Origin of the sequence: Klebsiella sp. GG_Kp146, assembly GCF_040061975.1 — a bacterium.
Taxonomy (GTDB): domain Bacteria; phylum Pseudomonadota; class Gammaproteobacteria; order Enterobacterales; family Enterobacteriaceae; genus Klebsiella; species Klebsiella quasipneumoniae.
The window spans coordinates 222,763-278,533 of record NZ_JBEAHA010000014.1; the positions used below are offsets into that span (position 1 = coordinate 222,763).

The following is a 55,771-nucleotide window of genomic DNA, read 5'->3' on the forward strand; positions in this document are numbered from 1 at the left end:
GGCGCGAAGCCGACGCCGCGCATCACCCATTTCGACGAGAAGGTGCTGGGGCTTATCTACACCATCAAAGGGTTTGAAGTGGCGGCCAGCCAGGCGGCGATCAGCGGCGAGCTGAACGACGTGCTGCTGGCGCTGAACTTAAGCCCGCTGATCCATTCCGATCGTGACGCCGAGCAGCTGGCGCGGGAGATGATTCTGGCTCATGAAAAATGGCTGCCGAACTTTGCGGCGACGATCGAAAAACTGAAAGCGTAACGGGAGCGGCAAATGGAACGGGTATTGATCGTCAACGCCGACGACTTCGGCCTCAGTAAAGGGCAGAACTACGGCATTATCGAAGCCTGCCGCAACGGCGTGGTGACATCGACTACGGCGCTGGTCAACGGCGCGGCTATTGACCACGCCGCCCAGCTGAGCCGCAGTACGCCGGAGCTGGCGGTCGGGATGCACTTTGTGCTGACGCTGGGCGAACCGCTGTCGGCCATGCCGGGGTTAACCCGCGACGGCCGGCTGGGCAAATGGATCTGGCAGCAGGCGGAAGAAGATAACCTGCCGCTTGAGGAAATTGCCCACGAGCTGGCGTGTCAGTACCGTCGTTTTATCGATCTCTTCGGCCATGAGCCGACGCATCTCGACAGCCATCACCATGTGCATATGATCGCCGCGATCTATCCCATCGTCGCCGCTTTTGCCCGCGATAAAGGCATCGCGTTGCGCATCGATCGCCAGGTGGCGGCGCAGAGCGGTCTCGATCAGCAGGCGGCGCGCAGCAGCGCAGGCTTCAGCAGCGAGTTTTACGGGGAAGCCGTCTCTGAGGCGCTGTTCCTGCAGACGCTGGACGCCTCAATCGCCCGCGAGGAGCGCTCCCTGGAGGTGATGTGTCATCCGGCCTTTGTCGACCAGACCATCATGGGCAGCGCCTACTGTTACCCGCGGCTGGGCGAGCTTGATGTGCTGACCTCTGCCTCGCTGAAAGCGGCGGTGGCCGACCGGGGTTATCGCCTGGGAACCTACCGCGACGTGTAAGCCCGACGGGGGAAAGGAAAGTGAGTCAAGCCCGGCACACCGTGCCGGGCTTTTTGCTACGCCGGAATAGCGGCGATTTTTGGGCTTCTCGACCACACCCGGTGGGCCGTCATCAGGGCGAGCAGTTTATCTGCCGCCGGGGTGTCGAGAGCATCGGTAACGATGATGCCCTCTTCGCCCTGGGCCGGGACCTGGAGAACCGACGTTAACTGCCGCGCATCGCCTGCCAGCAGGATCGGCTTCAGGTGCTTATAGGCCTCCAGCAGGTAGTAGCGCGCATCGCCGCTCTGGCTCAGGGCGCTGAGGTCGCCGCCGGGCACCACCACGGCATCCACCGTCAGCGATGGGGAACCGGCGAAGGTGCCGGCGATCGGCACGGGAGAACCATCGTCGGCGATGACCTCGCCCATCCGCGAATAGAGCAGTTTACTGTGCACGCCCTGGGCCTGTAGCGCCTGCAGGAGATGGACCAGGTCCTGCGCCGAGGTACGCTCATTGAGCAGCACCGCCACCACGCGACCTTTCACATCCCCTTCGGCGTCCGCATAGAGGCTCAGGGTGGGATCTTTCTCCACGCCGTTGACCGGGGAGGGCAGAGTGAGGCTGCGCTGCTCATCGCTCAGTTCGATACCTAAATTCGCCCCGACCGCTTCCGCCAGCCGGGTATCAATATGGGCCAGGTGATCGACCACCCGCTCGCGGATCCAGGTGCGGACCACTTTGCTGAGCTCGAAGCTGAAGCCATCGATAATATGCTGCTGCTCAATCGGCGTCTGGCTCAGCCAGAACAGACGCGGCTGGGCGTAATATTCGCCGAATGAAGGGCTGCGCTGGCGGATCTTCTCGCCGTCGACGCGCTCGGCAAGGGACTCGAAACCGCCGCGTTTGGCGGCTGGCGGCGTCTCGCGCGGCCAGTTGTCGTTGATCGAGTTGGGTTCGTAGTTGGCCGGGTTGGTGTCAATCTCCATCCGGTGCATACCGTCGCGCTGGAAGTTGTGGTACGGGCAGGTTGGCCGGTTGATCGGGATTTCATGGAAATTCGGTCCGCCGAGGCGGCTAATCTGCGTATCGGTGTAGGAGAAGAGACGTCCCTGCAGCAGCGGATCGTTGCTGAAATCGATGCCCGGTACGATATGCCCGGGATGGAAGGCCGCCTGTTCGTTCTCGGCAAAGAAGTTGTCCGGGTTGCGGTTGAGGACCATTTTGCCGACCCGTTGCACCGGCACCAGCGCCTCAGGGATCAGCTTGGTGGGATCTAACAGGTCGAAGTCAAAATCAAATTCGTTCTCCTCGGGGATCAGCTGCAGCCCGAGCTCAAATTCCGGGTAGTCCCCGGCTTCAATGGCCTCCCACAGGTCGCGGCGATGAAAATCGGGGTCACGGCCGGTCAGCTTCTGCGCTTCATCCCACACCAGCGACGCCTTGCCGGAGACCGGTTTCCAGTGGAAGCGAACAAAGGTGGCTTTGCCCTCGGCATTGATCAGGCGGAAGGTGTGGATCCCGAAGCCTTCCATGGTGCGATAGCTGCGCGGGATGCCGCGATCGGACATCGCCCACATCACGTTGTGCAGCGTTTCCGGCTGCAGGGAAACGTAGTCCCAGAAGGTGTCGTGAGCGCTTTGTCCCTGGGGGATGGCCCAGTGGGGCTCAGGCTTCACGGCGTGGACAAAGTCGGGAAACTTCAGCGCGTCCTGAATGAAGAAGACCGGGGTGTTGTTGCCGACGAGGTCAAAAATCCCCTCGTCGGTGTAAAACTTGGTGGCGAAGCCGCGAATATCGCGAACGGTGTCCGCCGACCCCGCGCCGCCCTGCACTGTGGAGAAGCGCACAAAGACCGGGGTGATTTTATCGGCTGCCGAGAGAAAATCGGCTTTGGTCAACGCTGTCAGGCTTTTGTAGGGCTGGAAGTAACCGTGGGCCGCTGAGCCGCGGGCATGTACGATACGCTCCGGAATTCGCTCATGGTCGAAGTGGGTGATCTTCTCCCGCAGAATGAAATCTTCCAGCAGCGTTGGGCCGCGGGCGCCGGCGCGCAGCGAGTTCTGATCGTCGGCAATGCGCACGCCCTGGTTGGTGGTCAGCGGATAGTCTTCTCCGCCTTTGCGCTGCGGCTCCAGGGCGTCAAGTTTGCTGCTGTGGGTATCAGGCGCTTTCAGGCTGCCAGGGGCGGTCGGTTCAGCGCCAGGGGTGGTGGGTTTCGGCGTGGGGCGCCACTCCCGATCATCCGGCGCCAGCGAGTCGAGACCCGGCTGCGCTTCCTCGCTGCCGTGAACCGGTGCCTGCTGGTGGTGCGGGTTTGGGTGCTTATCAGACATTGCTCGTCTCCTGCTTTCATTGCTAAAAGTGGTCGTTGATAAACCAAAACCCTTCTAACTATAGAACATTACGCTGGCTGCGCCCGACGAGGGGGCAGGGAGTTATCCTAAAATGCGCATCGGCGGCAGGGGGGCGACGAACGGGGCCACGATCGGCTATGATAGAGGTTTCTGTTTCCCGCTTTGCTTAGTGAATCCATTTGTTATGAAACCATTGCGCCAACAAAATCGCCCTGTCATTAGCTACGTGCCGCGCGTGGAGCCTGCGCCCCCGGAACATGCCGTGAAAATGGACCATTTTCGCGATGTCTGGATTTTGCGCGGGAAGTATGTCGCCTTTCTGCTGATAGGGGAGCATTTCCGCCGTTCACCGGCGTTCAGCGTGCCGGAGTCGGCGCAGCGCTGGGCTAACCAGGTGCGTCAGGAAGGTGAGATTGAAGCCTGAATCTGCTGCAGAAATAAAAAAACCGCTGATTATCAGCGGTTTTTTTGTGCTTACCGTTTAGCGATGTGCCAGTTCGGCCTCTTCTTCGCTATCGAAAATCGACTTGTCCGTCTGGCGCAGCCACTGGCTGGTCAGCGTCCCGGCGGTCATGGAACCGTTAACGTTCAGCGCGGTACGCCCCATATCGATCAGGGGTTCGACGGAGATCAGCAGCGCCACGAGGGTCACCGGCAGGCCCATCGCCGGCAGGACGATCAGCGCGGCGAAGGTGGCCCCGCCGCCCACTCCGGCGACGCCCGCCGAGCTGACGGTGACGATGCCTACGAGGGTGGCAATCCACATCGGATCCAGCGGGTTGATGCCTACGGTCGGTGCGACCATCACCGCCAGCATGGCCGGGTAGATACCGGCGCAGCCGTTCTGACCAATGGTGGCGCCAAAGGAGGCGGAGAAGCTGGCAATCGACTCCGGTACGCCGAGACGACGGGTCTGCGCTTCCACGTTCAGCGGAATGGAGGCGGCGCTGGAGCGGCTGGTGAAGGCGAAGGTGATCACCGGCCAGACTTTACGGAAGTACTTCAGCGGGCTGATGCCGTTAATCGCCAGCAGCAGGCCGTGAACGACAAACATGATGCCCAGCGCGATGTACGAGGCCACCACGAAGCCGCCAAGCTTGATGATATCCTGTAGATTCGACCCGGCAACCACTTTGGTCATCAGCGCCAGCACGCCGTAAGGGGTCAGCTGCATTACCAGACGAACCAGCTTCATCACCCAGCCCTGCAGGGTATCGATGGCGGTCAGTACGCGCTGGCCTTTTTCCACATCCTCTTTCAGCAGCTTCAGGGCTGCGACGCCGAGGAACGCCGAGAAAATGACGATGCTGATGATCGAGGTCGGGTTAGCCCCGGTGAGGTCAGCAAACGGGTTCTTCGGCACGAAGGAGAGGATCAGCTGCGGGACGCTGAGATCGGCCACTTTACCCACATAGTTGCTCTGAATGGCGTTCAGACGGGCGGTCTCCGCGCTGCCCTGGACCAGCCCCTCGGCGGTGAGGCCGAACATGTTGGTCACCAGCACGCCAACCAGGGCGGCGATCAGGGTGGTGAACAGCAGAGTACCGATGCTCAGGAAACTGATTTTCCCCAGCTGCGAGGCATTGTGCAGGCGGGCCACCGCGCTAAGGATTGATGCGAAGACCAGCGGCATAACGATCATTTGCAGCAGCTGGACATAACCGTTGCCGACGATATTGAACCACTGGATGGAGTCTTTCAGCACCTGGCTGTCAGACCCATAGATCAGCTGTAGCGCCAGACCGAAGATCACGCCAATCGCCAGGCCGACCAGGACCTTCCTGGCCAGGCTCCACTGTTTATGGCGAGTTTGCCCCAGCGCAAACAGCAATACGGCGAACACGACTACGTTCGCTATTAATGGAAAGTTCATCCCCGTTCTCCTGATATTTTTATAACCTGGGCTGGTGGATAACCAGCTCTTATGACCGCAAGGTTAGCAGAAGGCGTTATCAAGGACTTATATTCAAATGGAATGGGTTATAACCAAATGGCATTTTCTGCCGGTTTATCGCCCACTCTGGTGACTTATGAAGCGATTGAAGGTGATCTGCAGGGAATTAATCACCCCGGAAGACCAGCGTATCGCGCTGTTGTCCGCCAGCGTCTGCGGCATCCAGACGGCATAGACGAACAGCGCCATGCATAAGGCGCGCTCCAGCTGGTTGCCTTTGCGCGGCGCAAGGATCGGCAGCCGGAAGCGCCAGCGACACGGCCATAGCAGCGGCACTCCGGCGGGGGTGAGCATATCGGCGAGAATGTGGCTGAGATAGCCCAGCACCAGGCCCTGGAGGGCGTCCGCCGGGACAATCCAGCTGTCAGGCACCTTGAGGTAGAATAGCGTCAGCGCGCCAAACACCGCCAGCAGGCTGTGGGTGAAGCCGCGGTGGCCAAAGGCCCGCGCCACGGGCCTGGAGATCCAGCTCAGCCGCTGGCCAAGAAACGACTTTGGGTGATCGATGTCCGGCAGCAGGCAGGTCAAGACCGCGGAGGGCACAATATGCCACCAGTCGCCCTGCGCCAGCACCGGCGTTAACTCTGCGTTTTTGGCAAATACTGCGCAGGCGATTGAAAAGAAGAGATGGCCTTCCGCCGTCATGATAACACACCCTAAACTGTCGATTCATACAGTATAGGGTTTTTATACAGTGCACGGAAGAGGTGACGGTGTAACTCTTTGTCACAAATTCTCAGCGCGCCAGCCATCCGCCGTCGACGGCCAGGGTATAGCCATGAATATAGTCGGCGGCGGACGAGGCGAGAAACACCGCCGGCCCCTGCAGGTCACCCGGCACCCCCCAGCGACCGGCGGGGATACGCTCAAGGATTGCCTGGTTACGCTCTTCATCTTCGCGCAGCGCCTGGGTGTTATTAGTGGCCATATACCCGGGCGCAATGGCGTTGACGTTGATACCCTGACCAGCCCATTCGTTGGCCAGCAGGCGGGTCAGGCCCAGCACGCCGCTTTTCGAGGCGGTATAAGAGGGGACGCGGATCCCGCCCTGAAACGAGAGCATCGAGGCGATGTTAATAATTTTCCCGCCTTCACCCTGGCGAATGAACTGCCTGGCGACCGCCTGGCAGAGGAAGAAAACCGCTTTCAAATTCAGATCGATGACCGCGTCCCAGTCGCTTTCCGTGAAGGTCAGGGCGTCATGGCGGCGGATAATCCCGGCGTTGTTAACCAGAATATCGACCCGGCCCATCGCCGCCACCGCCTGGTCGACCAGAACGGTCATATCATCCTGATGGCTGAGATCCGCCTGAATGGCATGAAAGCGGCGGCCCAGCGCCTCAACCTGCGCGGCCGTGTCGTGGGGAATTTTGCGGTTGATGCCGACGATATCGCATCCGGCCTGCGCCAGGCCCAGCGTCATTCCCTGTCCCAGGCCGGTATCGCAACCGGTCACGATGGCGACCTTACCCGTCAGGTCGAAGGCGTTTAATACCATATTCACCTCTGCGTGCTGATCTTCAGGCGTACGATGACGCCACCTGTGCCCAGCATAGAGGCAGGAAAACAAAATTACAATTAAAATGAAACGCTGTTTTGATTTTATTGCCGGCGGCGTGACGGCGATCGCGTCAGCCACCAGCGGCCTTACCCGAGCAGCGCCTCGACGGTCAGGGCCTGCAGTGACGGCAGCTTGACGTCCGCCAGCACAAAGCGCGGGTCGCGGCTGTTCTCCGCTTCCGGCACCACGATAGCGCGCATGCGCGCAGCTTTGCTGGCGATCATGCCGTTGACCGAGTCCTCCAGCGCGACACAGCGCTGTGGGTCGACCCCGAGGGCGGCGGCGCAGTTGAGATACACCTGCGGGTGCGGTTTGCTCCAGGGCAGATGCTCCGCCGAGGCGAGGGCATCAAACTGATCGCGCAGCTCGAACATATTGAGCACTTTCTCCAGCATCACCAGCGGCGAGGCTGAGGCCAGCCCAACCTTCAACCCCTGGGCTTTACACAGGGCCACCGCCTCGCGCACCCCCGGCAGCAGCGGACGTGAGGCTTCCACCAGTTCAATGGCGCGACGGATAATGCGCGCGGTGGCTTCCGCGCGGTCCACGCCGCGCCACGGCTGCTGCGCGTACCACAGATCCACCACCAGGTCGATTCGCAGACCCAGCAGGTCGGGCAGTTCATCGCGGCGGCGGGTATCCACCCCCAGGCTCTCCATGACCTCGACCTCCGCCTGATCCCAAAGCGGCTCAGAGTCAATCAGCAACCCGTCCATATCAAAAATCGCAGCCTCAATGCGGCGCTTCGCTGACATATGTCCTTCTCCTGTTGCGTAATCAGATAAACGAATCGGCATTCATGGTATATCATACCGCGCGTTATTGGGCGAAATTCGCCGTGGAAGATAGACTTATACCCGACACATTCGGGTAAGCGAGGAGCGCCTGCGCCACGCAACGGGCGGCAGGCGAACCACTAACGCGTCTTTAACAAGGGGAACTCATGACGTACCAACAAGCTGGACGCATTGCGGTCATCAAACGTATTTTGGGATGGGTCATCTTTATTCCCGCCGTGCTGTCGACGCTGATTTCTGTCCTCAAATTTATGTATGAGCACAGTGAAAAGAAACCCGGCATTGACGCGGTAATGATGGATTTTGCGCACGTCATGATTGAGATGATGCGCTTTAACACGCCGTTCCTGAACTTTTTCTGGTACAACTCACCGCTGCCGGATTTTCACCACAGTCTGAACATCGGCTTCTGGATTATCTTCATTCTGGTGTTCGTCGGTATGGCGCTGCAGGCCTCCGGCGCGCGGATGGCGCGGCAGGCGAAATTTCTCCGCGAGGGGATTGAGGATCAGCTGATCCTCGAGCAGGCGAAAGGCGCGGAAGGGTTAACTCGCGAGCAGCTCGCCGAACGCATTGTAGTGCCGCGACATACGATCCTGGTGCAGTATTTCCCGCTGTACGTGCTGCCGGTGATCGTAATTGTCATCGGCTACTTCTTCTTCTCGCTGCTGGGCTTTCTCTAAGCCAGGTGCCCGGTTAGCCGGGCGCCATCTTATTCCGCCGGCAGAGGGCGGGGTTTACCCTGATTATCGACGGCGACGTAGATAAACAGCGCTTCCGTCGCCTTGTAGCGCTGGCCAATCGGTTCTGAAGAGACTTTTTTCACCCACACTTCGATGTTGATGGTTACTGAGGTATTGCCGCGCTTCACGCAGCGGGCATAGCAGCACACCACGTCGCCCACGGCCACCGGACGTAAAAAGGTCATCCCATCCACGCGCACGGTCACCACGCGACCCTGGGCGATCTCTTTGGCCATAATGGCGCCGCCGATATCCATCTGCGACATCAGCCAGCCGCCAAAAATATCCCCGTTGGCATTAGTATCCGCCGGCATTGCCAGGGTGCGTAAAACCATTTCGCCCTTCGGGGCGAGATCTGTTGTTGTCATGCTCTACTCTGTTGTGGTCAAAGACGATCAGCGGGATGCTACTATGAAAACGGCGGAGAGAGAATAGGGGATAGCGCCCGCGGAGGCGGGCGCAGGCTGCCGGGGAATTAGTGGTGGTCGTCCTGCGGCATATGGCGGTAGATGTAGATCCCGCTCAGCAAGGTAAAGACCAGCGTGAGGGCGGTTAAACCGAAGACCTTAAAGTTAACCCAGATATTCTGCGGCAACCAGAAGGCGATATAGATATTAGCCAGCCCACAGAGGATAAAAAACGCCGCCCACGCCAGGTTTAGACGCGACCAGACCTGCTGCGGCAGGGTCAGCTCTTTACCCAGCATGCGCTGGATAAGCGGCTTTTTCATTACCCACTGGCTGAACAGCAGCGCGCCGGCGAACAGCGCATAGATCACCGTCACCTTCCATTTAATAAACTCATCATTGTGGAAGAAGAGCGTTAATCCGCCGAAGACGGCCACCAGCACGAAGGTGATCAGCGCCATTTTTTCGATTTTACGGTAGCGCACCCAGCTGTAGATCAGCACGATGGCGGTCGCCACAATCAGCGCCGTGGTAGCGGCGTAGATATCGTAAAGCTTGTAGAAGGCGAAGAAGACCACCAGCGGTAAAAAATCCAGAAACTGCTTCATACATCGATCCCGTCTGTCAGGACGGACCGGGAAATTTCCCGGTCCAGGTTAAAATTAGCTACGGATAAGCATATACACGCGGAATAAATAGATCAGCAACAGGGCGGAAATCAGGTTGCTGATGGTGTTGATGACCACCGCGCCGACGTTCGGCGTCAGCACGGCAAAGCTGGAAGCGAACAGCAGCAGCAGGGTTTTCGCCACCAGCCAGCCGATAATGGCCGGCGCTACCAGCCGCAAATTGGCCCAGGCCAGACGCATGCTGCTGCGCATGGCGCTGAGGATGCCCATTTTGTCCTGCACCAGCATGATCGGCGCAAAGGCCAGCACAATGGCCAACAGGACGCCGGGCACCAGCACTAACATCATCCCCATCTGCACCAGGAAGGTGGTGAAGAGGATCAACAGCAGCAGCTTCGGCAGCACCGGCGCCGAGGCGCCGATAGCGCGCAGAGCGCTGACGCGATGACCGGCAGAGACCAGCTGGATGAGCAGCAGGACGCCGCCGGCGAGGATCGCATTGCCCACCAGACCCGAGAAGGTCGATGCCGCCGAGGCGCGCAGCAGAACCTGCTGCTGCTCCGGCGTCATATTCTGCACCAGTTCGAACAGGCCTGCGCTACCGGCGAGGTTGTCGCCTTCGCTGAGTATCGACAGCTGCTCGTCGCTGGGTGAAAAGGCATGGCCAAGTACTACCGTAATGAACGCGCACAACAGCGCAATCAGCAAAATGGTAATGAACTGATTACGAAAAAAATTCCCCGTGTCACGGTAGACGGACTTCGCCGTGATAGACATGCATTCTCCTTGAGTGTCGCAGGTGTTAACTAGCCGGCGATTGTACCGCAAATCGTTCCGTCGTAGCACTCTCTGCGCCGGTCAGGGCAGGTATATCTTTGTAAAGAGGCCGCAATGGCGGCAGGCCATAGCGCGCTCGCGCCCGGTTGCAGGCGTCGTTTTCCTCGCCATCTTCCCCGGACATGGCGAATTCGCGACATGGCGAGGGACGGTTTTCATAGATAGTGCAGTGGACAGCGTCGCCGATTTCGCCCGATAGCGCCGCGCAGCGGCCCTGGCGTTGGTTGGTGCCGCTCATGCAGCGCAGGAAAGGGGTTAGCGGCTCGGTCAGCGCGGAGGGCACCAGGCCGCCCGCGTCGTCGGCTTCCGCCCAGTAGAAAGAGACACGAAAATACGCACAACAGGCACCGCACGTCATGCACGGGTTGATTTCACTCATAATTACACCTGAAAAAAACGCATCAACACAGATTGTCGGCAGTTAACTTATCCAGCCGCCTCAGCGGCGGCAAGAGGGGCAGAAATAATTTTTTTCGCGAAAGGTGAAAATTGATGTGCGAAGGATTCAGCGTATTGCGATCGGTATCAAAAATTAATCTGGATCAATAAATGTTAAATCTAAGGTTTTAGTGTGATCTAAAACAGATCAAACGTAACTCGTTATAGGTATATTTGGCCGCGCTGAAAAACCATAATGAGGAAGTGGACATGAAGAAGTTAGCAGCGGCGGCATTAATTCTAAGCACTCTTTCCACCGGCAGCGTCTGGGCGCATGAAGCGGGTGAATTTTTCATTCGCGCCGGGACCGCCACCGTCCGACCGACGGAGGGCTCTGACAATGTGTTAGGCAGCCTTGGCGGTTTCAACGTCAGTAACAACACTCAGTTGGGTTTAACCTTTACCTATATGGCGACCGATAACATCGGCGTGGAACTGCTGGCGGCAACGCCGTTCCGCCATAAGGTTGGTACCGGGCCAACCGGCACCATCGCCACCGTCCATCAGTTGCCACCCACCCTGATGGCGCAGTGGTACTTTGGCGATGCGCAAAGCAAGGTGCGCCCGTACGTGGGGGCGGGGATTAACTACACCACCTTCTTTAATGAAGACTTTAACGATAACGGCAAGGCGGCCGGGCTTTCCGATCTGAGCCTGAAGGACTCCTGGGGCGCGGCGGGGCAGGTCGGCCTCGATTACCTGATTAACCGTGACTGGCTGCTGAATATGTCGGTGTGGTACATGGATATCGATACCGATGTGAAATTCAAAGCCGGCGGCGTGGACCAGAAAGTCAGCACCCGCCTGGATCCGTGGGTGTTTATGTTCTCCGCAGGCTATCGGTTCTAACGCCTGCTGCAAACTGGCCAGCGGACGGCCAGTTTGTTCCTCCTCACTCCTCCCTGCGATACCCCTTCGCCTGCGGATCACACTTCCGTCCACTGGCGCAGCAGGTTGTGATACATATTGAGCAGGGAGAGCACCTCTTCTCCGTCGCCAAAGCGAGTTTTGAGCGACTGGATCGTGCGGTCCAGGTCGTAGAGCATCGCGCGCTGCTTATCGTCGCGGACCATCGACTGGATCCACAGGAAAGAGGCCTGGCGTACGCCGCGGGTGACCGGGGTGACGCAGTGCAGGCTGCTGGCGGGATAGAGCACCAGATGCCCGGCCGGGAGCTTCACCCGATGCTGGCCATAGGTGTCTTCAATGACCAGTTCGCCTCCTTCATAGCTTTCCGGTTCGCAGAGAAACAGCGTCGCCGATAAATCGGTCCGCATCCAGCCCGCTTCGCCGTTCTGACGCACCGCGCCATCGACATGAAAGCCGTAGGTCTCCCCCGGCCCGTAGCGATTAAACAACGGTGCGGAAATCGTCCGCGGCAGCGCGGCGGAAAAAAACTGCGGATGGCCGCGCAGCGCGTCGAGTACGGCGCCCTGCAGACGGGCGTACAGCGGCGTGCGGGTATCGATCTGCTGGTTTTGTTTGACGGTCGCCCCCTGGCTGCCGACGGTAACCCGCCCGTCAACCCATTCGGCCTGCGCCAGCAGGCGGGCATATTCAGCCACCTGGTCCGCCGTTAGCACGTCAGGAATGTGATACATCATTGCGGTGTCCTCTCAAAAAGGTGGGGCGCGATGGCCCCACGTACAGACTCAGAAATGGACGTTCGCCGTCAGCATAAAGGTACGGGGTTCGCCCGGATGATAGCGATAGCCGCTCTTGTTGATGGAAGCCACGTAATCGGTATCAAACAGGTTGTACATATTGAGCTGCAGATCGAGGTTGCTGTTGACCCGATAGCCCAGTTTGGCGTCGGCGACCCAGTAGCCCTCGGTGTGATCCGGGGTACCGACCGCGCCATCGCTGCCCCGGCGCAGGCTTCCGACATAGCGCACGCCGCCGCCGACGGACAAATCGCTGGTGGCCTGATACTGCGTCCACAGCGTAAAGGCATGTTTCGGGGTGTAGGCCAGCGCGGAAGAGCCATCCTGCGCCACATTCTGCCCCTCTGTCACCTTGGCATGCTGCTGGGTGTAGCCGGCGATGATCGTCCAGTCCGGGGTCAGGTTCCCGGTCGCGGAGAGCTCATACCCCTCCACGCGCTTTTTGCCGTATTGCGACCAGGTTCCGTCATCGTTAGCGGCCACTTCGTTTTCAATATCGGTACGGAATAACGCCGCGCTGAGCAGCAGGCGCTTGTCGAGGATCTGCCACTTGGTACCCAGTTCGCTGGATTTCGCCTTCTGCGGTTTAAAGTCGGTCCGGTTGGCGCTGTTGCCGCTGCCGCTGGCGGCCAGCGCGAAGCTGCTGCCCCCCGGCGGTTGCTGCGAGATGGCATAGTTGACGTAGATATTGCCCTGCTCGGTTAAGCGATACAGCGCCCCGGCCTTCCAGTTAACCAGGTTACCGGATTTGGCGGTATCGACTGTGGTGACCGGGCTGCCGGTCGACTGTCCTGGCGGGCAGGCGACAGCCCCGCGTCCGCTGCCGCCGCAGGCGGTGGCGCTGTCATATTTGGTATGGTAACTGTCGAGACGCAGCCCGCCGTTGACCTCAACCCGATCGGTCAGCGCCAGCGTATCGAAGGCATAAATGCCGAAGGTATCGGTCTGGCCGTTGGCGTTCGCCCCGTTTCTGTCCAGCCCGCCAATCGACAGGCTGCTCACCGGATGATAGAGATTCACCGCCGGGGCGGTCAGGGCGTTGACGCCATAGTTGGTCTGGTTTTCCCGGGTAAACTCCACGCCGGCGCTAACGTCATGGCCTATCGAGCCGGTATTGAAGGTCGAGGTGATATTGGTCTGGTTGGTCAGAATGCGGTTGCTGACATCTTTGGTATTAACCAGCCGTGACCAGCTCCAGGTGTTGACGTCATTGATGTCGGGGGCGGTGATATTGCTCGCGCCGCCCATCACCGCAGTCAGGAGATACTCCTGCTTCACCCGCGACCAGCGGGTGGTATTGCGCACGGTGGTATTGTCCGTCAGATCGTGTTCGAAGCGCAGGGTGCCGCTGTCGGTGGTGGATTTATCGTAATCGGAGTCGGTGCCATAGAAATTGCTGGTATTGACCTTACCGGCGGAATTGAGCGCGGCATACTTCGGCGAAGGCGCTGAATAGCCCGGCAGGCCGACGGTGGGGATCCCGCCATCCGGGGTGTTGTTCTGCCGGACGTGGAGATAGTTCAGATACAGACGGGTGGGCGTATCGAGGCCAAAGGCCAGCGACGGAGCGATGCCGTAGCGCTCGTTCTCAATCTTATCCCGGCCGGCGTCGTGAGTTTTTTCGCCCATCAGGTTGAGGCGAAACGCGGCGTTGTCGCCGAAGGCCTGGTTAAGATCAAGGGTACCCCTGCGCGACCAGGCGCTGCCGATGCTGGCCGAACCGTCGATCCCGGAGTCAAGACGCGGCTGTTTGCTGATCATATTGATCGAGCCGGAGGGGGCGCTGCGGCCATAGTCCGTGCCGGCGGGCCCTTTGATGACTTCCACCTGCTGGGTATTGAAGGTATCCCGCGTCACGCTGCCGATATCGCGAATGCCGTCCACATAAATACTGTTGGAGGTGTCCACGCCGCGCATAAAGATGGCGTCCCCGGTGGTTGAGCTGCCATTCTCCCCGGCGTAAAACGCCCCGACGCCAGGGACGTTCTTGAGGGCGTCAGTCAGGTTGGTGACGCCCTGATCTTTAATGACCTGTTCGGGGATCACGGTGATGGTGCGAGTGGTATCCACCAGCGGTTTATTAAACTTGGGATCGGCGGAGGCCCCGGGAGAATAAAGCGAAGGCGGGGCGGCTTCCACCACCAGCGTCTCTTCATTATTTTTGACTGATTTTTCCGCTGCCATGCCGGTTGCCGGCGCGGCCCCCAGACACAGACCCGTAAACAATGCCAATGAGTTGAAACTGCCAAACGGCAGAGAAGCGTTTTTTTCCATGATAAATGCAGGCTTATTTTTTGTTATTCGCACATATCACGCCGCGCAAAAGCGACGTTATTCGTCGTCTGGCTTGCGCTGACCCGGCGTGACTCTATAAATGATAAAAAGAATAGTTATCATTCGCCTTAATATTTACACAGAAAAGTTGACGTTTAAACTGATTTCTTCACCACCGTTTACAAATTTCATAAATTTTGAACAAAAAAGGCGAATTAGCTCGGCAAAGGCGGCGGGACAAAGCGGTACATGGCGTGGTGATCTGGGATCAATGACGCCGGGCGGGCGCCGGAGGACGCCCGGAGGCAGGCGTCCCGGCGGGCTTACCAGGGCACCGTGCGGCCCTGGTAATCCGGAAACTCCAGTCCCGGGCGCCCCTGCTTGTCGAGCAGGACGTTCACCAGGCATGGGATGGTCTCTTCGATGGTCAGGGGGCGTCGGCCCCGCCGAGCTCGGTGCGGATCCATCCCGGAGCCATCACTACCAGCGGGTGGCAGGCCGAGGTGGGGCGAGCGGCGAAGCTGCGCATGAACATATTCAGCGCGGCTTTACTTCCGCGGTAGAGCTCCCGCTGGCCGCCGAGATTGTTCGTCAGACTGCCCTGGCCGGAGGACATCACGCCCAGCAGCCCCTGCGGCTTGACCGCCGGCTGTGGCAGCTGGTGCGTGAGGTGTGTTGTGAGTAAAAAAAAGCCCGCACAAGTGCGGGCAAAAATACTGGAAGCAATGTGAGCAATGTCGTACTGAATACCTGAGTTATTTACTCAACTATTCAGTAATGAGAAAGATAATATTTCTCATTTAAGATATCAACCCCATCTTTTGTGCGGAAGCGATTTTTATCCAAGGGTAAAGACCGTGCGCTGCTGGATAGCATCAGCGTGATGAACCAGCCGGTGCGCGATGAGCAGAACCTCCAGGCGGCTGGCGTCCAGCTGGAACAGATGCTGTTTCCGCTGCTGATGGCGGTAGGGCGTCATGGCCGGTGGGGGGTGAGCTGGCGGATCATTTAGGGCGCGATTACACCACCGTCAGTCGCCAGGTGAAGAAACTGGAAGCCCAGGGGCTCGCCTGTAAGCAACCGAACTAAATTCTCGCGTGTTGCCGCCCCGGCGCAACAATCATCTTTTTCCGTCACAAATCACGGGTCAGCTCGTCGATATTGTCGGAAAGTATCTCCAGTAGGGATCGCAAATAGATAGTGTTATTTCCCTGATGCCACATCGCGCTGAGGGGAAGGCCTTCGATATGTTTTTTGGGCGCGAGCTTAAGGTATTTCACGCCGTCCGCATTCATATCTTTATATGACGCAGGCACCAGAGCGATGCCCAGTCCAGCGGCAACAAAACTCAGGATAGTCTGCTTCTCTTCGGCATACTGCGCGATGACAGGCATGCTGCCACCCTCCTTGAAAATATTCATTGTCAGGTCATGGCTGTGACGCCGGGTGCCTCTTTCCGGCACGATAACCGGCTCGTGTCGGAAGTCATCGATACTGACTTCGTCATAACTGACCAGGCGGTGGTTAGCGGGCACGGCGAGCACGCAGGTTTCATTGGCGATAAAACGTGTTGTCAGCGTGGCATCAATATGTTCCGGCGGACGTACAAAGACCACATCCAGCCATCCTGAAATGAGTCGGGGGATAAGTTTATGAGATTTATCTTCCGTAAGATGAATGTCTGCCTCCGGAAAACGCCTGACGAAAAGATTAAGCAGTTCAGGAAGTAATCCTTTGGCTGCGCTATCGATAGCTCCGATCCGCAACGTCCTTTTCTGCAGCAGGCTATTTTTACGGAATCGCTGCCGTAGCGCATCGAAATCAGCAATGACCGTTTTGGCCTCATTTAAAAAGGCGGCACCTTCAGGCGTTAGCGACACATTGCGGGTCGATCGATTCAGTAGTCTTATCCCCAAATCATCTTCCAGCAGTTTGATGAAGCGACTCAGTGACGCAGGCATCATTTCAAGTTTACGGGCAGCACGGCCGAAGTGAAGCTCATCACCCAATACCACAAAGCAACGTAGCTGATTTATATCCATTTTTTCACCAAAACCTGATTATGCAAATTATTTATATAAAGCCATGCCGATGATAAAGCGGTTCAAAACTTCATACTGGGTTTATTACAAAACGATAACAACCCTACATCACTATGGAGCATCCGTCATGAAAAACGACCTCGAAAAGAAGGTGATGCGCAAGGTTACCCTGCGCATTATTCCTTTCATCATGCTGCTGTACTTCATTGCCTTCCTCGACCGTGTCAACATTGGCTTTGCCGCCCTGACCATGAATCAGGATCTGGGTTTTTCACCCACCGTTTTTGGGCTGGGCGCCGGCATCTTCTTCCTGGGGTACTTTCTGTTTGAGGTGCCGTCAAACTTAATTCTCCATAAAGTAGGTGCCCGCATCTGGATTGCCCGCGTCATGATCACCTGGGGCCTGGTCTCTGGCTGCATGGCTTTTGTGCAGGGTACGACGAGCTTCTACATTCTGCGTTTTCTACTCGGTGTAGCGGAAGCCGGTTTCTTCCCGGGAATTATCCTTTATCTCAGTTATTGGTTCCCGGCAGCCAGACGCGCGCAGGTTACCGCCATCTTTATGGCCGCAGCCCCGCTCTCTACAGCATTGGGATCGCCTGTTTCTGCCGCCCTGCTGGAGATGCATGGCTTTCTCGGCTACGCCGGCTGGCAGTGGATGTTTGTGCTGGAAGCCTTGCCAGCGCTGATACTCGGCGTTGTGGTTCTGTTCTTTCTTACCGATCGTCCGGCCAAAGCCAAATGGCTGACTGACGAAGAGCGTGCATGGCTGGAAAACACCATGCAGGCCGAGGAGCTGGCCCGGGCGGCAAAACAGAACCACAGCAGCGCATGGAAAGGACTGGCGGATAAGCGGGTACTGGCTCTGGCGCTGGTCTATTTCGGTACTTCTGCCGGCTTGTACACACTTGGCATCTGGTCCCCGCAAATCATCCGCAGCTTCGGTGCTACCTCACTGGAGATTGGCTTCCTCAACGCCTTCCCGGCGGTCATCGGCGTCATCGCCATGATCCTGTGGGCGCGGCATTCTGACCGCACCAGAGAGCGCAGCTGGCATGTGATTGGTGCCTGCCTGCTGGCAGCAGCCGGTCTGATTTACGCCGGTAACGTCAGCACACTGTTTACCGTGATTGTTGCCTTAACCCTGGTCACCGCAGGCATCAGCGCCTCGAAACCGCCCCTCTGGAGTATGCCTACCGTGTTCCTCAGCGGCCCGGCTGCGGCCGCGGGTATTGCCACGATTAACTCCATCGGCAATCTGGGCGGTTTTGTCGGCCCAATGATGATTGGCGTGATCCGCGAGCAGACCGGTAGCTACACCTGGGGCCTGTACTTTGTCGCCGGACTGCTGGCTATTTCGGCCCTCATTGTCCTGATCCTTTCTGCCAGGGCGGGTAAACCGCAAACGGCAGAACTCACTCATCCTCATACTCATTAACCGGAGAATTTACTATGCGTAACTATAAAATTGCCGCCATACCTGCCGACGGTATTGGTCCTGAAGTCATCTCGGCAGGTGTTGAAGTGCTGCATGCACTGACACGCCACGATCCGCAGCTGAAGTTTGATGTGGAGACCTTTGACTGGGGGTCGGACTATTACAAAAAACATGGCGTGATGATGCCGGAAGAAGGGCTGAACACACTAAAAAAATTTGATGCCATTTACTTCGGCGCGGTGGGCGCACCGGATGTCCCTGACCACATCACACTCTGGGGTCTGCGCCTGCCAATTTGCCAGGGGTTTGACCAGTACGCCAACGTGCGTCCAACCAAAATCCTGCCGGGTGTCACCTCACCGCTGCGCAACCGCGGGCCCGGCGATCTTGACTGGGTGATTGTGCGCGAAAACTCCGAAGGTGAGTATTCCGGTAACGGCGGCCGTGCACACCGTGGCTTACCGGAAGAAGTCGGCACCGAGGTGGCCATCTTCACCCGCGTCGGGGTTACTCGCATTATGCGCTATGCCTTCAGACTGGCGCAGTCTCGTCCACGTAAACTGCTGACCGTGGTGACTAAATCCAACGCCCAGCGCCACGGAATGGTGATGTGGGATGAGATTGCCGCCGAGGTGGCGCAGGAATTCCCGGATGTGCAGTGGGACAAGATGCTGGTCGATGCGATGACGCACCGCATGACGCTGCATCCCCAGACCCTGGATACCATCGTTGCCACCAATTTGCATGCCGATATCCTTTCCGATCTGGCCGGCGCGCTGGCGGGCAGTCTGGGCGTAGCGCCGACCGCCAATATTGATCCGGAACGCCGCTTCCCTTCCATGTTCGAACCTATCCATGGTTCAGCTTTTGATATCACCGGCAAAGGCATTGCTAACCCGATAGCAACCTTCTGGACTGCGGTACAGATGCTTGAACATCTGGGAGAGCGTAACGCCGCGGCGATGGTTATGGAAAGTATCGAATATGTTTGTGAGAAAGGCATTCTGACGCCAGATGTCGGTGGAACGGCCAGTACCGCGGACGTCACCCGCGCTGTAGTGGAATTTATCGAAGCCAGAGCAAATATCGCCGAGACCGTATAACCATGATAAATGAACAGCCTGCAGAGATCCTGCAGGATATTTTTCAGCATGCTGTCGACAGCGCCCGAGCCGGGCCTGCGATCCTGTCTAACCTGCCGGAAAAACCGCGTGGCCGCTGCGTGGTAATCGGTGCCGGTAAAGCCTCGGCGGCAATGGCAGCGGCTGTGGATGCAGCCTGGCCGGATGTGGATGTGTCTGGCGTGGTGGTGACGCGTTACGGTTACGCGGTGCCTGCTGGTCGCATCCGCATTATCGAGGCTGCTCATCCGGTATCGGATTCGATGAGCGAAGTTGCCGCAATGCTGATTGTGGAAGCGCTGCGCGGATTGACCTCTGATGACCTGGTGCTGGCGCTCATTTCCGGTGGCGGGTCGGCGTTGATGGCGCTGCCCGCACCAGGATTAACATTGAAAGATAAGCAGGCCATTACCCGCGCGCTACTGCACAGCGGTGCCAATATCAAAGAGATGAATCTGGTACGTCGTCATCTCTCCGCGGTGAAAGGCGGCAAGCTGGCAAGAATAGCGCAACCGGCCCGTATTGTGTCACTGATTATCAGCGATGTGCCGGGGGATAACCCGGCAGATGTGGCATCAGGTCCTACTGTCGCCGATGACAGCACGCCGCTTGATGCGCTTCGGGTACTTCAGCGCTACGGTATTCAGACCCCGGAACCTGTTCATAAACTGCTAAGCCAGCCGGCAGGCCCGGTTGAAAGCACAGCGAACAGCGAAGTAAAACTCATTGCCACGCCGCAGCTGGCTTTGCAGGCTGCCGCGCTGGCTGCGTGCAGACACGGACTTACGCCGCTTATTCTCGGCGATGCGTTAGAAGGCGAAAGTCGTGAAGTGGCCATTGTTATGGCCGGGATTGCTAAATCCGTGAAGCAATATGGTCATCCGGTTTCCGGTCCGGCAGTGCTATTGTCGGGGGGCGAAACCACCGTGACGGTATGTCAGGGTCAGCACGGGAAAGGGGGTCGTAATACTGAATTTGCGCTCAGTCTGGCCTGTGCGTTGCAGGGAGAAAACGGTATATGGGCAATCGCTGGCGACAGTGATGGTATCGACGGAACGGAAGATGCAGCAGGTGCGCTGGTATTCCCGGACACGCTAACACGCGGCAAAATGGGTGGTCTAAATGCGGCTAGTTATCTTGATGTACACGATAGCTATAGCTATTTTCATGCGCTCGATGACCTGGTAATGACCGGCCCAACGTTAACCAACGTCAATGATATTCGGGCAATATTGATTGCCTGACCTATCGCTCTCCTGTACCAGGGAGAGCGATATTTTTACTTTCAACATGGTGCAAATCTTCGGTATCCGCCCGCCATCAATTTCCACGTTAAAGCGCATCGCCTGGCGTCAAGGTGTCGATCATCGTTCAGTCTGATGTGCAGGCGTGCAAGATGACGTGGAAGGGGAGCTAACGCGAGGAAATCGCCGCCCGGCGCAAGGCCAGGCGGCTGACCGTCAGGCGGTTTTGGTCGCCGCCTTCAGGCTCTGGACGAAGGCTTTCAGCTCGTCGAGCATGGCCTGCGGCTCATCAAGATGGCGTTCGATGATTTTGACGATGGCGGAACCGGAGATCGCCCCGGCGGCGCCGGCGTCAATGGCTGCGCTCACCTGCTCCGGCGCGGAGATGCCAAAGCCCTGCAGCGGCGGCGCGGCGTGATATTCCGCCAGCTTCTCCACCAGATGGTGCAGCGGCAGCGCAGCGCGATTTTCCGCACCCGTCACCCCGGCGCGCGACAGCAGATAGGTGTAGCCGCGGCCATATGAGGCAATCTGGCGCAGTAAATCGTCATCCGCATTGGGCGGGCAGATGAAAATCGGCGCGATGTTATGGCGCATCGCCGCCTGGCGGAACGGGGCGGACTCTTCCACCGGCACGTCGGCGACCAGCACCGAGTCGACGCCGACGCGGGCGCACTGGGCATAGAACTCATCGATACCCGGGCTGAAGACGAGGTTGGCGTACATCAGCAGGCCGATTGGGATCGTCGGATGCTTCTGGCGGATCGCCGCCAGCATCTCAAAGCACTGCGCCGGGGTCACCCCCGCGGCGAAGGCGCGCAGGGCCGCGCCCTGGATGGTCGGGCCGTCCGCCAGCGGGTCGGAGAAGGGGATCCCCAGCTCAAGGGCATCGGCGCCGCCTTCGATCAGCGCATCGATAATTTTCAGCGACTGCTCCGGTCCCGGATCGCCAAGGGTCACAAAGGGGACGAAGGCGCCTTCCTGGCGGTTTTTTAGTTGGGCAAACAGCGTCTCATAGCGTTCCATCAGATTTCCCCTCGCGCTTTCAGGATGTCGTGTACGGTGAAAATGTCTTTATCGCCGCGGCCGGAGAGGTTAACCACCAGCAGCTGCTCTTTTTCCGGGTTTTCGCGCATCATCTTCAGCGCGTGGGCCAGGGCGTGCGAGGACTCCAGCGCCGGGATGATCCCTTCGTGGCGGGAGAGCGCTTTGAACGCGTCCAGCGCTTCGTCGTCGGTGATCGACACATAGTCGGCGCGCCCGGTGCTGTTCAGATACGCGTGCTGCGGCCCAACGGACGGGAAGTCCAGCCCGGCGGAAATGGAGTAAGATTCCTCGATCTGGCCGTCGGCGGTTTGCATCATCGGCGACTTCATGCCGAAGTAGATCCCAACGCGACCATGCTTCAGCGGCGCGCCGTGCTCCCCGCTTTCGATACCGTGCCCGGCAGGCTCCACGCCGATCAGGCCGACTTGGGTTTCCTCGATAAAATCAGCGAACATGCCGATGGCGTTTGACCCGCCGCCGACGCAGGCGATCACCGCGTCCGGCAGGCGTCCCTCTTTTTCGAGGATCTGCGCTTTGGTCTCTTCGCCAATCATGCGCTGGAATTCACGCACGATGGTTGGGAACGGGTGCGGACCGGCGGCGGTGCCCAGCATATAGTGCGCCTTCTCGTAGCTGCCGGACCAGTCGCGCAGCGCCTCGTTACAGGCATCTTTCAGCGTGGCAGAGCCGCTGTGCACCGGGATCACCTCGGCGCCCATCAGGCGCATACGGAAGACGTTCGGCGACTGGCGCTCGACGTCCTTGGCGCCCATGTAGATACGGCATTTCAGGCCGAGCAGGGCGCTGGCCAGCGCTGAGGCGACGCCGTGCTGGCCGGCGCCGGTCTCGGCGATAATTTCGGTTTTGCCCATCCGTTTGGCCAGCAGAGCCTGGCCCAGTACCTGGTTGGTTTTGTGCGCGCCGCCGTGCAGCAGATCTTCGCGTTTCAGGTACAGGGTGGTGCGGGTCCCTTCGGTCAGGTTCCGACATTTGGTCAGGGCCGTCGGACGACCGGCGTAGTTTTTCAGCAGGTCGGTGAATTCCGCCTGAAAGGCCGGGTCCTTCTGCGCGCTGACAAAGGCTTCTTCCAGCTGGCGCAGGGCGGGCATCAGGATCTGCGGCACATACATGCCGCCGAATTCGCCGAAGTAGGGGTTCAGTAAAGTGCTCATTATTGCTCCTTAATATGCGCGCAGCGTCTGGAAAACGGAGGCCAGCTTGCTGGCGTCTTTAATCCCGGGTTGCGACTCTACGCCTGAATTGAAATCGAGTCCGGCACAGCCGCTTTTGGCCGCTTCCACACAGTTATCGGCGCCGAGGCCGCCGGCCAGCATAACGTTGCGCAGATCCTCGCCCTGCAGCAGGCTCCAGTCAAAACGCTGGCCGCTGCCGCCCTGGCCGTTGTCGAGCAGATACTTATCGACATGGCGGAGTGTACGGGCCGGCAAAGTTTCGCCAACGCTCAACGCCTTCCAGATGCGGACGTTATCCGCGAGGGCGTCGCGCAGCGCGTCGATATAAGCCTGGTCTTCATCACCGTGCAGCTGCACGGCGGCCAGCCCCAGGGCCTGGGCGCGGGCGACCACCTCGTCCAGCGGCGCATTGCGGAAGACGCCGACGTACTGCAGCGGCGCGGCGGCGATCACCGCTTTGGCCTGGGCATCATTTACCGCCCGCGGCGAGGTCGGGACGAAGATCAGGCCACCGTAGATGGCGCCGGACTCCCAGGCCACCTGGGCATCCTGTGGGCGCGTCAGGCCGCACACTTTGTTCTCGCCGAGCAGCACGCGTTTGACCGCCGCTTCCAGATCCGCCTGCTCCATCAGGGCGGAGCCGATCAGGAAGCCGTTGGCGAAGTGGCTCAGCTCACGCACTTCGGCATAGGTATGGATGCCGGATTCGCTGATCACCGTGACATCCGGGCCGAGACGCGCCGCCAGCTGACGGGTGCGGTTAAGGTCAATCGACATATCGCGCAGGTCGCGGTTGTTAATGCCTACCACCTTCGCCTTCAGAGCGATGGCGCGCTCCAGCTCCTCTTCATTGCTGACTTCGGTCAGTACGCCCATATTCAGGCTGTGAGCCACCGCGGAGAGCTGACGATACTGTTCATCGTCGAGCACCGAGAGCATCAGCAGGCAGGCGTCGGCCTGATAGTAGCGCGCCAGGTAGATCTGGTAAGGGTCGATGGTGAAGTCCTTACACAGGATCGGCTGCGGCGCGACCTTGCTGACGATCGGCAGAAAATCGAAGCTGCCCTGGAAATATTTCTCATCACACAGCACCGAGATCGCCGAGGCGTAGTGTTTGTAGATGCTGGCGATCGCCGCCGGATCGAAATCTTCGCGAATCAACCCCTTCGACGGCGAGGCCTTTTTGCACTCGAGAATAAACGCGGTGCGGGTGCCGGCCAGCGCGTCATAGAAATTGCGCTGCGTCGGGACGACCTCATTCTGAAAACTGGCTAACGGTTGTTGTTGTTTGCGGGCTTCCACCCAAATCGCTTTGTCGGCAACGATTTTTGCTAAAACGGTCTGCATTCTTTACCCTCTTGCCGCTAAGGCGGTCACTCTGTCATAGGCCGCGCCGCTGTGCAGCACATCCAGTACCTGCTGAGCGTTAGCTTTCAGATCTTCATGCCCGTGTAAACGCATCAACATGGCGACGTTGGCGGCGACGGCGGCTTCGTGAGCGGCTTCACCTTTACCTTGTAGCAAGCGCGTCAGAATGTCACGGTTTTCTTCCGGCGTACCGCCCGCCAGCTGCGCCTGATGGTAAGGCGTCAGGCCGAAGTCGTCGGCGGTCAACTGATAGCTTTTGATTTCCCCGGCATGCAGCTCGGCGACCACCGTGGGCGCATGCAGCGAGACTTCATCCATCCCGCCGCTGTGCACCACGGCCGCGCGCTGATAACCGAGTACGCGCAGGGTTTCCGCAATCGGCAACACCAGCTCCGGGCTGTAGACGCCAATCAGCGCCAGCGGCGGATGCGCCGGGTTGATCAGCGGTCCCAGCACATTAAACAGGGTACGGGTCTTCAACTGCTGACGGACCGGCATCGCGTGGCGGAAACCGGTGTGATACTTGGGCGCGAACAGGAAGCAGACGCCCAGCTCATCGAGCGCCGCGCGGGATTTATCGGCGTTCATATCGAGATTAATGCCGAAGGCCGCCAGCAGGTCGGAAGAGCCTGATTTACTGGAGACGCTGCGGTTGCCGTGCTTCGCCACTTTCAATCCACAGGCGGCGGCGACAAACGCGCTGGCGGTGGAGATATTAATGCTGTTGCTGCCGTCGCCACCGGTGCCGACGATGTCGGCAAACAGGTAGTCCGGGCGCGGGAACGGCGCGGCGTTTTCCAGTAGCGCGGTGGCGGCGCCGGCAATTTCCTGCGGCTGCTCGCCGCGCACTTTCATGCTGACCAGCGCGGCGGCCAGCTGTTCAGGCTTCACTTCGCCGCGCACCACAGCGGAGAACAGCTGGTGGCTCTCCTGCTGACTCAGGGTTTCCGCCTGGTACAGTTTCTCCAGGATCGGCTGGAGGGTGTTGGTATGCTCCAGCTTCTGCAGCGCCCAGGCCAGAGTCTGCTCCAGCAGTCGCGCGCCCTGGGTGGTGAGGATTGATTCCGGGTGGAACTGGAAGCCGCACACCCGGTCCGCATCGTGACGCACCGCCATCACCATACCGTTGAAATTGGCGTTAATCGTCAGCCCGGCGGGAATATTGCTGCCGACCAGCGAGTGGTAGCGCGCCACCGGCAGCGGGTTAGCCAGACCGGCAAACATCGCCTGGCCGTCGTGCTCAATGCTGGAGGCTTTGCCATGGAGGATCTCGCCCGCCTGGCCGACATAGCCGCCGTAGGCTTCAACAATGGCCTGGTGGCCGAGGCAGATGCCGATGATCGGCAACTTGCCGCGCATGCGGGTCAGCAGTTCCGGCATGCAGCCGGCTTCGCTTGGCGTACCCGGGCCAGGGGAGAGCATCAGCACCGGGTTGTCCATGGTGCCCAGACGCTCAATCAGCGCCTGCGCCGGAACGGAGTTACGGTAAATCACTACGTTATGGCCGTTGGCGCGCAGCTGGTCTGCCAGGTTATAGGTGAAAGAATCGATATTATCGAGCAGCAGAATGTCAGCCATCAGAAAATCTCCTTCGCGTGATGGGCCTGGGCAATGGCGCGCAGCACCGCGCGGGCTTTATTTCGGGTCTCATCCGCTTCCGACTGGGGAACCGAGTCGAGCACAATGCCGGCTCCGGCCTGGACGGTAGCGATACCCTCCTGCACGTAGGCGGAACGGATGACGATGCAGGTGTCGAGGTCGCCGTGGGCGGTGAAATAGCCCACCGCGCCGCCGTAGCTGCCGCGTCGTTTACCTTCGGCGGCGGCAATCAACTGCATGGCGCGAACCTTCGGCGCGCCGCTGAGAGTGCCCATGTTCATGCAGGCGCGGTAGGCGTGCAGCACATCAAGATCCTGACGCAGTTCACCCACCACCCGGGAGACCAGATGCATGACAAAGGAGTAACGGTCAACCTTGGTTAAATCGGCGACATAGCGGCTGCCCGGGGTGCAGATGCGGGCCAGATCGTTGCGCGCCAGGTCCACCAGCATCAGGTGCTCGGAAAGCTCTTTGTGATCGGTGCGCATTTCCAGTTCGATACGGCTGTCGAGATCGCGATCCAGCGAACCGTCGGCGCGGCGGCCGCGCGGCCGGGTGCCGGCGATGGGGTAGATCTCAATCTGACGGCTGACGGCATCGTATTTCAGCGAGCTCTCCGGCGAGGCGCCGAACAGGGTGAAATCATTGTCCTGCATAAAGAACATATACGGGCTGGGGTTGCTCTTCTTCAGCACATCATAGGCGGCCAGCGGCGACGGGCAGGGCAGCGAGAAGCGGCGGGAAGGGACCACCTGGAAGATTTCCCCGGCGCGGATCGCGCGCTGCATTTTGCGCACCACCGCGCCGTACTCTTCATCGCTCTGGTCAACGTCGCAGCGCATTTCGGCCACGGTGGTGACCGGTAGCGGCAGCGGCGGCTCGTTCAGCTGCTGGCGCAGCTGGCTCAGGCGCTGCTCCAGGCGCTGTTTTTCACTCTCCAGCGGCGTAAACAGGCTCGCCTGAATGCGGGTATGCTTGGTCTGATGGTCGATGACCAGCAGGGTCTCCGCCAGATAGAAACAGTAGTCCGGGCAGGCGGTGTCGCTCTGCAGCGGCGGCAGATCTTCAAAGCCGGCCACCAGGTCATAGGCGAACAGGCCGCCGAAGAACATCGCTTCACGCTCGTTGGCCGGGACGGTCACCAGCTCCTGCAGGAGACGAAAGGCGTCAAACACTGACAGCGAGCAGAGGCGGGCGTCTTCATCGAGCAGGGAGCTGACCGCCGGGAAGGTCAGGATGCGGCCGTTGGGCTGGCGCTGATTGGCGATCCCGGAGGGCAGCGCGCCGTCCAGCAGCTCCAGCAGCGCGGCGCCGTTGGCGGAGAGGGCCTGAATGGTGACAGTGTCACCGAGGGCAGTGATGCGCAGCGCGCTGTCGACCAGCAGCAGGCTTTTTAAGTCATCTTTGCTGTCGATGTCAGCCGATTCCAGCAGCAGGGTGGCCGGACGGGCGCCGCACAGTTGGTGGAATAACGCCGTCGGGTTCTCCCGGTAGATGGCGTCGCTGGTGAGAAGCTCGAGTGCCGGTTTGGATGTTTGCATTATTGTTCTCGCCTGTTCGTATTATTTTTGTCCAATAAAAAGCCCGCTCATTGGCGGGCCGGGTATCTGTATGCTGAATGCAAAACGCGATCACGCCGCCCGTTATCAGGAGGTGCGCCACCAGCTGTGCAGAGTGATAAAGTGCATTTTCATCGTGATACCCCTTCATGTGAACTTGCGTACTAGTTAACTAGTTCGATGGAATAAAGTCAACCCTTGTTTGCAGATTTTCTCTGCCTGTCGGTATGATAATGCGCTTATTTACGTTGATGTCCAGCAGGAGTCCTTTTGAGCGACAGCCAATACGCAGTGATTTACGATCTGCACAGCCATACCACCGCCTCTGACGGGCGGCTGACTCCGCAGGAACTGGTCCATCGCGCCCATGAGATGCGCGTTGGCACGCTGGCGATCACCGACCATGACAGCGTGGCGGCTATCCCGGCGGCCCGGGAAGAGATTGCCCGCGCCGGAATACCCTTGACCCTGGTGAACGGCGTCGAGATTTCCACCCTCTGGGAGAATCACGAGATTCATATTGTGGGTCTCAATATTGATATTGCGCACCCGGCGATGACCGCCCTGCTGGAGGAGCAGAAAGCGCGGCGCCAGCAGCGCGGCCAAATGATTGCCGAGCGTCTGGAGAAGGCGCGCATCCCCGGCGCCTGGGAAGGGGCGCTGCGGCTGGCGGACGGTGGCGCCGTCACCCGCGGCCATTTTGCCCGTTTTCTGGTGGAGGCCGGCCACGCGAAGAACATGGCGGAGGTCTTCAAAAAATACCTTGCCCGCGGGAAAACCGGTTACGTGCCGCCGCAGTGGTGTACAATAAAACAAGCAATTGATGTCATTCATCATTCTGGCGGCAAGGCGGTGATAGCCCATCCCGGACGTTACGATCTTTCCGCCAAGTGGCTGAAGCGGCTGTTGGCCCACTTTAGCGAGCAGGGCGGTGATGCCATGGAAGTGGCCCAGTGCCAGCAGGCGCCCCACGAACGCGCTCAACTGGCCGCCCTGGCCGTGCAGTTTGGTCTTCTGGCGTCGCAGGGATCCGATTTCCATCAACCCTGCGCGTGGATCGAGCTTGGCCGTAAGCTCTGGCTCCCTGCCGGCGTCGAAGGCGTCTGGCACAGCTGGGAAGTGGCCGCCGAATAAAAATTGAGAGGGAAGTATGAGCCAGTTTTTTTATATCCATCCGGATAACCCGCAGGCGCGGTTGATTAACCAGGCGGTGGAGATTGTGCGTAAGGGCGGGGTGATCGTTTATCCTACTGACTCCGGCTACGCGCTGGGCTGCAAAATTGAAGACAAGGGCGCGATGGAGCGGATCTGCCGCATCCGTCAGCTGCCGGACGGACACAACTTCACCCTGATGTGCCGCGACCTGTCCGAACTGTCAACCTACGCCTTTGTGGACAACGTGGCGTTTCGCCTGATGAAAAACAATACGCCGGGCAACTACACTTTTATCCTCAAAGGAACGAAAGAGGTGCCGCGCCGGCTGCTGCAGGAGAAGCGTAAAACCATTGGTATGCGCGTCCCGTCCAATCCCATCGCTCAGGCGTTGCTTGAGACCTTAGGCGAACCGATGCTCTCCACCTCGCTGATGCTGCCCGGCAGCGACTTTACCGAATCCGACCCGGAAGAGATCAAAGATCGTCTGGAGAAAGTCGTGGACCTCATTATCCACGGCGGCTTCCTTGGACAGCAGCCGACCACGGTTATCGATCTCACTGAAGACGCTCCGGTGGTGCTGCGCGAAGGCGTCGGCGACGTGAGGCCGTTTCTGTAATCTGACGAAAAGTGGGCTGAAGCAACGCTCGAACGTCAGGAGCCTGTCTGGCTCCTGAAAGTCTCATGGGAGAACCTGGTTATGCTTCATGAGCTGATATCGTTAATCAATGTTGTTATTTGGCCCGCTATTGTTCTGTTTTTTCTATGTCGATTTGGAACTGCAATCAACCGGTTTCTTGAAAACCTCAGCCGCCTTTCCATTAAAGGTCCTGGCTTTGAAGTCGAGACCTTCAATAAAGGGGCTGAGTCTAGTGCCAATCTTGCCGCTGCATTGGCCAGCAAAGGTACCATTGCTAAAGGCGAGGGTAATGTAGAGCAAAGCGTTCTGGATGACGTCAACGTAGTGACTCAGGCTGTAACGCCGAGAGTATTGCGAAGAGCGGGTGATGCCGTCATCTTGTGGGTAGATGACAGACCCAATGGTAATCGCTTTGAACGTCAGTCCATGGAAGCTCTGGGCATAAGGTTTGTTAATGTAGTATCTACCGACGAGGCTCTCGAAAGACTAAAAAATCAGTCGTTTGATGTGATTATTTCCGATATGAAGAGGCCAGGGGATGATCGTGCGGGATATACTCTCCTGGATGAGCTAAGAAGAAAGGGCAAAGACATTCCATACATTATCTATGCGAGCTCCAATGCTGCTCAGCATAAGGAACAAGCAAAACAGCATGGCGCTTTAGACGCGACCAATAATCCGCCGGAATTATTTCGCCTGGTCATGGGGGCGTTAAAAAAATAATTATCGATCAAATCCAGAGGATGACTTCTGCATTCCACCTCTTGCTATATCCTCGGCTGGAGGCGGGTTATCTGTAAATTCCCTTTCCCGGATTGATAATCAATGACCCACCAGGTCTTTATAGGTTCAGGCTGCTCGCAAATCTAAGCGTCCGCGCAAAATCTGTTCCATACTCAGCGCAATGCGGCGAACAGAAGCTTTCCCGACGAAGTTAGTGTAGTATGTTCGGCCACGATTACGGGCTCGCGGTGAATGTTTTGCGCATGCCAGCGAGACTTTACGTAAAAAGTATATACGTAACAATGAGTTGTTGAAAAAGACCTCATTGTTTCATAAAGCATACCAGACGCCTGGGAAGGCGACACCTTAAGGAAGCTCAATGAGCGAGAAACTGCAAAAAGTGCTGGCCCGCGCCGGCCACGGCTCCCGCCGTGAAATTGAAGCGAAAATCGAAGCTGGCCGCGTCAGCGTCGACGGCAAAATCGCCACCCTCGGCGACCGTGTGGAGATCGTCCCCGGTTTAAAAATTCGTATCGATGGCCATCTGATCTCGGTGAAAGAGTCCGCTGAGCAGATCTGCCGCGTGCTGGCTTACTACAAGCCGGAAGGCGAACTGTGCACCCGTAACGATCCGGAAGGGCGCCCGACGGTGTTCGATCGTCTGCCTAAACTGCGCGGCGCGCGCTGGATTGCCGTTGGTCGTCTGGACGTCAACACCTGCGGCCTGCTGCTGTTCACCACCGACGGCGAACTGGCAAACCGTCTGATGCACCCGAGCCGTGAAGTCGAGCGTGAGTACGCCGTCCGCGTTTTCGGCCAGGTGGATGAAGATAAGCTGCGTCAGCTGTCTCGCGGCGTGCAGCTAGAGGATGGTCCGGCGGCGTTTAAAACCATTAAATTCACCGGCGGTGAAGGGATTAACCAGTGGTACAACGTCACCCTGACCGAAGGGCGTAACCGCGAAGTGCGTCGCCTGTGGGAAGCGGTCGGCGTGCAGGTCAGCCGCCTGATCCGCGTGCGCTATGGCGATATCTTGCTGCCGAAAGGCCTGCCGCGCGGCGGCTATACCGAGCTGGACCTGGCGCAGACCAACTACCTGCGCGAGCTGGTGGAACTTACTCCGGAAACCAGCTCTAAGGTCGCCGTTGAAAAAGATCGTCGCCGGTTGAAAGCCAATCAGATCCGCCGGGCGGTGAAGCGTCACAGCCAGAGCAGCGCTAACCCGCGTCAGGGTAATAACAGCAACCGCCGTTCCAGTACCCGCAATAAGACCAACGGTTAATGTTGCGCGTTCCGGTGGTTTTGCGCCGGAACGCGGACTTCCTTCTGCCGTATCCGGCCCTCAGTAGTCAATCCCCATCTGTGCTTTAATGCCGGCATCAAAGGCATGTTTAACCGGGCGCAGCTCGCTGACGGTATCCGCCAGTTCAATAATATCGCGATGACAGCCGCGGCCGGTGATGATCACCGACTGGTGGGCAGGACGCTCACGTAGGGCGCTCAGCACCGCCTCCAGCGGCAGGTAATCGTAGGCCACCATGTAGGTCAGTTCGTCCAGTAGCACCAGATCGAGCTGGTCGTCGGCAAGCATACGGCGGGCATGCTCCCAGACCGCCAGACAGGCGGCGGTGTCGCTGTCGCGGTCCTGGGTGTTCCAGGTAAAGCCTGTCGCCATTACCTGGAATTCGACGCCGTGTGGCTCCAGCAGATTACGCTCGCCGTTAGGCCAGGTCCCCTTGATAAACTGGATCACGCCGACTTTTTTGCCGTGGCCGACGGCGCGGGTCGCGGTGCCAAAGGCGGCGGTGGTTTTGCCTTTGCCGTTGCCGGTAAAGACCATCACAATGCCGCGTTCGTCCTGGGCCGCCGCCACCCGGGCGTCAACTTTATCTTTCAGCCGCTGCTGGCGTTCGCGGTAGCGTTCATCACTCATTGGGCAATTCCTGGTTTACGCCCCGGTTGGGCGTCGAAGGTCATTCCCGTCTTGCGACGACTGTCGTCGCCCATCAGCCACAAATAGACGGGCATAATGTCAGCGGGGGTTTTCAGTTTCAGCGGATCTTCCGTCGGGAACGCGCTGGCGCGCATGCCGGTGCGGGTACCGCCAGGGTTGATGCAGTTCACGCGCAGGTGGCGGCTTTGGTACTCGTCGGCCAGCACCTGCATCATCCCTTCGGTAGCGAATTTGGAGACGGCATAGGCGCCCCAGTTGGCGCGACCCTGACGACCGACGCTGGATGAGGTAAAGACCAGCGAACCTGATTCAGAACGGAGTAATAAAGGAAGAAGCGCCTGGGTCAGCATAAAGGTGCCATTGACGTTCACCTGCATCACCTGCTGCCAGACCTCCGGTTTCTGCTCATCCATCGGGCAGATGTCGCCGAGCAGGCCAGCATTGTGCAGCACGCCGTCAAGGCGGGGATAGTGCATGCTGATCTGCTGCGCCAGCTGCTGACACGCCTGCGGCGTGCAGGTTAGCAGGTCGAGAGTAAACCAGCGGGGGGAAATACCGCCCTCGCGTTCAATCTCCTGGGCGACGGCGCGCAGTTTTTCGTCGTTGCGTCCAAGCAGAATCACGCTGGCGCTGTAGCGGGCGTAGGTCAGGGCCGCTTCACGGCCAATTCCGTCGCTGGCCCCGGTGACCAGAATGATGCGATCTTTCAGCAAGTGGCGTTGCGGTTGATAATGCACGGCGACTCCTTTGGCGATCGGCTCTCGATCGCGCTTCATCTTTGGTATCTCACTTTTGCGCTGTTATGCCTGAAAGCGCCCGCCATTGCAATCGGCGAAGCGGAAAGTATTCACAAAATTAATATCTTGCAACGATTTCAGCCTCGCTGAAAAAAAAACGGAATCCGCTGCGCAGAGGACACAAAGCACAAAGACTTCTCGCCAGGGGCTGATGTACACTGTGCCGCAACGTCAGTGCTTTACACAAGGTGAAAACGTGGAATTACTTGCTCAATATGGCTTATTTTTAGCCAAGATCGCGACCGTTGTCGTCGCTATCGCGGTGATTGCCGCTATTATCGTCAACCTGGCCCAGCGCAAGAAGCAGCGCGGCGAGCTGCGGGTGACGAATCTTAGCGAGCATTATAAAGAGATGAAGGAATCGCTGGCGGTGGCCCTGCTGGATGGCCCGCAGCAGAAGCAGTGGCATAAGTCGCAGAAGAAAAAGCAAAAGCAAGAGGCGAAGGCGGCGAAAGCGCGGGCGAAGCTGGGTAACGTGGAGCCGGAAGGCAAGCCGCGCGCCTGGGTGCTGGATTTCAAAGGCAGTATGGATGCCCATGAGGTCACCAGCCTGCGCGAAGAGATCACCGCGGTGCTGGCCGCGGCGAAAGCGCGCGATCAGGTGGTGATTCGTCTGGAAAGCCCCGGCGGGGTGGTGCACGGCTACGGGCTGGCTGCCTCTCAGCTGCAGCGCTTGCGTGACAAACAAATCCCGCTGACGGTGGCGGTCGATAAAGTGGCGGCCAGCGGCGGCTATATGATGGCCTGCGTGGCGAACAAAATTGTCTCGGCGCCGTTTGCGATCCTCGGCTCTATTGGCGTGGTGGCGCAGATCCCAAACCTGCACCGTTTCCTGAAGAACAAAGATATTGATATCGAACTGCACACCGCCGGACAGTACAAACGAACGCTCACTATGCTGGGTGAAAACACTGAAGAAGGACGGCGCAAGTTCCGCGAGGATCTCAATGAGACGCACCATTTGTTCAAGGATTTCGTACATCGGATGCGCCCGGGCCTGGATATTGAGCAGGTGGCCACTGGCGAACACTGGTACGGGGTACAGGCGCTGGAAAAAGGGCTGGTGGATGCGGTTGAAACCAGCGATGAGCTGCTGCTGGGATTAATGGAAAGCCACGAGGTGATCGGGGTGCGTTATCAACAGCGTAAGAAAATGCTCGATCGCTTCACAGGTAGCGCGGCGGAGAGTGCCGATCGACTGCTGCTGCGCTGGTGGCAGCGCGGACAGAAGCCGCTGATGTAGATGATAAAACGCGAGGCTCTGCCTCGCGTTCTCGTTTAGAGCGGTCTTAATCTACGCCGGTCTTAATCGACAAGGTGATATTTGTCCGACAGCTCATGGGCGAGGTACTTAAACATATTAAATACCGCTGTACTCTTTGGCGTCGGCAGACCCTGCTCATCAAGATAAAACTCACCGCTAAACACCAGGACATTGTTGCGCTGAACGACGTCGGTGGCTTCGATACCGGCTAACGTATCCTCATGTTCGCGAATAAGTTTGTTGGCTTTTTCGAGCAGCGTCTGGCGATCGATTGGTTGGGTTGTACCTTGCATAACGGACTCCTCTTTTTCTCCGGGCGTAGTTTACGCCGCGCGGCGGCGCGGGGCAAATTTTCCATGGACAAAACAGGGGTAATCGTAACCAGTGGAGAAACAGCGGTTTACTGGCGTGATTCGCTTTTGCATGCTAATAAAGTTGCGTAACGAATTTTATCAGGTACAGTGTGACGCTTTCGGCGATCTGGCAACAGATTTGCTTGACATTCGGCCAAAAATTCTTCGTGCTATGTCACCTGACGAAAAAAGGTCAGTAAACTCAAGCGCCTGGTTTTACGGAGTTGAAACAGGTGTTCTGGGTTGATATTCACCGACGGTGCCGCAACATATGAGGCAGTCGCCAGTGGAGGGTGTATGAATGTGCGATGTATTCCTGGATGAATCAAATTAGGTAAAGGTGAATATGGGTAAAGCTCTCGTTATCGTTGAGTCCCCGGCAAAAGCCAAAACGATCAATAAGTATCTGGGTAATGACTACGTGGTGAAATCCAGCGTCGGTCATATCCGCGATTTGCCGACCAGTGGATCAGCTTCCAAAAAGAGCACCGACTCTACCGCCACCAAAGGGGCTAAAAAGCCTAAAAAGGACGAACGTGGTGCTCTGGTTAACCGCATGGGCGTGGACCCATGGCATGACTGGAATGCGCATTATGAAGTACTTCCGGGTAAAGAAAAGGTCGTTTCCGAACTCAAACAGTTGGCGGAAAAAGCTGACCACATCTATCTCGCAACCGACCTTGACCGCGAAGGGGAAGCCATTGCCTGGCACCTGCGGGAAGTCATCGGCGGCGATGAGCAGCGTTACAGCCGCGTGGTGTTCAATGAGATCACCAAAAACGCCATTCGTCAGGCTTTCGAAAAGCCGGGCGAGCTGAATATCGATCGGGTTAACGCTCAGCAGGCGCGTCGCTTTATGGACCGCGTGGTGGGTTACATGGTTTCGCCGCTGCTGTGGAAAAAAATCGCCCGTGGTCTTTCTGCCGGGCGCGTGCAGTCCGTCGCGGTCCGCCTGGTGGTGGAGCGTGAGCGTGAAATCAAAGCGTTCGTCCCGGAAGAGTACTGGGAAGTTGATGCCAGTACCACCACGCCGGGCGGCGACGCGCTGCCGCTGCAGGTGACCCATAAGGATGATAAGCCATTCCGTCCGGTCAGCCGTGATGAGACGATGGCGGCGGTATCGCTGCTGGAAAAAGCCAGCTACAGCGTACTGGAGCGGGAAGACAAGCCGACCAGCAGTAAGCCGGGTGCGCCGTTCATCACCTCCACCCTGCAGCAGGCGGCCAGCACCCGCCTCGGCTTCGGTGTGAAAAAGACCATGATGATGGCTCAACGCCTCTATGAGGCGGGGCACATCACCTATATGCGTACCGACTCCACCAACCTGAGTCAGGACGCGCTGAACATGGTTCGCGGTTATATCAGCGACAAGTTTGGTAAAAAATATTTGCCGGAAAGCGCGAATCAGTACGCCAGCAAAGAAAATTCACAAGAAGCGCACGAAGCGATTCGTCCGTCTGATGTGAACGTGCTGGCGGAAACGCTGAAAGATATGGAAGCGGATGCGCAGAAACTGTATCAGCTGATCTGGCGCCAGTTTGTCGCCTGTCAGATGACGCCGGCGCAGTACGACTCCACGACGCTGACCGTGGCGGCGGGCGATTTCAAACTGAAAGCGCGCGGTCGTACCTTACGCTTCGACGGCTGGACCAAAGTGATGCCGGCTCTGCGCAAGGGCGATGAAGACCGGACCCTGCCGCTGGTCAAACAGGGCGACCAGCTGAGCCTGGTCGAGCTGACGCCTGCGCAGCACTTTACCAAGCCGCCGGCGCGCTTCAGCGAAGCCTCGCTGGTTAAAGAGCTGGAAAAACGCGGCATCGGCCGTCCGTCGACTTATGCCTCGATTATTTCCACCATTCAGGATCGTGGTTACGTGCGAGTGGAAAACCGTCGTTTCTACGCGGAGAAAATGGGCGAGATCGTCACCGACCGACTGGAAGAGAACTTCCGCGATCTGATGAACTACGACTTCACCGCGCAGATGGAAGATCGTCTCGATCAGGTGGCTAACCACCAGGCCGAGTGGAAAGAGGTGCTGAACCACTTCTTCGGCGATTTTTCCACCCAGCTGGAGACGGCGGAGAAAGATCCGGAAGAGGGCGGTATGCAGCCGAACCCGATGGTGCTTACCAGCATCGACTGCCCGACCTGCGGCCGTAAAATGGGTATCCGTACCGCCAGCACCGGCGTTTTCCTCGGCTGTTCGGGCTATGCCCTGTCGCCGAAAGAGCGCTGCAAAACCACCATTAACCTGGTGCCGGAAAACGAAGTCCTCAACGTGCTGGAAGGCGATGACGCCGAAACTAACGCGCTGCGCGCCAAACGCCGCTGCCAGAAGTGCGGTACGGCGATGGACAGCTACCTTATCGATCCCAAGCGTAAACTGCACGTCTGCGGTAACAACCCGACCTGCGATGGCTATGAGATTGAAGAGGGCGAGTTCCGCATCAAGGGCTATGACGGTCCGGTAGTGGAGTGCGAGAAGTGCGGCTCCGAGATGCACCTGAAGATGGGGCGTTTTGGGAAGTACATGGCTTGTACCAACGACGAGTGTAAGAATACGCGTAAGATCCTGCGCAATGGGGAAGTGGCGCCGCCGAAGGAAGATCCGGTGCCGTTGCCGGAGCTGCCGTGCGAGAAGTCTGATGCCTATTTCGTGCTGCGTGACGGGGCCGCGGGCGTCTTCCTTGCGGCCAACACCTTCCCGAAATCACGGGAAACGCGCGCGCCGCTGGTGGAAGAGCTGTACCGCTTCCGCGATCGTCTGCCGGAAAAACTGCGTTATCTCGCCGATGCGCCGCAGCAGGATCCGGAAGGCAATAAGACGCTGGTGCGCTTTAGCCGTAAAACGAAGCAACAGTACGTAGCGTCCGAAAAAGAGGGCAAAGCGACCGGCTGGTCAGCCTTCTTTATCGACGGTAAATGGACGGAAGCTAAAAAGTAACTGACCATTATCAGGCAGGAAAAGGGCGCTTTTCCTGCTCTGGCGGCCGGCAGGGGCCATGGATGCCTCTGCCGTGTCGTTTTCCTTTCTCTCCGCGCTTTTCACCCTCTTATAACCACCTATATTATTTTTCGTTACCGTCTATACAGTGTTGATATAAATGATATAGTGGTTATAGTTAATGCCTTTTTTATTATTAAAACGTCTTATACATCATCGCTTTCAGGATGCGTTGCGGCGCCACTATGGCCAACTGCCGGGAGGCCTGGCCTTCACCGGCGACAAGTTGCCTGAACGTAAAGTGTATTAAGCGGCTTCATTTTACGCGCAAACGGATATCAGCATGAAACTACAACAGCTTCGCTACATCGTTGAGGTGGTTAACCATAACCTGAATGTTTCATCCACCGCCGAAGGGCTTTATACCTCTCAGCCAGGCATCAGTAAGCAGGTGCGTATGCTGGAAGATGAGCTGGGCATCCAAATCTTTGCCCGCAGCGGCAAGCATTTGACTCAGGTGACGCCTGCCGGGCAGGAGATCATCCGTATTGCCCGCGAGGTGTTGTCGAAAGTCGATGCCATCAAATCTGTCGCCGGGGAGCATACCTGGCCGGACAAAGGGTCGCTGTACGTGGCGACCACCCATACCCAGGCGCGCTATGCGTTGCCCGGGGTGATCAAGGGCTTTATTGAACGCTATCCGCGGGTGTCGCTCCATATGCATCAGGGTTCGCCAACCCAGATCGCCGAAGCCGTGTCGAAAGGCAACGCCGACTTCGCCATTGCTACCGAAGCGCTGCATCTGTATGACGACCTGGTGATGCTGCCATGCTATCACTGGAACCGGTCGATCGTGGTGACGCCGGAGCATCCTCTGGCCTCCAGGGGCTCGGTATCAATAGAAGAGCTGGCGCAGTACCCGCTGGTGACCTATACCTTTGGCTTCACCGGCCGCTCCGAACTGGACACCGCGTTTAACCGTGCGGGCCTGACGCCGCGCATTGTCTTTACCGCTACCGATGCCGACGTCATTAAAACCTATGTTCGCCTGGGGCTGGGGGTTGGGGTGATTGCCAGCATGGCGGTAGATCCGGTCTCCGATCCGGACCTGGTGAAGCTGGATGCCAACGGTATTTTCAGCCACAGCACCACTAAAATAGGCTTCCGCCGTAGCACCTTCTTACGAAGCTACATGTATGATTTTATTCAACGTTTTGCACCCCATCTGACCCGGGATGTCGTGGATACCGCAGTGGCGCTACGGTCGAATGAAGATATTGAAGCGATGTTCAAAGATATAAAACTTCCGGAAAAATAACCACGTTAAAAATAATGGCATTCCGTGTAAGGAGTGCCATTAACTATCATGGCCCTTATTTAACAACTTAAACCTCGAACCAATCACAAAATTAAGAATTTCTGATAACGCGTTTTTCATAATGCCCGTCGCGATCAAATAACCGGTCAAATATATTCCATCAGGCCTAAATTCACTGGATTAATCGTTTATCCATAATTAAGATTTATCTGTACCTGATGATTTGAGCAATTGGTGGTGACAATATGATAAGTAATATCGATTACATGAAACTGGCGATGTCATACGAAAATGACAAAACCGAAATCGATCCCGTTCTGCGTAGTCGCGTATGGGGCGTAGTGTTGGTAGGGCTGGCGATGTTCTGGAGCATCATCGCGCTCACCATCTGCAACATCTGGATTGTCAGCTAAAGCTGTAGGTCATCGTTGTAGATACATGTCATTTTTATGACAGTGAAAGGAAACTGTAATATAAAATCAGTGACCGGCAATACAGGGAGAATATATTTTGCCGCGGGATTCATCCAACCTGAAATCAATCACAAGAGCTAATCGGCCAGCAGGTAATGATTAGCTCTTTTTTTGTCCTCGTGTACTAATACAATATCGCTTAAAAGACCTCTCTGCACTATTTTGGTGCTATTTCCTCTGCGCGTAGATAATTCCCTTTAACCCTTCTCCGTCACATCAGATTTAGCAATTTGGGTTGTTATCAAAGTGTTATGCCCAGCATGTGTTATCTTTAATGGAGACCCTGAGGAGAATCGGGGTATGCCATCCCTGAGATAAAGGAGGAGCTATGTCGTCAACCCTACGAGAAGCCAGTAAGGATACGCTGCAGGTTAACGCGAAAACCTGGCATTACTACAGTCTGCCGCTGGCGGAGAAGCAGCTGGGCGATCTCAGTCGACTGCCCAAGTCGCTGAAGGTGCTGATGGAGAACCTGTTGCGCTGGCAGGACGGTGACTCGGTGACTGAAGAAGATATTCGCGCCCTTGCCGGTTGGCTGCAGCAGGCCCATGCCGACAGGGAGATTGCTTATCGTCCGGCCCGCGTCCTGATGCAGGACTTTACCGGCGTACCGGCGGTGGTGGATCTGGCCGCCATGCGCGAGGCGGTGAAACGCCTGGGCGGCGATACCGCGAAGGTGAACCCGCTGTCGCCGGTCGACCTGGTGATCGACCACTCGGTGACGGTCGACCGCTTCGGCGATGACGAAGCCTTTGAAGACAACGTCCGCCTGGAAATGGAACGTAACCACGAACGCTACGCTTTTCTGCGCTGGGGGCAGCAGGCCTTTAGCCGCTTCAGCGTGGTGCCGCCGGGCACCGGGATTTGCCACCAGGTCAACCTGGAATATCTCGGACGGGCGGTGTGGAGCGAAGAGGTGAATGGGAAGTGGATGGCGTGGCCGGATACCCTGGTGGGCACCGACTCCCATACCACCATGATTAACGGGCTCGGCGTGCTGGGCTGGGGCGTGGGCGGGATTGAAGCGGAAGCCGCCATGCTTGGCCAGCCGGTGTCGATGCTGATCCCCGATGTGGTAGGCTTTAAGCTCAGCGGCAAATTGCGCGAAGGCATTACCGCTACTGACCTGGTCCTGACGGTCACCCAGATGCTGCGCCAGCACGGCGTTGTCGGAAAATTTGTTGAGTTCTACGGTGACGGTCTGGATACCTTGCCCCTGGCCGACCGCGCCACCATCGCCAATATGGCGCCAGAGTATGGCGCCACCTGCGGTTTCTTCCCGATCGATGACGTGACGCTCAGCTATATGCGCCTCAGCGGACGTAGCGAAGAACAGGTGGCGCTGGTGGAAGCCTATGCCAAAGCGCAGGGCATGTGGCGCCAGCCGGGCGATGAGCCGGTCTTTACCAGTACCCTGGCGCTGGATATGGGCAGCGTTGAAGCAAGCCTCGCCGGGCCGAAGCGGCCGCAGGATCGCGTGGCGCTCGGCGATGTGCCGAAAGCCTTTGCCGCCAGCGGCGAGCTGGAGGTTAACCACCTTCAGCGTCAGCGCCAGCCGGTGGCGTATACGCTGAACGGGCATCACTATTCGCTGCCGGATGGCGCTGTGGCCATTGCGGCGATCACGTCCTGTACCAACACCTCCAACCCCAGCGTGCTGATGGCCGCCGGCCTGCTGGCGAAAAAAGCCGTCGAACGCGGACTGCAGCCGCAGCCGTGGGTGAAAGCTTCTCTGGCCCCGGGCTCGAAAGTGGTGTCGGATTATCTGGCCCATGCCGGCCTGACGCCTTACCTCGACCAGCTCGGCTTCAATCTGGTGGGGTATGGCTGTACCACCTGTATCGGTAACTCCGGCCCGCTGCCGGAACCTATTGAAGAAGCAATCAAAAAGGGCGACCTCACCGTCGGGGCGGTGCTCTCCGGTAACCGTAACTTCGAAGGGCGTATCCACCCGCTGGTGAAAACCAACTGGCTGGCCTCGCCGCCGCTGGTGGTCGCTTACGCGCTGGCCGGGAACATGAACATCGATCTTACCCGCGAGCCGCTGGGGCAGGGCAGCGACGGCGAGCCGGTCTATCTGAGAGATATCTGGCCGAGCGGGGAGGAGATTGCCCGCGCGGTGGAACAGGTCTCCACGGAGATGTTCCGCAAAGAGTACGCGGAAGTGTTTTCCGGGACAGAGGAGTGGAAGGCGATTAAGGTGGAGGCGTCAGATACCTACGACTGGCAGGAAGATTCGACCTATATTCGCCTGTCGCCGTTCTTTGACGAGATGGGCATCGAGCCGCTGCCGGTGGAGGATATTCACGGCGCGCGGATCCTCGCCATGCTGGGCGATTCAGTGACCACTGACCACATTTCGCCGGCGGGAAGCATCAAAGCCGATAGTCCGGCAGGCCGCTATCTGCAGGAGCATGGGGTTGCCCGGCGCGACTTTAACTCCTACGGCTCCCGTCGCGGTAACCATGAGGTGATGATGCGCGGCACCTTCGCCAATATCCGCATTCGCAACGAAATGGTGCCGGGGGTGGAAGGGGGCATGACCCGCCATCTGCCGGACCGCGAACCGGTGGCGATCTACGATGCAGCGATGCTATATAAAGCTGAGGGCATACCGCTGGCGGTGATTGCTGGTAAGGAGTATGGCTCAGGTTCCAGTCGCGACTGGGCGGCGAAGGGGCCGCGCCTGCTGGGGATCCGGGTGGTGATCGCTGAGTCCTTCGAACGTATCCACCGCTCCAACCTGATCGGGATGGGTATTCTGCCGCTGGAGTTCCCGCAGGGCGTCACCCGTAAAACGCTACAGTTGACCGGCGAAGAGCGGATTGATGTCAGTAACCTGCAGTCGCTGCAGCCCGGCGCCACGGTGCCAGTGACCCTCACCCGCGCTGACGGCTCGCAGGAGGTGATCGCCTGCCGGTGTCGTATCGACACGGCGACCGAACTCACCTACTACCGCAACGACGGCATTTTGCACTACGTCATCCGCAATATGCTGTAAAACGAAGGGCCAGCATCGCTGGCCCTCTACTTACGCTGCCGGCGGTATTATTCCGCCGGCTTGCTGTTCAGCAAATGGCCCATCTTGGCGGCTTTGGTGTCCAGATAGTGGGCGTTTTTCGGGTTGCGCCCGACGATCAGCGGAACGCGCTCCACAATGTTAATCCCGGCTTCGCTGAGGATTTCCACTTTTTTCGGGTTGTTGGTTAACAACCGCACTTGCTCAACGTTGAGCAGCTTGAACATATCGGCGCACAGGGTGAAGTCGCGTTCATCGGCGGCGAAGCCAAGCTGATGGTTCGCTTCGACAGTGTCATAACCCTGATCCTGCAGCGCGTAGGCGCGGATCTTATTCAATAAACCAATGTTGCGACCTTCCTGACGATGATAGAGCAGGATCCCCCGGCCTTCTTCGGCGATATGCGACAGGGCCGCCTCCAGCTGAAAGCCGCAATCACAGCGCAGGCTAAACAGGGCATCGCCCGTCAGACATTCTGAATGGACGCGGGCGAGCACCGGCGACTGCCCTGAAATATCGCCGTATACCAGCGCGACATGATCCTGTCCGGTTGCCAGTTCTTCAAAACCCACCATCAGGAAATCGCCCCAGGGGGTTGGCAGTTTGGCTTCTGCCACACGTTTAAGCTGCATGTGATTCTCCAGATTCTGTCAGCACCTGAATGTGCTTTCTGTTTACCGCTATTTTGCCACAACGCCGGGACGTTCTCCTAATCACGAACGGTTAGCCGCGCGGAAAGCGCACAAACGATCTACTTTCCGCTATGATGTTCATCTACAAGGAGAAGGAGAGAAAATGCTGTTGATTGCCCGACGAACCGCTCTCGCGGCGGCGCTGCTGCTGGTCATGCCCCTCACGGTCTGGCTGTCTGGTTGGCTGTGGCAGCCAGGACTGCCGGTGGTATGGCTGAAAAGCCTCTGGTGGGTGACGGAAACGGTGACCCAGCCGTGGGGAATTATCACCCATGTTGTGCTGTGCGCCTGGTTTCTCTGGTGCCTGCGCTTTCGCCTGCGCGCGGCGCTGATCCTGTTCCTCATTCTTGCCGCCGCCATCCTGGTGGGACAGGGGGCCAAATCCTGGGTCAAGGCGCGGGTTCAGGAGCCGAGACCGTTTGTCATCTGGCTGGAAAACGCAAGGCAGGTGCCGGTGACGCAATTCTACGCGTTAAAGCGCAAAGAACGCGCTAAACTGGTGCATGAGCAGCTGGCGCAGGCGCAGGACATCCCGCCGTTTTTACGCAAACACTGGCAGAAAGAGACCGGGTTTGCATTCCCGTCAGGCCATACGATGTTCGCCGCCAGCTGGGCGCTGCTCGCTGCCGGGCTGCTGTGGCCGCGTCGGCGCTGGGGCACGATCGCGGTACTGCTGGCGTGGGCGACGGCGGTGATGGGGAGTCGCCTGGCGCTCGGTATGCACTGGCCGCTGGATCTCATCGTCGCTACGCTGATCTCCTGGCTGCTGGTCACGGTGGCCTGCTGGCTGACGCAGCGTCTTTGCGGGCCGCTTTCGCCGCCGGGGGAAGAGGCGCAGGATATTAAAAAACGGATGCCTGAAGCGGAATAATGTTGATTTTAGCGGCATCCGACCGCATATCCTGTCGAGTTGCCGTGCTTTTTCGTTCCACCGCTGCGGCGAAAATGATACTTTATAGGGCTGAAAGCGGGCTTTTTACGCGCAACCCACAGAACGGGAAGTCATGTGAAATATTTACTCATTTTCTTACTGGTGTTAGCAATCTTCGTCATTTCAGTGACGCTGGGGGCGCAGAATGACCAACAGGTCACTTTCAACTATTTACTCGCTCAGGGTGAATTCCGCATTTCGACGCTGCTGGCGGTGCTGTTCGCCGCGGGCTTTGCTATCGGCTGGCTGATCTGCGGCCTGTTCTGGCTGCGGGTGCGCGTCTCGCTGGCGCGCGCGGAGCGGAAAATAAAGCGCCTTGAACACCAGATTGCCCCTGTCAGTCCGGCGGCTGTCGAGGCAGGCGTGCCTGCGGTGAAGGAATAATCTCTTATGCTGGAGTTGTTGTTTCTGCTTTTACCCGTTGCCGCCGCCTACGGTTGGTACATGGGGCGCAGAAGTGCACAACAGTCCAAACAGGACGACGCGAGCCGCCTGTCACGGGATTACGTGGCGGGGGTAAACTTTCTGCTTAGCAACCAGCAGGATAAAGCCGTCGATCTGTTCCTTGATATGCTGAAAGAGGATACCGGCACCGTTGAGGCCCACCTGACCCTCGGCAACCTGTTCCGCTCGCGCGGCGAGGTCGACCGCGCGATCCGTATTCACCAGAGTCTGATGGAAAGCGCGTCGCTCACCTATGACCAGCGCCTGCTGGCGGTGCAACAGCTGGGGCGCGACTATATGGCCGCCGGGCTGTATGACCGCGCGGAAGATATGTTCAAACAGCTGGTGGATGAGACCGATTTTCGCCTCGGCGCGCTGCAGCAGCTGCTGCAGATCTACCAGGCGACCAGCGACTGGCAGTCGGCTATCGAGGTGGCTGAACGGCTGGTGAAGCTGGGGAAAGAGAAGCATCGTGGCGAAATCGCCAACTTTTGGTGCGAACTGGCCCTGCAGCAGATGGCGGCCAACGATCTGGATAAGGCGATGGCGCTGTTGAAGAAAGGCGCCGCCGCGGACCGCAACAGCGCCCGGGTTTCGATCATGATGGGCCGGGTGTGGATGGAGAAGGGCGACTACGCCAAAGCGGTGGAGAGCCTCGAGCGGGTTATCGATCAGGATAAAGAGCTGGTGGGTGAGACGCTGGAGATGCTGCAAACCTGTTACCAGCAGCTCGGCAAAGCCGATGAATGGGAAGTTTTCCTGCGCCGCTGTGTGGAGGAGAACGCCGGGGCGACCGCCGAACTGATGCTGGCGCAGATCCTTGAGCAGCGGGAAGGGGTCGAAGCGGCGCAAAACTACGTGACCCGGCAGCTTGAGCGCCACCCGACCATGCGCGTTTTCCATAAGCTGATGGACTACCATCTCAACGAAGCGGAAGAAGGGCGGGCGAAAGAAAGCCTTGGGGTGCTGCGAAACATGGTCGGCGAACAGGTGCGCAGCAAACCGCGCTACCGTTGCCAGAAATGCGGCTTTACCGCTCATACTCTCTACTGGCATTGTCCGTCCTGCCGCTCCTGGGCGACCATCAAACCTATTCGCGGCCTCGACGGCCAGTAAGGTCAAAAAAAACAGACGATTTAGTTACAACATACTTATCATTTCTTTCCCGTCACCGCCTGCAGCCCCGGCAACGCCATCGTCCGCGCAGGGCAAAACAGCAGCCTGTTATTTTGTTAGCTTCACAGGTAGAATGCTGCCCGTTTACCTTTTTTGCGCCCTCTGGCGCCCATCAACACTAAGGTCTGGTCATGACGTCAACAGCTATCCCATCTTCCCGCGCTGTCACTTCCTCTCCCGTTGTGGTTGCGCTCGACTATGATAATCGCGATAAAGCGCTGGCATTTGTCGACCGCATCGACCCGCGAGACTGCCGCCTGAAGGTGGGCAAAGAGATGTTCACCCTGCTGGGACCGCAGTTTGTCCGCGATCTGCATCAGCGTGGGTTTGAGGTGTTCCTGGACCTTAAGTTTCACGATATTCCCAACACTACCGCCCGCGCGGTGGCGGCTGCCGCCGAGCTTGGCGTATGGATGGTGAATGTCCATGCCTCCGGCGGCGCGCGGATGATGACCGCGGCACGCGAAGCGCTGCTGCCCTTTGGTCAAGATGCGCCGCTGCTCATCGCCGTCACCGTCCTCACCAGCATGGAGTCCAGCGACCTGCAGGATCTGGGCATTACCTTATCCCCGGCTGACTACGCGGCGAAGCTGGCGGCGCTGACCCAACGCTGCGGCCTCGACGGGGTGGTGTGTTCAGCTCAGGAGGCGGTACGCTTTAAGCAAGAGCTGGGGCAGGCGTTCAAGCTGGTCACCCCGGGTATCCGTCCGCAGGGCAGCGACGCTGGCGATCAGCGGCGGATCATGACTCCTGAGCAGGCTCAGGCGGCAGGGGTGGACTATATGGTCATTGGCCGCCCGGTTACCCAGTCGACCGATCCAGCCGAGACGCTGCGGGCGATCAACGATTCTCTGCGCAAGGAGGCATAATGAGCGATTCCAACAGCCGTCTGGTCTACTCCACCGAAACCGGGCGTATCGACGAGGCGAAACCGGCGCCGGTGCGCCCGAAAGGCGACGGCATTGTGCGGATCCAGCGCCAGACCAGTGGCCGCAAGGGCAAAGGCGTCTGTCTGATTAGCGGAATTGATGCCGACGATGCGGCGCTCACTGCGCTGGCGGCAGAGCTGAAGAAGAAATGCGGCTGCGGCGGCGCGGTGAAAGATGGCGTGATCGAGATCCAGGGCGACAAACGGGATTTACTGAAGTCGCTGCTCGAGGCGAAAGGGATGAAGGTGAAGTTAGCCGGCGGCTAATTGTTATTTCAACCCTAATTAATGGCCTGGTGAAATAACAAGGCCGCGGTGAATGCCGCGGCCTTGAATGATTTAACGTGCGTAAGTCAATTCGTGTGAATTATTCTTTTATTTCGTCAGATAAATATATTATTTGCCGACCTGGTGACCAATAATACCACCGACTGCTGCGCCACCCAGGGTACCGAGTGCGCTACCGTCAGTTAACACCGCACCGCCGATGGCGCCGGCACCTGCGCCGATAGCAGTGTTACGATCGCGTTTAGACATGTTAGAGCAAGCGCTCAGAGACATTGCTACAGTGACAGCCAGAACAACAGCAGCCATTTTTTTGCTCGTTGAAGTCATCATTTTTTTCTCCTGAATAATCTATTCATGGATTACAGCGCTCCTGTAAGCATAGCCTGATAAAGCAGCTTTAGGGCAATTCCATGAAGTTAGGGTGCGCAGGTATCACGAAAATCACGCAGGTGATAGTCACTTCCTGTTATATCGCTAATAATAATTTTACTTTTTTTAAAATTTATCGTCAGGTAAAAAGTCTTAATTACCGGCTCGGAATACTCTCAGAGCGTTAACGCGCCCGTCCGACGCCTGGCTGGGACGGGGCGGAGACACATCAGACGTAGGGTACAATATCCACAGTCAGGCCGCTGCGCAGCAACTGCTCACGGCAGTCGTTCGGCAGACGATCGTCGGTGATAACACGATTAAAGCGGCCGGCTGGCCCAAGCGGATAGGGATGCACCGCGCTGAATTTTGAGCTATCGCTGAGGATAATCGCTTCGCAGTGCTTCTCCAGAACGGCGTTAACCACGTCCGCACGCATCATATCGCGACCGGTAAAGCCGGTTTCCGCCTGCCAGCCATCGATCCCGATAAAGGCTTTACTGAAATGCACCTGCTGGATGAACTGGCGGGTCAGTGGGCCAACCATACTTTCACTGCGTTTCTGGTAAATCCCGCCCAGCAGGATCACCTCTCCCGGCGTCTCTTTCAGCAGATGGGCGATATAGCTGCTGACGGTGATGATGGTGATATCGCCGCGTTCGGCCAGGGTGCGCGCCAGCAGGGCGTTGCTGCTACCGTTTTCGATAAATACCGTTTCGCCGGCATTCACCAGCGCCGCGGCGCGGCTGGCCAGTTCACGCTTAATGGCGAAATGGGTCATCATGCGGGTTTCGACATCTTCACTGTCCAGTGGGACGGCGTAGCCATGGGTACGGCGCAGATAGCTCTGCTTCTCCAGCAGGTTCAGATCCTGACGGATGGTGACCTCTGAGACTCCGGTCATCTTCGCCAGATCGGCGACGCTCATGCGGCCTTTATCGATGACCACTTGCAAAATACTTTGTTGTCGGGCGTTCATAGCAACATCACTGTTAGGGGGCTATACGGCGAGCAACCGGTCAGCATCGCCGGTTGCGGCATGTGGGCGATAATCAGATTTCCCAGGGCGCTTTGGGTGGTTTGTTTTGCTCGGCGTCGTCTGCCGCCAGCGCCAGCAGCTCCGCTTTGAGGATCTCCAGATTATGGATCGCAGAGTGGTAATCACCGGCAACCAGAATATCCAGCACGGTATCGATACGTTGGGCGAGCAGGTGGGCATTCACATCTGACATGGCATTATCCTGGTAACAAAAACGAATGAAATCAATGATGCTAAAAATGGGTGAAAAAGAGAAGCGAAAAAAACGCACAACCTTAATCGGTGCGACGGAAATGGCGGGACAGGGAGGAAAGAAGGAGCGGTTCCCGGAGGAACCGCTGTGATGAGACGTCAGGCAGCCGGACGAGCAATGATGCTACGAGTTTCCATGCGGACTTCAGCGATAGTGACATCGATAACATCGGTCACTTTGTAGACCACTTCTCCCTTGATCTGCACGGTGCCGTTTTCCTGGCTGCAGACCAGTTCGTCGCGCACGGCGTGAAGGAACGGGGCCGGAATAAAGGCGACCGCGCCATTGTCCACCAGACGCACGCGCATCCCGCCGCGGCTGATGTCGATGATCTCCGCCGCAAAGCGGGTGTCGGTGCCGGCTTTATCGTTGAGGAAACGGGCATACAGCCAGTCGGCGACATCGCGTTCGGCCATGCGGTTGAGACGACGGCGCTCCGCCATCTGCACGGTGGCTTCATCCTGCGGGCGCGCAATGGTTTCGCCTTTGATGATGGCCTTAAGCAGACGGTGGTTGATCATGTCGCCATACTTACGGATCGGCGAGGTCCAGGTGGCGTAGGCCTCAAGACCGAGACCAAAGTGCGGGCCCGGCTCGGTGCTGATTTCAGCAAACGACTGGAAACGACGTATGCGGCTGTCGAGGAAACCGGTCGGCTGGGCGTCCAGTTCGCGACGCAGCTTGCAGAAACCTTCCAGGGTGAGCACTTCCGTCGGATCAACGTGTACGTCGTGGGTCTTCAGCAGGGCAGCCAGCTGTTCGGTATTCGCCGGGTCGAAGCCGGTGTGGACGTTATAAACGCCGAAGCCGAGCTTGTCGCGCAGAACGCGGGCGGCACAGATGTTGGCGGCGATCATCGACTCTTCGACAATACGGTTGGCAATACGACGCGGTTCAGCGACGATGTCCAGCACTTCGCCTTTTTCGCCGAGGACGAAACGGTAATCCGGGCGGTCTTTAAACACCAGCGCGTGGGTCTGACGCCATTCGCTGCGACGCTGACACACGTCCTTCAGCAGCGTAATTTGCTGCGCGATTGCCTCGCTGCCCGGCTGCCAGCTGCCGCGGCCTTCCAGCCAGTCAGAGACGTCGTCATAGGCCAGCTTGGCTTTCGATTCGATGGTGGCGGCAAAGAACTCGATGTTGTCTTCAATGGTGCCATCGGCCGCCAGGGTCATCCGGCAGGCCAGCACCGGGCGCACTTCATCGGCACGCAGGGAACACAGGTCGTCTGACAGTTCGCGCGGCAGCATCGGGATGTTGAAGCCCGGCAGATAGTTGGTAAAGGCGCGAACTTTTGCGGCGTTATCCAGCTTGCTGCCTTCGGCAATCCATGCGGTCGGGTCAGCGATCGCCACCGTCAGCAACAATTTGCCGTCGGCGCCAGATTCGACATACAGCGCATCGTCCATATCTTCGGTGCTGGCGCTGTCAATGGTGACGAAGTCGAGGGCGGTCAAATCGCGGCGTGTCAGCCCTTCGTCAAGCATCTCGGTGGCGACGCCGTCCGGTGCCTCTTTTTCCAGATTATGGCGCGCCAGCGTCACCCACCACGGGACGAAGTGGTCGTCGCTGAAGGTGATGAACTGGGTCAGCTCCGCGTAAAATCCGCGGTCGCCTTTTAACGGATGACGGCGCATTTCAGCGACGGCCCAGTCACCCTGTTTGAAATCATGCTCAACGCCACGGGCGGCGCGGCAGGGAATGGCGTCTTTCAGCAGCGGATGGTCAGGAACGATAGCGAGGCGATCGTCTTTCTTCTGGACTTTACCGACGAAACGGGTCAGGAAAGGCTCAACCAGCGATTCCGGCTCGGCGCTTTCGCGTTCTTTTTCAGAATGGATCACCGCAACGATACGGTCGCCATGCATCACTTTTTTCATCTGCGGCGGCGGAATGAAGTAGCTCTTCTGAGCGTCCACTTCGAGGAAGCCAAAGCCCTTTTCCGTGCCCTTAACGACCCCTTCCGCGCGCGGCGTCTGGGAATGCAGTTGCTGTTTAAGCTGCGCTAGCAGCGGGTTATCCTGAAACATAATTAGGTATTTTCGTGGCTAAAAGAGCGGCTGACATTTTTACGCGATTATGCCTGTCGCAGCAAGCGCTGTTTCAGCAATTTACGTCTGCTGACGCACATTGCCGAGGGCGATTTTCAGACGATTCATCCAGCCGCACAGCCCGCTCCAGGTTAACAGATCGATCGCTTGTTCCGCTGAGAGTCCATATTCGCCGAGGGGTGTTAACTGGGCGGCGCTAAACCGGTCCGGGGAGCGGGTTAACAACTGTACCGCGGTAACGAGCGCGCGCGACTGAGGATGCTGCCCAAGCCAGTGATGGAGAGCCTGATCGCCCTCCCGTAAATGGCTGGCGAACGCTTCTTCACCATGCCAGTGGGGGAGCCAGGCGTCAAAACAGGTGGCGCTGCCATTGGTGCGCGCGGTGAGTAAGGCGACCTGCGGGCCAAAGGTATCGTTGCCGCTGAGCTGGCGTAACAGCGTCTCCAGCGGCGCCATCAACTGCGGGTCGCAGGCCAGCAGCGGAGCCAGCGGGCCCAGGCCGGGCAGCGACTGCCAGCTGGCGATGCGCCGCTGGCGCTCGTCATCGGCATACTGCAGATCGGGATCTTCAATGTCGGTTTGCCACTCTCCCGGTGGGATGGCAAACAGGCCGGCGGGCGCCTCCTCTTGCTGCGGCATTCCGGGGATCCAGCGCACCGGGAAGCCCTGCGCCGCCTGCAGCACGGCAATCGCCCGCGCCTGGAAGCCGACAAAACCGATAATCTGGTTGATGAGGATAATATCCCGGCTGGTCAGGCCCACTTCGTCCAGCTGGCTGCGGGAAAGGGCGTTAATGACGGAGGGTGAACCGGCGAGCTGACGAGCGTATTGGGTGATCTGCGCCAGACGACGGTTGCTCTCGCGCGAAGAGTCGGGCCCCGGCAGGGGCGCCAGGCGGGCGGCATAGTGGTTACACAGCCGCTGGACGCCGTAGACCTGGGCGACGGTCAGCGCAGTGCTCAGGCGATCGTAGGCGGTAAAGGTTTGCAGGCGGCATACCGGCACCTGGTCGGGAAACAGCCGCTCGGCGAGCTGGCGCGCGGGGCGTAGCCAGCCTGTATGGGCGTGTAGCCAGGCGTCCGGCAGCGTCAGGTCCAGCAAAAAGCGGTCTTCAACATGGGCGGCTTCAGGGACGAGCGGCAGGACATCCACCGGGCAGATTGTTGACTGGGTTTCGTGATACCAGTGGTTTTTGCCATTCACGCGGCGTGGCTCCATGGGCTTTCCTTGTTCGGTATGTGGCGAACCGCCGTTCCGCGGATCGTTTATGCAGAACTATCCTGGCGTAACCCGGAAGCAGGAGAAAATATTGATACGTGCTAACAAATAGCCGATTGGAATAACAGGGGGAGCGCAAGGCCTGGGAAGGGAAAACCCTCCTCACCGGGGCGAGGAGGGGGAAGGAACTTATTTCAGTTCCAGCTCGTTCATAGCGGCGATACTGAACCCGCCATCAACGTGAACGACTTCACCGGAGATACCCGCAGACAGGTTGGAGCACAGGAAGGCTGCGCTGTTACCCACGTCTTCAATGGTGACGGTGCGACGGATCGGGGTGACCGCTTCGCAGTGCGCCAGCATTTTACGGAAATCTTTGATACCGGACGCGGCCAGGGTACGGATCGGACCGGCGGAGATAGCGTTGACGCGAACGCCTTCCGGACCCATCGCGTTCGCCATATAGCGCACGTTCGCTTCCAGAGAGGCTTTCGCCAGACCCATCACGTTGTAGTTCGGGATCGCGCGCTCGGCGCCCAGGTAGGAGAGCGTCAGCAGAGCAGAATCCGGGTTCAGCATCGTGCGGCAGGCTTTAGCCATCGCCACGAAGCTGTAGGCGCTGATGTCGTGCGCAATTTTGAAACCTTCGCGGGTGACCGCGTTGACGTAGTCGCCGTCTAACTGGTCAGCCGGGGCATAACCGATAGAGTGGACGAAACCATCGAATTTTGGCCAGACTTTTTCCAGCTCGGTGAACAGCGCGGTGATGCTCTCATCTTCAGCAACGTCGCACGGCAGCACAATGTCAGAACCCAGCGCGGCAGCAAACTCTTCAACGCGACCTTTCAGTTTTTCATTCTGATAGGTGAATGCCAGTTCCGCGCCTTCGCGGTGCATTGCCTGCGCAATACCGTAGGCGATGGACAGTTTGCTGGCGACGCCAGTGATCAAAATGCGCTTACCGGAAAGAAAACCCATAGCTTTAATCCTTATCGTTATTGCTTATTTTTACTTTAACAATCATAACGTTAACATTGTTATTTCAAAATAACTCAAATTTAGCCGGGAATTATATCCCACTGACGACCCCTTGTGTCACGATATTTTTCAGCCGGCCCGCGCCGCGCGGGGCAAAAGCCGATCGCGATGGCTCAAGTATACCATTTTTCTCTGCTGACTATTTGAGCGCAATCGCCGCCAGCAGCAGACGCCCATCGGCGCTGAGAGGCCGCAACTCCCCCGGAGCATCGCCGTGCCAGCAGAGCCCGCTGCCGACGGCGCAGCGCCGTCCGGCCAGATCCCATTCACCCTGCAGCACATAGGCAACCCCGTCAGTGGCCGGTCGCTGCCGGTCGCTCACCACCTCAACCTGCGCGAGGGCTCGCCCGCGCTGGGTCATGACATTGAAGTCCAGTCCAGGCTCAACGATCCCGACGCTGGACAGCGCCCATTCGCCGGGGAACGCCCACGGCTGCCAGCGCGCCAGCGGATGGTCGATTTCCTCCCCGCGCAGCCGTAGCGGTTGCCCCGCCAGCAGGACGATCGTCCGGTCGACGCCGGGAAAAGGGGAGAATGGGCCATCGGCGTGCAGGGTGGCAATGCTCGCGCGCCAGAGAAAAGGTGCATCTACGGAAGGAACGGCGATAATTTCCCGGGTGGCGCCGGCGCCGTTCTTCCATGGCGTGACGGGCAAGGTAGCGTAATCAAAATAGGTGATCATAGTTTGCTCGGCGGAAGTCTGAAGTGGATAGTATTTGTTACACGTTTGTCTCAATGTTCTTACAAATTATTTACAACAGGGCTCACAAATCCATCATTGAGCGCGTGTGCGGGTTTGTCAATGCTTGTATATACATGAGCAGTCATCTGCGAATTATCTTATCGCCTTGACCAGAGCCATCATGACAAAACGCGATCGGGAGAATGAAAATGCAACAGCGTATTACTTTCCGCCAGGCCTGCCTGGTCACCCTGTTTTCGGGGCTACTGCTGTCTGGTGGCTCAACATACGCTAAAGAGTGGAAATCGATCACCATCGCTACGGAAGGCGGCTATGAACCCTGGAATCTGACGCTTCCCGGCGGGAAACTCAGCGGTTTCGAGCCCGAGCTTATGGCGAATTTATGCCAGCGGATGCAGATCGAATGCAAACTGGTGGTGCAGAACTGGGATGGCATGATTGCCGGACTTAACGCCGGAAAATATGACGTGATCATGGACGCTATCGTCGTCACCCCGGAGCGATCGAAGGTCGTGGCGTTTACCCAGGCCTACGCTGCCACGCCGGCCTCTTTCATTGCGGTAAAAGGGTCACTGCTCCCTCCGTCTCCGACGGTTAAGCTTCATGATGATGAGAAAGAGATTCAGGCGGCGATTGCGCCTCTGCGCGCGGCGTTGAAAGGGAAAACCATCGGCATCGCGTCCGGCACCGTGTACACCCCGTTTATTGACAAGTATTTCAAGGATATCGCTGACGTCCGGGAATATAACAACTCAGCGGATGCGATCCTCGACCTGCAGGCTGAGCGCATCGATGCGGTGTTTGATGATATTACCTTTGCCAACACCACCCTGTCGCGACCGGAGAATAACAATCTGGCATTGAGCGGTCCGCTGATGAGCGGGCCGATCTGGGGAGGCGGTGAGGCGATGGGCGTGCGCCTCACCGATACCGATCTCAAAGCGAAACTGGATAGCGCCATTCAGGCGGCGCTGGCCGATGGGACGGTAAAAAAACTGAGTGAGAAATGGTTTAAAAGCGACGTGACTCCCTGAGCGAGGCAACCATGTTAAATCTTCTGAGTTTGGGTGAAAACGGGTGGGGGACGCTGATCCTCAGCGCAACGCTGACTACGTTGCTGCTGTCGCTCGCGGCGCTGGCCGTCGGTGCGGGGGTGGGCGGCGTTATCGCCGCCGCGAAGCTGTCCCGCCACGCGCCAGCGCGCTGGTTCGGCGCCGCCTGGTCGGTGGTATTCCGCGGTATCCCTGAATTACTGGTGATCTATCTGTTTTATTTTGGCGGCTCAGGGATGATTTCATGGCTGGGGCGCCTGTTTGGCGCAGACGGCTTTATTGAGGTTCCGCCATTTCTGATTGGCGCCCTGGCGATTGGCTTGATCTCTTCCTCGTATCAGGCGGAAGTCTACCGTGCTGCTCGTCTGGCGCTGATGCCTGGTGAAGTGGAGGCGGCTTCCGCCATTGGCATGCCGCGCTGGCGGATCCTGCAGCGCATCCTGTTGCCGCAGATTGTCCGTTATTCGCTGCCGGGTTTGTCCAACGTCTGGCAAATGAGCCTCAAAGATTCGGCGCTGGTATCGGTGACCGGGATGGTTGAACTGATGCGCGCCAGCCAGATTGCCGCTGGCTCTACCCGCGATTATTTCCTGTTCTATCTCATCGGCGGCGGCTGCTATTTGATCCTGACGCTGCTCTCTAACCGCGCGTTTACCCGGGCAGAGAGCCGTCTGAACCGCGCCTGGCTGCGTCGCAGCGCCGCGCAGGCGTAAGGAGCCCATATGATTATCGATTTTGCCTTTCTCGGTGAGACGTTGTTGAAGCTCGGCGCGGCGCTGCCGGTGACGCTGGGGCTCTTTATCTGCTCTTTTATCCTCGGCGGCGTACTGGCCCTCGGCGTTCTGGCGCTGCGAATGAGCCACTGGCCGCTGGCTAGCGGTTTCGCCAAAGGCTATATCCTGATCTTTCGCGGTTCGCCATTGCTGATCCAGTTGTTTCTCATTTATTACGGGCTGGGTCAGTTTGGGGTGATCCGCCACAGTTTCCTGTGGCCGCTGCTGCGCGAACCCTTTATCTGCGCCGTTCTGGCGCTGGCGCTCTGTACGGCGGCCTATACCGCGGAAATTCTGCGCGGCGGGTTGCTGGCGATACCGCCGGGCCAGATTGAAGCCGGCCAGGCTTGCGGTATGTCGCGCTGGCTGCTGCTGCGGCGGATCATTGCCCCGGTGATGCTGCGCTATGCGCTGCCAGCCTACTCCACGGAGGCCATTTTATTGGTCAAGTCGACGGCGCTGGCAAGCCTGGTGACCGTCTGGGACGTCACGGGGGTGGCCCAACAGATTATTCAGCGTACCTACCGGACGATGGAGGTATTCCTCTGTGCGGCGGCCATCTACCTGCTGCTCAATTTCATCATTGTGCAGCTGTACGCCCTGCTTGAACGGCGTTTAACCCCGCATACCCGGCAAAATCCGGCGACCGTGTCGCTCAAGCCGATAACCAAAGGAGAGTAAGATGCTCGATTCACGTCCGGTGACCTTATCGGTCAGCGATATTCATAAGTCCTTTGGCTCCCTGGATGTCCTGAAGGGGATCACCATTCAGGCGCAGCAGGGCGATGTCATTTCGATCCTCGGCGCCAGCGGCTCCGGTAAAAGTACGCTGCTGCGCTGCATTAACCTGCTGGAAACGCCCGATGCCGGAGTGGTCAGCGTCGGCGGCGAGACGATTG

55 protein-coding genes, 2 pseudogenes and 1 other annotated feature (2 of these 58 running past the window's edge) are annotated in these 55,771 nt (G+C 58.2%); of the genes and pseudogenes, 28 read left to right on the top strand and 29 right to left on the bottom strand.

Annotated features, from left to right (window positions below):
* Together ABLU95_RS17395 and chbG are read left to right on the top strand one after the other, a co-directional pair.
* Positions 1-255, top strand: the end of a protein-coding gene (locus ABLU95_RS17395; RefSeq protein WP_023289304.1) for a 6-phospho-beta-glucosidase. 1,092 nt of this gene lie to the left of the window's left edge; the window shows 255 of its 1,347 coding nt (coding positions 1,093-1,347); the start codon falls outside the window, past its left edge; its stop codon occupies positions 253-255.
* 12 nt (positions 256-267) lie between these two features.
* Complete coding sequence (gene chbG, locus ABLU95_RS17400) at positions 268-1,026, top strand: chitin disaccharide deacetylase (RefSeq protein WP_065882995.1); 759 nt, start codon at positions 268-270, stop codon at positions 1,024-1,026.
* Positions 1,027-1,082: 56 nt separating this feature from the next.
* Here chbG and katE read toward each other — a convergent pair whose 3' ends face one another.
* Positions 1,083-3,341: a catalase HPII gene (gene katE / locus ABLU95_RS17405; protein ID WP_348880066.1), complete on the bottom strand. Its 2,259-nt coding sequence runs from the start codon at positions 3,339-3,341 to the stop codon at positions 1,083-1,085.
* 190 nt (positions 3,342-3,531) lie between these two features.
* On the opposite strand from katE, the gene cedA reads away from it, so the two are divergent.
* The gene (gene cedA / locus ABLU95_RS17410) at positions 3,532-3,786 is read left to right on the top strand and encodes a cell division activator CedA (RefSeq protein WP_348880121.1); all 255 of its coding nucleotides are present in this window, start codon (positions 3,532-3,534) and stop codon (positions 3,784-3,786) included.
* A gap of 57 nt (positions 3,787-3,843) precedes the next feature.
* Here the strand turns inward: cedA and ABLU95_RS17415 are convergent, their stop codons facing one another.
* From ABLU95_RS17415 to hxpB, 4 genes are all read right to left on the bottom strand, one after another.
* On the bottom strand, positions 3,844-5,235 hold the full coding sequence (locus ABLU95_RS17415; protein WP_023289308.1) for an L-cystine transporter: 1,392 nt from the start codon (positions 5,233-5,235) through the stop codon (positions 3,844-3,846).
* Positions 5,236-5,370: 135 nt separating this feature from the next.
* The gene (locus ABLU95_RS17420) at positions 5,371-5,961 is read right to left on the bottom strand and encodes a metal-dependent hydrolase (RefSeq protein WP_023289309.1); all 591 of its coding nucleotides are present in this window, start codon (positions 5,959-5,961) and stop codon (positions 5,371-5,373) included.
* A gap of 91 nt (positions 5,962-6,052) precedes the next feature.
* Positions 6,053-6,814 carry a 2-dehydro-3-deoxy-D-gluconate 5-dehydrogenase KduD gene (kduD, locus tag ABLU95_RS17425; protein ID WP_032452531.1) on the bottom strand — a complete coding sequence of 254 codons (762 nt, stop codon included), beginning with the start codon at positions 6,812-6,814 and terminating at the stop codon, positions 6,053-6,055.
* Positions 6,815-6,963: 149 nt separating this feature from the next.
* On the bottom strand, positions 6,964-7,632 hold the full coding sequence (gene hxpB / locus ABLU95_RS17430) for a hexitol phosphatase HxpB (protein WP_017898668.1): 669 nt from the start codon (positions 7,630-7,632) through the stop codon (positions 6,964-6,966).
* A gap of 188 nt (positions 7,633-7,820) precedes the next feature.
* On the opposite strand from hxpB, the gene ABLU95_RS17435 reads away from it, so the two are divergent.
* Positions 7,821-8,357 (top strand): YniB family protein, encoded by a 537-nt coding sequence (locus tag ABLU95_RS17435; protein ID WP_023283571.1) that lies wholly within the window; start codon positions 7,821-7,823, stop codon positions 8,355-8,357.
* Positions 8,358-8,386: 29 nt separating this feature from the next.
* On the opposite strand, the gene yciA is transcribed toward ABLU95_RS17435, so the two are convergent.
* From yciA to ABLU95_RS17455, 4 genes are all read right to left on the bottom strand, one after another.
* The gene (gene yciA / locus ABLU95_RS17440) at positions 8,387-8,785 is read right to left on the bottom strand and encodes an acyl-CoA thioester hydrolase YciA (protein ID WP_002901629.1); all 399 of its coding nucleotides are present in this window, start codon (positions 8,783-8,785) and stop codon (positions 8,387-8,389) included.
* 107 nt (positions 8,786-8,892) lie between these two features.
* The gene (locus ABLU95_RS17445; protein WP_004203842.1) at positions 8,893-9,432 is read right to left on the bottom strand and encodes a septation protein A; all 540 of its coding nucleotides are present in this window, start codon (positions 9,430-9,432) and stop codon (positions 8,893-8,895) included.
* Positions 9,433-9,486: 54 nt separating this feature from the next.
* Positions 9,487-10,230: a YciC family protein gene (locus ABLU95_RS17450; RefSeq protein WP_023289311.1), complete on the bottom strand. Its 744-nt coding sequence runs from the start codon at positions 10,228-10,230 to the stop codon at positions 9,487-9,489.
* A gap of 25 nt (positions 10,231-10,255) precedes the next feature.
* The gene (locus tag ABLU95_RS17455; protein ID WP_023289312.1) at positions 10,256-10,669 is read right to left on the bottom strand and encodes a YkgJ family cysteine cluster protein; all 414 of its coding nucleotides are present in this window, start codon (positions 10,667-10,669) and stop codon (positions 10,256-10,258) included.
* A 269-nt stretch (positions 10,670-10,938) separates the two neighbouring features.
* On the opposite strand from ABLU95_RS17455, the gene ompW reads away from it, so the two are divergent.
* Positions 10,939-11,577: an outer membrane protein OmpW gene (gene ompW, locus ABLU95_RS17460; RefSeq protein ID WP_023289313.1), complete on the top strand. Its 639-nt coding sequence runs from the start codon at positions 10,939-10,941 to the stop codon at positions 11,575-11,577.
* A gap of 77 nt (positions 11,578-11,654) precedes the next feature.
* Here ompW and ybiX read toward each other — a convergent pair whose 3' ends face one another.
* The 3 genes and pseudogenes from ybiX to ABLU95_RS17475 form a co-directional block, all read right to left on the bottom strand.
* On the bottom strand, positions 11,655-12,332 hold the full coding sequence (gene ybiX / locus ABLU95_RS17465; protein WP_065883000.1) for a PKHD-type hydroxylase YbiX: 678 nt from the start codon (positions 12,330-12,332) through the stop codon (positions 11,655-11,657).
* Between the two features lie 48 nt (positions 12,333-12,380).
* On the bottom strand, positions 12,381-14,666 hold the full coding sequence (locus tag ABLU95_RS17470; protein ID WP_023289315.1) for a catecholate siderophore receptor Fiu: 2,286 nt from the start codon (positions 14,664-14,666) through the stop codon (positions 12,381-12,383).
* Positions 14,667-14,989: 323 nt separating this feature from the next.
* A pseudogene (locus tag ABLU95_RS17475) lies at positions 14,990-15,327 on the bottom strand (short-chain dehydrogenase); the annotation flags it as partial.
* Positions 15,328-15,489: 162 nt separating this feature from the next.
* On the opposite strand from ABLU95_RS17475, the pseudogene ABLU95_RS17480 reads away from it, so the two are divergent.
* Positions 15,490-15,752: pseudogene (locus ABLU95_RS17480) on the top strand (helix-turn-helix domain-containing protein); the annotation flags it as partial.
* A 47-nt stretch (positions 15,753-15,799) separates the two neighbouring features.
* Here ABLU95_RS17480 and ABLU95_RS17485 read toward each other — a convergent pair.
* Positions 15,800-16,708 carry a LysR family transcriptional regulator gene (locus ABLU95_RS17485; protein ID WP_004203855.1) on the bottom strand — a complete coding sequence of 303 codons (909 nt, stop codon included), beginning with the start codon at positions 16,706-16,708 and terminating at the stop codon, positions 15,800-15,802.
* A gap of 127 nt (positions 16,709-16,835) precedes the next feature.
* On the opposite strand from ABLU95_RS17485, the gene ABLU95_RS17490 reads away from it, so the two are divergent.
* From ABLU95_RS17490 to ABLU95_RS17500, 3 genes are read left to right on the top strand one after another with little or no spacing between them, the layout of a single operon-like run.
* Positions 16,836-18,146, top strand: a complete 1,311-nt coding sequence (locus ABLU95_RS17490) for an MFS transporter (RefSeq protein WP_004203856.1) — start codon at positions 16,836-16,838, stop codon at positions 18,144-18,146.
* Positions 18,147-18,160: 14 nt separating this feature from the next.
* Positions 18,161-19,249, top strand: coding sequence for a tartrate dehydrogenase (locus tag ABLU95_RS17495; protein ID WP_101992718.1), 1,089 nt, complete (start codon positions 18,161-18,163; stop codon positions 19,247-19,249).
* A gap of 2 nt (positions 19,250-19,251) precedes the next feature.
* Entirely contained in the window at positions 19,252-20,511 is a 1,260-nt protein-coding gene (locus ABLU95_RS17500; RefSeq protein ID WP_277475761.1) for a glycerate kinase, read from the top strand.
* 216 nt (positions 20,512-20,727) lie between these two features.
* On the opposite strand, the gene trpA is transcribed toward ABLU95_RS17500, so the two are convergent.
* Genes trpA through ABLU95_RS17525 form a run of 5 tightly spaced genes read right to left on the bottom strand, consistent with a single transcriptional unit; the run spans position 20,728 to position 27,259 of the window.
* Complete coding sequence (gene trpA, locus ABLU95_RS17505) at positions 20,728-21,537, bottom strand: tryptophan synthase subunit alpha (RefSeq protein WP_023289322.1); 810 nt, start codon at positions 21,535-21,537, stop codon at positions 20,728-20,730.
* The gene (gene trpB / locus ABLU95_RS17510; protein WP_218810156.1) at positions 21,537-22,730 is read right to left on the bottom strand and encodes a tryptophan synthase subunit beta; all 1,194 of its coding nucleotides are present in this window, start codon (positions 22,728-22,730) and stop codon (positions 21,537-21,539) included. The genes trpA and trpB overlap by 1 nt, the downstream gene beginning before the upstream one ends.
* A 9-nt stretch (positions 22,731-22,739) precedes the next feature.
* Positions 22,740-24,098, bottom strand: a complete 1,359-nt coding sequence (gene trpCF / locus ABLU95_RS17515; RefSeq protein ID WP_348880070.1) for a bifunctional indole-3-glycerol-phosphate synthase TrpC/phosphoribosylanthranilate isomerase TrpF — start codon at positions 24,096-24,098, stop codon at positions 22,740-22,742.
* 3 nt (positions 24,099-24,101) lie between these two features.
* On the bottom strand, positions 24,102-25,697 hold the full coding sequence (gene trpD / locus ABLU95_RS17520; protein ID WP_023289325.1) for a bifunctional anthranilate synthase glutamate amidotransferase component TrpG/anthranilate phosphoribosyltransferase TrpD: 1,596 nt from the start codon (positions 25,695-25,697) through the stop codon (positions 24,102-24,104).
* Positions 25,697-27,259 (bottom strand): anthranilate synthase component 1, encoded by a 1,563-nt coding sequence (locus tag ABLU95_RS17525; RefSeq protein WP_023289326.1) that lies wholly within the window; start codon positions 27,257-27,259, stop codon positions 25,697-25,699. Before ABLU95_RS17525 ends, trpD begins: the two co-directional genes overlap by 1 nt.
* Positions 27,260-27,292: 33 nt before the next feature.
* Positions 27,293-27,388, bottom strand: a sequence feature (Trp leader region).
* A gap of 159 nt (positions 27,389-27,547) precedes the next feature.
* On the opposite strand from ABLU95_RS17525, the gene rnm reads away from it, so the two are divergent.
* From rnm to rluB, 4 genes are all read left to right on the top strand, one after another.
* On the top strand, positions 27,548-28,411 hold the full coding sequence (gene rnm / locus ABLU95_RS17530) for an RNase AM (protein WP_348880073.1): 864 nt from the start codon (positions 27,548-27,550) through the stop codon (positions 28,409-28,411).
* Between the two features lie 16 nt (positions 28,412-28,427).
* Positions 28,428-29,048 (top strand): L-threonylcarbamoyladenylate synthase, encoded by a 621-nt coding sequence (locus tag ABLU95_RS17535; protein ID WP_023289328.1) that lies wholly within the window; start codon positions 28,428-28,430, stop codon positions 29,046-29,048.
* Between the two features lie 81 nt (positions 29,049-29,129).
* Entirely contained in the window at positions 29,130-29,792 is a 663-nt protein-coding gene (locus ABLU95_RS17540) for a response regulator (protein ID WP_023289329.1), read from the top strand.
* 379 nt (positions 29,793-30,171) lie between these two features.
* Complete coding sequence (gene rluB, locus ABLU95_RS17545) at positions 30,172-31,074, top strand: 23S rRNA pseudouridine(2605) synthase RluB (protein WP_023289330.1); 903 nt, start codon at positions 30,172-30,174, stop codon at positions 31,072-31,074.
* A gap of 60 nt (positions 31,075-31,134) precedes the next feature.
* Here rluB and cobO read toward each other — a convergent pair whose 3' ends face one another.
* Positions 31,135-31,725: a cob(I)yrinic acid a,c-diamide adenosyltransferase gene (cobO, locus tag ABLU95_RS17550; RefSeq protein WP_023289331.1), complete on the bottom strand. Its 591-nt coding sequence runs from the start codon at positions 31,723-31,725 to the stop codon at positions 31,135-31,137.
* Positions 31,722-32,483, bottom strand: a complete 762-nt coding sequence (locus ABLU95_RS17555; protein ID WP_032452539.1) for a YciK family oxidoreductase — start codon at positions 32,481-32,483, stop codon at positions 31,722-31,724. The genes cobO and ABLU95_RS17555 overlap by 4 nt, the downstream gene beginning before the upstream one ends.
* A 256-nt stretch (positions 32,484-32,739) precedes the next feature.
* Here ABLU95_RS17555 and sohB point away from each other — a divergent pair, with 256 nt between their 5' ends.
* Complete coding sequence (sohB, locus tag ABLU95_RS17560; protein WP_032429135.1) at positions 32,740-33,786, top strand: protease SohB; 1,047 nt, start codon at positions 32,740-32,742, stop codon at positions 33,784-33,786.
* A gap of 62 nt (positions 33,787-33,848) precedes the next feature.
* Here the strand turns inward: sohB and ABLU95_RS17565 are convergent, their stop codons facing one another.
* Positions 33,849-34,100, bottom strand: coding sequence for a YciN family protein (locus ABLU95_RS17565; protein WP_002901761.1), 252 nt, complete (start codon positions 34,098-34,100; stop codon positions 33,849-33,851).
* Between the two features lie 406 nt (positions 34,101-34,506).
* Between ABLU95_RS17565 and topA the strand changes: the two genes are divergently transcribed.
* The 4 genes from topA to acnA all read left to right on the top strand — a co-directional run bounded on the left by topA (position 34,507) and on the right by acnA (position 41,896).
* Positions 34,507-37,104: a type I DNA topoisomerase gene (topA, locus tag ABLU95_RS17570; protein WP_087848749.1), complete on the top strand. Its 2,598-nt coding sequence runs from the start codon at positions 34,507-34,509 to the stop codon at positions 37,102-37,104.
* Between the two features lie 343 nt (positions 37,105-37,447).
* The gene (gene cysB, locus ABLU95_RS17575) at positions 37,448-38,422 is read left to right on the top strand and encodes an HTH-type transcriptional regulator CysB (protein ID WP_004203875.1); all 975 of its coding nucleotides are present in this window, start codon (positions 37,448-37,450) and stop codon (positions 38,420-38,422) included.
* 245 nt (positions 38,423-38,667) lie between these two features.
* Positions 38,668-38,835, top strand: a complete 168-nt coding sequence (locus ABLU95_RS17580) for a YmiA family putative membrane protein (protein ID WP_002901776.1) — start codon at positions 38,668-38,670, stop codon at positions 38,833-38,835.
* Between the two features lie 388 nt (positions 38,836-39,223).
* A complete protein-coding gene (acnA, locus tag ABLU95_RS17585) occupies positions 39,224-41,896 on the top strand; it encodes an aconitate hydratase AcnA (protein ID WP_023289335.1) in 2,673 nt (890 codons plus the stop codon).
* A gap of 47 nt (positions 41,897-41,943) precedes the next feature.
* On the opposite strand, the gene ribA is transcribed toward acnA, so the two are convergent.
* Complete coding sequence (ribA, locus tag ABLU95_RS17590; protein ID WP_023289336.1) at positions 41,944-42,546, bottom strand: GTP cyclohydrolase II; 603 nt, start codon at positions 42,544-42,546, stop codon at positions 41,944-41,946.
* Between the two features lie 163 nt (positions 42,547-42,709).
* On the opposite strand from ribA, the gene pgpB reads away from it, so the two are divergent.
* The 5 genes from pgpB (at position 42,710) to yciH (ending at position 46,352) form a co-directional block, all read left to right on the top strand.
* Complete coding sequence (gene pgpB, locus ABLU95_RS17595) at positions 42,710-43,477, top strand: phosphatidylglycerophosphatase B (protein ID WP_107112577.1); 768 nt, start codon at positions 42,710-42,712, stop codon at positions 43,475-43,477.
* 135 nt (positions 43,478-43,612) lie between these two features.
* On the top strand, positions 43,613-43,921 hold the full coding sequence (locus tag ABLU95_RS17600) for a LapA family protein (protein WP_023289338.1): 309 nt from the start codon (positions 43,613-43,615) through the stop codon (positions 43,919-43,921).
* Between the two features lie 6 nt (positions 43,922-43,927).
* Positions 43,928-45,097 carry a lipopolysaccharide assembly protein LapB gene (lapB, locus tag ABLU95_RS17605; RefSeq protein ID WP_004203879.1) on the top strand — a complete coding sequence of 390 codons (1,170 nt, stop codon included), beginning with the start codon at positions 43,928-43,930 and terminating at the stop codon, positions 45,095-45,097.
* Positions 45,098-45,288: 191 nt separating this feature from the next.
* Positions 45,289-46,026: an orotidine-5'-phosphate decarboxylase gene (gene pyrF / locus ABLU95_RS17610; RefSeq protein ID WP_348880080.1), complete on the top strand. Its 738-nt coding sequence runs from the start codon at positions 45,289-45,291 to the stop codon at positions 46,024-46,026.
* Positions 46,026-46,352, top strand: coding sequence for a stress response translation initiation inhibitor YciH (gene yciH, locus ABLU95_RS17615; RefSeq protein ID WP_002901782.1), 327 nt, complete (start codon positions 46,026-46,028; stop codon positions 46,350-46,352). The genes pyrF and yciH overlap by 1 nt, the downstream gene beginning before the upstream one ends.
* 129 nt (positions 46,353-46,481) lie before the next feature.
* Here yciH and osmB read toward each other — a convergent pair whose 3' ends face one another.
* From osmB to ABLU95_RS17630, 3 genes are all read right to left on the bottom strand, one after another.
* On the bottom strand, positions 46,482-46,700 hold the full coding sequence (gene osmB, locus ABLU95_RS17620; RefSeq protein ID WP_002901783.1) for an osmotically-inducible lipoprotein OsmB: 219 nt from the start codon (positions 46,698-46,700) through the stop codon (positions 46,482-46,484).
* 271 nt (positions 46,701-46,971) lie between these two features.
* On the bottom strand, positions 46,972-47,721 hold the full coding sequence (locus ABLU95_RS17625; protein ID WP_023289340.1) for a DNA-binding transcriptional regulator YciT: 750 nt from the start codon (positions 47,719-47,721) through the stop codon (positions 46,972-46,974).
* 73 nt (positions 47,722-47,794) lie between these two features.
* On the bottom strand, positions 47,795-47,974 hold the full coding sequence (locus ABLU95_RS17630) for a hypothetical protein (protein WP_004203883.1): 180 nt from the start codon (positions 47,972-47,974) through the stop codon (positions 47,795-47,797).
* A gap of 25 nt (positions 47,975-47,999) precedes the next feature.
* Between ABLU95_RS17630 and ABLU95_RS17635 the strand changes: the two genes are divergently transcribed.
* Positions 48,000-48,125 (top strand): hypothetical protein, encoded by a 126-nt coding sequence (locus tag ABLU95_RS17635; RefSeq protein ID WP_254915175.1) that lies wholly within the window; start codon positions 48,000-48,002, stop codon positions 48,123-48,125.
* Between the two features lie 7 nt (positions 48,126-48,132).
* Here the strand turns inward: ABLU95_RS17635 and ABLU95_RS17640 are convergent, their stop codons facing one another.
* The 4 genes from ABLU95_RS17640 to ABLU95_RS17655 form a co-directional block, all read right to left on the bottom strand.
* Positions 48,133-50,067 (bottom strand): exoribonuclease II, encoded by a 1,935-nt coding sequence (locus ABLU95_RS17640; RefSeq protein WP_023289341.1) that lies wholly within the window; start codon positions 50,065-50,067, stop codon positions 48,133-48,135.
* An 81-nt stretch (positions 50,068-50,148) separates the two neighbouring features.
* On the bottom strand, positions 50,149-51,306 hold the full coding sequence (locus tag ABLU95_RS17645) for a CMD domain-containing protein (protein ID WP_348880084.1): 1,158 nt from the start codon (positions 51,304-51,306) through the stop codon (positions 50,149-50,151).
* Between the two features lie 189 nt (positions 51,307-51,495).
* A complete protein-coding gene (gene fabI / locus ABLU95_RS17650) occupies positions 51,496-52,284 on the bottom strand; it encodes an enoyl-ACP reductase FabI (RefSeq protein WP_023289343.1) in 789 nt (262 codons plus the stop codon).
* Between the two features lie 199 nt (positions 52,285-52,483).
* A complete protein-coding gene (locus ABLU95_RS17655; protein ID WP_348880086.1) occupies positions 52,484-53,026 on the bottom strand; it encodes a HutD family protein in 543 nt (180 codons plus the stop codon).
* 209 nt (positions 53,027-53,235) lie between these two features.
* Between ABLU95_RS17655 and ABLU95_RS17660 the strand changes: the two genes are divergently transcribed.
* The 4 genes in view from ABLU95_RS17660 to ABLU95_RS17675 are tightly spaced (at most 11 nt apart) and all read left to right on the top strand, a layout consistent with a single transcriptional unit that may run on beyond the window.
* Entirely contained in the window at positions 53,236-54,081 is an 846-nt protein-coding gene (locus ABLU95_RS17660) for a transporter substrate-binding domain-containing protein (RefSeq protein WP_074386099.1), read from the top strand.
* Between the two features lie 11 nt (positions 54,082-54,092).
* Positions 54,093-54,812 carry an ABC transporter permease subunit gene (locus ABLU95_RS17665; protein WP_023289346.1) on the top strand — a complete coding sequence of 240 codons (720 nt, stop codon included), beginning with the start codon at positions 54,093-54,095 and terminating at the stop codon, positions 54,810-54,812.
* A gap of 9 nt (positions 54,813-54,821) precedes the next feature.
* Entirely contained in the window at positions 54,822-55,553 is a 732-nt protein-coding gene (locus tag ABLU95_RS17670; RefSeq protein ID WP_348880087.1) for an ABC transporter permease subunit, read from the top strand.
* A gap of 1 nt (position 55,554) precedes the next feature.
* A protein-coding gene (locus tag ABLU95_RS17675; RefSeq protein WP_017900863.1) for an ATP-binding cassette domain-containing protein crosses the window boundary here: on the top strand, positions 55,555-55,771 show its 5' portion. Its footprint extends 578 nt past the window's final position; only the first 217 of its 795 coding nucleotides appear in the window; the start codon lies at positions 55,555-55,557; the stop codon falls past the right edge of the window.

What these genes read in the sequence shown, in the direction of transcription:
- yciA (WP_002901629.1), bottom strand. Translation starts at nt 8,785, where the DNA reads ATGACAACAACAGATCTCGCCCCGAAGGGCGAAATGGTTTTACGCACC.
- ybiX (WP_065883000.1), bottom strand. Translation starts at nt 12,332, where the DNA reads ATGATGTATCACATTCCTGACGTGCTAACGGCGGACCAGGTGGCTGAA.
- trpD (WP_023289325.1), bottom strand. Translation starts at nt 25,697, where the DNA reads ATGGCTGACATTCTGCTGCTCGATAATATCGATTCTTTCACCTATAAC.
- osmB (WP_002901783.1), bottom strand. Translation starts at nt 46,700, where the DNA reads ATGACTTCAACGAGCAAAAAAATGGCTGCTGTTGTTCTGGCTGTCACT.
- ABLU95_RS17625 (WP_023289340.1), bottom strand. Translation starts at nt 47,721, where the DNA reads ATGAACGCCCGACAACAAAGTATTTTGCAAGTGGTCATCGATAAAGGC.
- ABLU95_RS17665 (WP_023289346.1), top strand. Translation starts at nt 54,093, where the DNA reads ATGTTAAATCTTCTGAGTTTGGGTGAAAACGGGTGGGGGACGCTGATC.
- ABLU95_RS17630 (WP_004203883.1), bottom strand. Translation starts at nt 47,974, where the DNA reads ATGTCAGATGTGAATGCCCACCTGCTCGCCCAACGTATCGATACCGTG.
- lapB (WP_004203879.1), top strand. Translation starts at nt 43,928, where the DNA reads ATGCTGGAGTTGTTGTTTCTGCTTTTACCCGTTGCCGCCGCCTACGGT.
- ABLU95_RS17540 (WP_023289329.1), top strand. Translation starts at nt 29,130, where the DNA reads ATGCTTCATGAGCTGATATCGTTAATCAATGTTGTTATTTGGCCCGCT.
- fabI (WP_023289343.1), bottom strand. Translation starts at nt 52,284, where the DNA reads ATGGGTTTTCTTTCCGGTAAGCGCATTTTGATCACTGGCGTCGCCAGC.
- ABLU95_RS17670 (WP_348880087.1), top strand. Translation starts at nt 54,822, where the DNA reads ATGATTATCGATTTTGCCTTTCTCGGTGAGACGTTGTTGAAGCTCGGC.
- ABLU95_RS17415 (WP_023289308.1), bottom strand. Translation starts at nt 5,235, where the DNA reads ATGAACTTTCCATTAATAGCGAACGTAGTCGTGTTCGCCGTATTGCTG.
- ABLU95_RS17445 (WP_004203842.1), bottom strand. Translation starts at nt 9,432, where the DNA reads ATGAAGCAGTTTCTGGATTTTTTACCGCTGGTGGTCTTCTTCGCCTTC.
- trpCF (WP_348880070.1), bottom strand. Translation starts at nt 24,098, where the DNA reads ATGCAGACCGTTTTAGCAAAAATCGTTGCCGACAAAGCGATTTGGGTG.
- ABLU95_RS17455 (WP_023289312.1), bottom strand. Translation starts at nt 10,669, where the DNA reads ATGAGTGAAATCAACCCGTGCATGACGTGCGGTGCCTGTTGTGCGTAT.
- hxpB (WP_017898668.1), bottom strand. Translation starts at nt 7,632, where the DNA reads ATGTCAGCGAAGCGCCGCATTGAGGCTGCGATTTTTGATATGGACGGG.
- kduD (WP_032452531.1), bottom strand. Translation starts at nt 6,814, where the DNA reads ATGGTATTAAACGCCTTCGACCTGACGGGTAAGGTCGCCATCGTGACC.
- cobO (WP_023289331.1), bottom strand. Translation starts at nt 31,725, where the DNA reads ATGAGTGATGAACGCTACCGCGAACGCCAGCAGCGGCTGAAAGATAAA.
- katE (WP_348880066.1), bottom strand. Translation starts at nt 3,341, where the DNA reads ATGTCTGATAAGCACCCAAACCCGCACCACCAGCAGGCACCGGTTCAC.
- rluB (WP_023289330.1), top strand. Translation starts at nt 30,172, where the DNA reads ATGAGCGAGAAACTGCAAAAAGTGCTGGCCCGCGCCGGCCACGGCTCC.
- trpB (WP_218810156.1), bottom strand. Translation starts at nt 22,730, where the DNA reads ATGAGCACTTTACTGAACCCCTACTTCGGCGAATTCGGCGGCATGTAT.
- ABLU95_RS17640 (WP_023289341.1), bottom strand. Translation starts at nt 50,067, where the DNA reads ATGTTTCAGGATAACCCGCTGCTAGCGCAGCTTAAACAGCAACTGCAT.
- ABLU95_RS17435 (WP_023283571.1), top strand. Translation starts at nt 7,821, where the DNA reads ATGACGTACCAACAAGCTGGACGCATTGCGGTCATCAAACGTATTTTG.
- ABLU95_RS17500 (WP_277475761.1), top strand. Translation starts at nt 19,252, where the DNA reads ATGATAAATGAACAGCCTGCAGAGATCCTGCAGGATATTTTTCAGCAT.
- acnA (WP_023289335.1), top strand. Translation starts at nt 39,224, where the DNA reads ATGTCGTCAACCCTACGAGAAGCCAGTAAGGATACGCTGCAGGTTAAC.
- ABLU95_RS17450 (WP_023289311.1), bottom strand. Translation starts at nt 10,230, where the DNA reads ATGTCTATCACGGCGAAGTCCGTCTACCGTGACACGGGGAATTTTTTT.
- ABLU95_RS17645 (WP_348880084.1), bottom strand. Translation starts at nt 51,306, where the DNA reads ATGGAGCCACGCCGCGTGAATGGCAAAAACCACTGGTATCACGAAACC.
- pyrF (WP_348880080.1), top strand. Translation starts at nt 45,289, where the DNA reads ATGACGTCAACAGCTATCCCATCTTCCCGCGCTGTCACTTCCTCTCCC.
- pgpB (WP_107112577.1), top strand. Translation starts at nt 42,710, where the DNA reads ATGCTGTTGATTGCCCGACGAACCGCTCTCGCGGCGGCGCTGCTGCTG.
- ABLU95_RS17535 (WP_023289328.1), top strand. Translation starts at nt 28,428, where the DNA reads ATGAGCCAGTTTTTTTATATCCATCCGGATAACCCGCAGGCGCGGTTG.
- ABLU95_RS17420 (WP_023289309.1), bottom strand. Translation starts at nt 5,961, where the DNA reads ATGACGGCGGAAGGCCATCTCTTCTTTTCAATCGCCTGCGCAGTATTT.
- trpA (WP_023289322.1), bottom strand. Translation starts at nt 21,537, where the DNA reads ATGGAACGCTATGAGACGCTGTTTGCCCAACTAAAAAACCGCCAGGAA.
- ABLU95_RS17565 (WP_002901761.1), bottom strand. Translation starts at nt 34,100, where the DNA reads ATGCAAGGTACAACCCAACCAATCGATCGCCAGACGCTGCTCGAAAAA.
- ABLU95_RS17525 (WP_023289326.1), bottom strand. Translation starts at nt 27,259, where the DNA reads ATGCAAACATCCAAACCGGCACTCGAGCTTCTCACCAGCGACGCCATC.
- topA (WP_087848749.1), top strand. Translation starts at nt 34,507, where the DNA reads ATGGGTAAAGCTCTCGTTATCGTTGAGTCCCCGGCAAAAGCCAAAACG.
- ABLU95_RS17580 (WP_002901776.1), top strand. Translation starts at nt 38,668, where the DNA reads ATGATAAGTAATATCGATTACATGAAACTGGCGATGTCATACGAAAAT.
- ABLU95_RS17660 (WP_074386099.1), top strand. Translation starts at nt 53,236, where the DNA reads ATGCAACAGCGTATTACTTTCCGCCAGGCCTGCCTGGTCACCCTGTTT.
- cysB (WP_004203875.1), top strand. Translation starts at nt 37,448, where the DNA reads ATGAAACTACAACAGCTTCGCTACATCGTTGAGGTGGTTAACCATAAC.
- ABLU95_RS17635 (WP_254915175.1), top strand. Translation starts at nt 48,000, where the DNA reads ATGAAATCAATGATGCTAAAAATGGGTGAAAAAGAGAAGCGAAAAAAA.
- ABLU95_RS17655 (WP_348880086.1), bottom strand. Translation starts at nt 53,026, where the DNA reads ATGATCACCTATTTTGATTACGCTACCTTGCCCGTCACGCCATGGAAG.
- yciH (WP_002901782.1), top strand. Translation starts at nt 46,026, where the DNA reads ATGAGCGATTCCAACAGCCGTCTGGTCTACTCCACCGAAACCGGGCGT.
- chbG (WP_065882995.1), top strand. Translation starts at nt 268, where the DNA reads ATGGAACGGGTATTGATCGTCAACGCCGACGACTTCGGCCTCAGTAAA.
- ribA (WP_023289336.1), bottom strand. Translation starts at nt 42,546, where the DNA reads ATGCAGCTTAAACGTGTGGCAGAAGCCAAACTGCCAACCCCCTGGGGC.
- ABLU95_RS17485 (WP_004203855.1), bottom strand. Translation starts at nt 16,708, where the DNA reads ATGGATATAAATCAGCTACGTTGCTTTGTGGTATTGGGTGATGAGCTT.
- ABLU95_RS17495 (WP_101992718.1), top strand. Translation starts at nt 18,161, where the DNA reads ATGCGTAACTATAAAATTGCCGCCATACCTGCCGACGGTATTGGTCCT.
- ABLU95_RS17470 (WP_023289315.1), bottom strand. Translation starts at nt 14,666, where the DNA reads ATGGAAAAAAACGCTTCTCTGCCGTTTGGCAGTTTCAACTCATTGGCA.
- ABLU95_RS17490 (WP_004203856.1), top strand. Translation starts at nt 16,836, where the DNA reads ATGAAAAACGACCTCGAAAAGAAGGTGATGCGCAAGGTTACCCTGCGC.
- ompW (WP_023289313.1), top strand. Translation starts at nt 10,939, where the DNA reads ATGAAGAAGTTAGCAGCGGCGGCATTAATTCTAAGCACTCTTTCCACC.